Origin of the sequence: Streptomyces sp. NPDC090077 (assembly GCF_044747545.1) — a bacterium.
Classification (GTDB): Bacteria; Actinomycetota; Actinomycetes; order Streptomycetales; family Streptomycetaceae; genus Streptomyces.
Genome location: NZ_JBIVEG010000001.1, coordinates 55,662 through 113,332 on the forward strand (window position 1 = coordinate 55,662; position 57,671 = coordinate 113,332).

A 57,671-nucleotide genomic window follows, 5' to 3' on the forward strand; every position below is an offset into this window, starting at 1 on the left:
CGTCCCGGCCGGCACGGCGAGGAGTACCGCTTCTCCGTACGTGGATGCCTGCGCGGGCGTGCCGTGGCCGGCTGCGCCGATTTGGGCGGCGAGGGTCGCGGCTGCTGCCGTGTCCCGGCCGCCGATGAACACCTCGTGGCCGGCCCGCGCCCAGGCGCCACCCAGGGCCGCCGCCATCGCTCCCGTACCCATGACACCGATTCGCATGGTTCGCCTCTCTCCTTGTCGGGTGGGCCGACGGTACAAAGGCCGACGCATACCGTTCGGTGTGCGTCGGGGGGAGGAGGATGGGTGGATGGAGAAGCCGATCGGCCCTGTCGCGGGCCTGCCCGAGCTCGTGTACACGGCCGACTGCCGGGCGCGTGTCGCCTTCGAGGTGCTGGCCAATCGGTGGGACAGCGTGGTGGTGTTCACGCTCGGTGATACCGGGCCCATGCGGCCGCGTGCGTTGGTGGCGCGGATCGGGGGGATCAGTCCGAAGGTCCTCAACGAGGCGCTGCGGCGGCTGGAGCGCAACGGGCTCGTACAACGGCGGGTCTATGCCGAGGCCCCGCCGCGTGTGGACTATGCCCTGACCGAGGCCGGTACGGCGTTGTTGGTCCCGATGCAGGCGATGGGGGCCTGGGCCGCGCGGTATGCGGATGACGTTCTGGAGGCTCAGGAGCGCCATGGATCCCGGTGGGGGTAGGTTGGGGCGTGATCGACTTGGCCCCGCACCACGGTCGTGGGTCCGGGGCTGGACGAGGTCACGGCCGCCTTCGGGCTCGAGGAGTGGCCGGATCGGGCCGGGACGCTGGACCTGGGTGGGCGGGTCGTCGACCTGGTGCCCGGGCCCGGGCACCAGGAGGCGGCGCTGGTCTTCTACGACCGGCACACCGGGCTGCTGCTGACCGGCGACTCCCTCTACCCGGGGCGGCTGTACGTCGAGGACCGGGCGGCGTACTCGGCCACCGTCGACCGGCTGCTCGACTTCTGCGTCGGCCGGGAGGTGCGCCATGTCCTCGGCTGTCACATCGAGATGAACGGGGCGGGTGAGGAGTACCCCCGTGGCACGGTGTACCAGCCTGACGAGCCGCCGCTGCAACTCGGCGTGGAGCACCTGCGGATGCTGCGCAGGGCTCTTGACGAGACTGCGGGCGCGCAGGGGAGTCATGCGTATGGGGGGTTCGTTCTGGTGTACGGCGACTGACTGACCGCTACGAGGGCAGGTGCCAGCGGTAGGGGGCCGCAAGGGCCTCGATGCTGTCCGGGCCCCAGCTGCCGGGGGCGTACGGTTCGACCGGCGGGGGCGCGTCGAGCAGGGGGGCGGCGACCTCCCAGAGGCGTTCGACGCCGTCGGAGCGGGTGAAGAGGGCCTGGTTGCCCTTCATGGCCTCCAGGAGGAGGTGCTCGTAACCCTCCAGGAAGTTCTGTGCGGTGAACGAGGTGCGGTAGTTGAAGGCCAGGTCGGCGGGTGCGAGCCGCATCGACGGGCCGGGTTCCTTGACGAGGAAGCGGGCGGTGATGGAGCCGGGGTCGCCGAAGTCGATGACCAGCTCGTTGCTCCGGCCGGCGGCGGCTGCCCGGGCGTCCAGCGGGAACATCCGCAGGACCGGTTCGCGCAGGCCGAGCGTGACCACGTGCCGGCCCTCGGCGAGGGCCTTGCCCGTGCGGAGGTGGAAGGGCACCCCCGCCCAGCGCCAGTTGTCGATGCCGACGCGCAGCGCCGCGAAGGTCTCGGTGTCCGAGGCCGGGTCGACGCCCTGCTCCTCGCGGTAGCCGGTGTACTGGCCCCGGACGACGTGGGCGGGGTCCAGGGGGCGCATGCTGTGGAAGACCTTGGCCTGCTCGTCGCGCAGCGCGTCCCCCTCCAGGACGACGGGGGGTTCCATGGCGATGAACCCGAGCAGCTGGAAGAGGTGGGTGACGACCATGTCGCGGAAGGTTCCGGTGCCCTCGAAGAAGCGGGCGCGGCCCTGGATGTCGATGTGTTCGGGAACGTCGATCTGTACGTGGCTGATGTGCTCGCGGTTCCACAGCGGCTCGAAGAAGCCGTTGGCGAAGCGGAGCGCGAGGACGTTGTCGACGGCCTCCTTGCCCAGGAAGTGGTCGATCCGGAACACCCGTGACTCGTCGAAGACGGCGTGGATGGCGGCGTTGAGCGCGCGGGCGGAGGCGAGGTCGGTGCCGAAGGGCTTCTCGACGATGACCCGGCCTCCCTCGGCGAGCCCCGTGGCGCCCAGCAGGTCGATGACGGAGGTGAAGGCGGCGGGGGGCACGGCGAGGTGGAAGAGCCGGCGCGGCCGGCCCCCGAGGGCGGTCTCGGCCTGCCGCACCGCTGCCGTCAGGGGTTCCGCGGCTCCCGTGTCGGCCGCGCCGAAGGACAGGGCGGCTTCGAACGCGTCCCACTGCGGGCCCTCGGGCTGCGAGCGGCCGAATTCCGCGACGGCCTGCCGTGCGTGGTCGCGGAACCGCTCGTCGGTGAGGGCCTCGGCGGCCGGGGCGGTGCCGACGATCCGGTAGTTCCGGGGCATCAGGCCGGCGCGTGCCAGGTGGAACAGTCCGGGCAGCAGTTTGCGGCGTGCGAGGTCGCCGGTGGCGCCGAAGAGGACGATGACGTGGTCCGCGGGCAGGGGATCGACGGGCTGGACGGGCTGGGTCATGGGGGTCCTCACTCGTCCGTGCCGGCGCGGTTCCGGGCCGTTGCCGTCTGCGCCGCGTGGTGGCGGCCCTGTGTCCTCAGGGCCCACTGTGCGGACTTCCGGGCGATCCGGCATCCCGGGCCCGTCCGAACCGGTGGTGTCCCCGGTCAGGCCGGTACGACCTCGACGGGGAGTCCGGCCGCGCGTGCTGCGGCGACCGTGTCCGCGGTTCCGCCCGGGCGGCCCGGCAGGCCGTTCCACACCGCCACCAGGAGGTCGGCCCGGCCCAGGAGGACGCGGTTGGCGGCGCCGTAGGCCCGTGCGGAGGCCTGCCGGTACGGCAGGACGGTCACCGCGGCCGCGGCGGCGTGCAGGCGGTCGAAGTGTGCGGCGTAGTGCGGGGCGACCATCCTCGCGCGGTAGTCGTGCGACGGGAGGACGGCCTCCAGCCGGCCGCCGGCCTCCAGGACGAGGTCCGCGAACAGGGCGTCGGCGCCCTCCGCCAGGCAGGAGAGGCCGGTCAGCCCGCCGGCGGTCGAGCGTGCGAGGACGGTGCGCAGGTGGTCCGTGATGGCGGCCGATCTCGCCGGATCGATGCGCATGTGTCCGGTGACGGCAACCGTTGCCACACCCCACCCCCCGAGAACCCGTCTGGTTGTTGGTTCCGGCCGAACGATAGCCGGTCCGGGGGCTTGCGGCCCCTTCGGTGCCGGTCGGGTACAGTCCCCGTTCGATCTTGATCAACTCGGGGGACGGGGCGTTGCATGGCACGGCGGGACGGATACGGCGGGCCGGCGGACGGCCGGCCCACCGTGGAGCGGACGGTGGAGCGGGGGCGGACGCGGCGGCACGGGTGTGTGACGGTGCTGATGGCGCCCTTCGTCCTGGCCGCCCGGTTCCAGCGTCCGGGGCGGGAGGACCGGCTCGCTGACGCCGCGATGGCCCGGGCGCAGGTGGCCCGTACCTGCATCGGGCTGGGAGCCACGGCCTGGCTGTTCTTCGCGTACTCGCTGCGGCACGGAGCCAAGGACGTGGTCGACGACAAGATCATCGAGATGCTGCTCGCCGCCGTCGTGCTGATGGTCGTGGGGCCGTTGGTGGTCGGGGCCTTCGTGGCCGCGGCCCGGCCGCCGCTGCGCGGCCGGTACCGCCGGCGGCTGCCGGGCCCGTTGACGGCGTTCGGCGTGCTCTCGGGTGCGGCGGGCTTCCTGGCCTTCGCGTTCAGGCGGGACCTGCAGGACCGGGTGTTCGGGGGGATCGGGGACGCGGGTTTCGCCCTGACCCTGCCCATCGGGCTGGCCGGGCTGTTCCTGGTGCCGTTCGTGCTGGCGTCCTCGGTGCTGTGCGTCCACCACTCCTTCCGGACCGCCGACGTGCACGAGGTGCTGCCGCCCCTGCTGTCGCCGGTCGTGGTCGTGGCGATGTCGGTGCTCCAGGCCTTCGACGGGCCGCCGGTCAACGCCCCGCAGGCCGTGTGGTTCCTCTTCCTGGCGGGGGCGCCGCTGTCGGTGACCGCCCTGTCCGTCTGGGAGTTGCGCCGGCTGCGCACCCGGTACGGGATCACCCTGCGCGCTGCCCTGGGCCGGTAGGCGGCCGCACCGGAGCGGTAGGGGCGAAGTACGGTGTGCGCAGGCTTGTGCGGGCCGGAGACGGGGGTCACCACCATGACGGGCGGGGTTCGGGCGCAGCAGCGCGAGCAGACGCGGCAGGTGCTGCTGCTGGAGAGCCGGCGGCTCTTCTCCGACCTGGGGTACGCCTCCGTGGGGCTCGCGGAGATCGGACGGGCCGCCGGGGTCACCAAGGGGGCGCTCTACCACCACTTCGGCAGCAAGGCGGAGGTGTTCCGGGCGGTGCTGGAGCAGGTGCAGGGGGAGGTCGCCGTGCAGGTCGCGGCGGCGGCGGACGCCCGGGAGCACGCCTGGGACCAGCTCACCTCGGGGTGCCAGGCCTTCCTGACCGCCTCCACCGACCCCGCGCTCCAGCGCATCATGCTCGTCGACGGGCCGGCGGTGCTCGGCTGGCGGGAGTGGAGGGCGATGAACGAGGCCACCTCGGGCCGCCACCTGGCGGAGGCGCTCACCGTCCTCATAGCGGAGGGCAGCATTCCTGACCAGCCGGTGGCGCCGCTCACGCACCTGCTGTCGGGGGCGATGAACGAGGCGGCCCTGTGGCTGGCGGCGTCGGAGGACGCGGCCGATCTGGAGGACACCCGGCAGGCGCTGGCGCGGATGCTGGAGGCGTTGCGGGTGGGGTGAGGGCGCGTGAACGGGTCGGCGTCCGGCCGTTCGTGCGTCGGGCCGGGGCCTTCGCCGGTCAGGTCAGGTCGCCGCGACGATGTCGATCCGGACTCCGTTGGGGTCGGTGGCGACCAGGTGTTTGCGGCCCGGGTGTCCTACGGCGCCCAGGGCCGCGAGCCGCGCCCACTCCTGCGGGCGGTCCTCCACGGTGAGGGTGAGCCGTACGGCGCGCACCGGCCGGCGGAGGGCTTCGGGGAGGTCGGGGTGCGCGTGGTCGAGCAGGGTGAGCTCGTGGCGCGGGGACCCGGGGCGGCTCAGGCCGGCGTGCCAGGGGGTCACGTGGGTGGCGGTGAAACCGAACAGTCTGCTGTAGAAGCTGCGGGATTCCTCCGGCCGCGAGGTGCAGATCACCGGACAGAAGCTGCTCAGCATGGAACGCCATCTCCATTCGCGTACCAACAGTATGCGAACTGACGCTAGTGACATGCCGAGCAGCGTGTCAACACGGCCGCTGCGCAAGCCCGTCGGGCGTGACGCGCGGGCGGGCGGGTCGTTGGGACGGGATGACCGCATACCCGCCCCAGAACGGTGCCGCGATGACCTCCTCCGCCCTGACCGGCTTCTATCCCGTGCTCTGCACCGAGCGGCTCGGCGAGTCCGTGGCGTTCTACACCTCGCTGTTCGGGTTCGAGACGACGTACACCAGCGACTGGTACGTCAGCCTGCGGCGGCCCGAGCCGCCGCACTACGAGCTCGCCCTGGTCGCCGCGGGGCACGAGACCGTGCCGGAGGCCTTCCGCCGGCCGGTGCGGGGGCTGATCCTCAACTTCGAGGTGGCCGACGTGGACGCGGAGTACGCACGCCTCGTGCACGGGGCCGGGCTGCGTCCCGAACTCCCGCTGCGCAGCGAGGCGTTCGGTCAGCGGCACTTCATCGTGGCCTCCCCCGACGGCGTCCTGGTCGACGTCATCACGCCCATCGCCCCCACGGCCGCCCACGCCGCCGGCTACCAGGGCGGTGCCGGGGGCGGGGTCTGACGGCCCGCGGCCCGCGGCCCGCGTCGTGGGACGCGGGCCACGGGCCGCAGCGGGGTCGGTGGGGTGTGTCAGGCCTCCACGTTGACGGCGGGGACGGAGCCTTCGGCCGGAGCGTCGGGGGCCGCGGCGGGGTCCGCGCCCGAGCCGGTGGCCGGCAGCTTGATGACGACCGCCACCAGCACGGCGGAGGCGAGTGCCGTCGCCGCCCCGATGCCGCCGATGAGGTTCAGGCCGTCGGTGAAGGCTTCCTTTGCGGAGGCCAGCAGGGTGGTCGCCGCGTCCCCGGAAAGGCGCTGCGCCGCCTCGACCGCTCCGGTGAGCGTGTGCCCGGCGTCCTGCGGCGCGCCCGCGGGGACGTCCACGCCGCTGCGGAACACGGCGGTCCCGAGGCTGCCGAGCAGGGCCACGCCCAGCGCCATGCCGAGTTCGGTGCTCGTCTCGGAGAGGGCCGCGGCCGATCCGGCCTGCTCGGGCTGGGCCGATCCGACGACGATGTCCGTGCCCAGGGCGATCAGCGGACCGCCGCCGGCGTAGACGAGGGCGAAGCCGGTCACCACCTGGGCGATGCCCGAGGAGCTGTCGGCGGTGCTCAGCAGCAGGTGGCCGAGGGCCGACAGGACCAGACCGACGGCGACGACGTGCGCGGGGCGGAACCTGGCCGCGGCCATCGGGGACACCACCGCCGTCACGATCAGCGCGAAGGCCGCGGGCAGCAGGTACAGGCCCGCCTTCATCGGGGACAGGCCGCCGACGAGCTGGAGGAACTGCGTCACCGTCAGGTAGGTGCCGCCGGCCACGAGCATGCTGAGCAGCAGGGTCACCAGCGCGGTGCGGAACGTCCGGCTGCGGAAGAGGCCGAGGTCGAGCAGCGGGCTCTCCAGGGTGCGCTGCCGGCGGATGAACACCACGCCGAGGACCAGTCCGACGACGAGGGTCCCGAGCGGTACCGGGCCGACCCCGTCGTTGGCGATCTCCTTGAGGCCGTAGATGACCGGAAGGATCGCGGCGAGCGACAGCAGCACGCTGGGCAGGTCGAGCCGGCCGGCCTCCTCGTCGCGGTACTCGGGCAGCAGGACCGGGCCGGCCACCAGGAGCAGCGCCATGATGGGCACGCCGAGCAGGAAGACCGAACCCCACCAGAAGTACTCGAGCATGGCGCCGCCGACCACCGGGCCGAGGGCGATGCCGACCGAGAACATGGTGACCCAGACGGCGATGGCCACGCCGCGCTGCCGCGCGTCGGCGAACATGTTGATGATCAGGGCGAGGGTCGAGGGCATGAGCGTGGCACCGGCGATGCCCATCGCCGCCCGCGCCGCGATCAGCGTGGTCGGGTCGTCGGCGAAGACGGCGGCCAGGGAGGCGAGGCCGAACGCGGCCGCGCCGATGAGGAGCAGCTTGCGGCGGCCGATGCGGTCGCCGAGCGTCCCCATGGTCACCAGGAAGCCGGCGATCAGGAAGCCGTAGATGTCGATGATCCACAGCATCTGCGAGGCGGAGGGGTCCAGGCCCTGGCTGATGTGCGGCACGGCCAGGTGCAGGACGCTCACGTCGATGGACAGCAGCAGGGTGGGCAGGGCCAGTACGGCCAGGCCCAGCCACTCGCGGGGGCCTGCCAGTAAGGGCGTTTCGGCGTGGGTGCTCACGGTAGTTCCTTTCGGGGTGGTGCTCATCGGTGCCCGACACGGTCGTAGCGCGGGGGCGCGGGAGGGAGGGTCATCGGCCGGGGTTCGTCGGGAACGGGTACGAGGCGCGCGGCGACCGTCGCCGCGTTGGCGGGTGTGTAGAGGTAGAAGTGGCCGCCGGTGAAGGTCTGCCGGGCGAAGCCGCCCGAGGTCTCCAGCGACCACAGGTGCATCCGGTCGTCGATGACCACGGGGTCGTCGACCGCGCTGAGGGCCAGAACGGGGACTCCGGTGCCGGACAGGGGCCGCCGGTAGGTCTCCATCGCCTCCAGGTCGGCGCGGATCGCACGGAGCGACGGCTCCATCAGGTCGGCGCGGTCCATCAGGCCCGGGGACATCCCGCCGATGTCCGTCAGGTGCCCCATCAGCTCGGTGTCGTCGCGCAGGTGCGCGAACGGGGGCTCGCTGGGGAAGCACGGGGGCTGGCGGGCCGAGACGGCCAGCTGGGTGGGCGGCAGTCCCTTCTGCTCCATGGCGCGGGTGAGTTCGTATCCGAGCACGCTGCCGAAGCTGTGCCCGATGACGGCGTACGGCAGCGGCTCCAGTTCGGCGAGTTCCCGTGCGAGGGCCTCCACCAGCGGCTCGACGCGGGTCAGCGGCGGCTCGTTGATCCGGGCGCCCCGGCCGGGCAGCTGGGCGATCACGCACTCGACGTCCTCGGCCAGCACCTGCCACCAGGAGCGGAACGCGGAGGGCCATCCGCCGGCGTGCGGGAGCGCCACGATCCGGAACCGGGGGCGGGTCCGGGGGCCCGGTGCCGGGCCGGTACCGGCCACCCGGCGGGCACCGCTGCCCACCGTCATCCACCAGGCGCCCATCACGGACCCCCGTTCGAGGACGCGGCCGCAGGCACGGGGACGGCCCGGGGCGCGGCCCCGGAGGAGGCGCCCGCCAGCAGGGGGTGGTGTTCCTCCAGGTGGGTGATGACCCGTTCCTGGTGCTTCTGGAGGCGCTGGCCGGGGAGGTGCTCCAGGGAGTGCAGGAAGGGGTCCTGCGGGGCCGGCAGGCCGGCGATCGCCGCCGCCGTGCCCAGGACCAGCGTCGGCTGGTACCACGCCGAGTAGCCGCCTTCGTGGGCGAAGACGATCCTGCCCCCGGTGAGTTCGCCGGCCAGCCGGCACATCGCCGCGGTCATGCTGTGGAAGGTGCGGCTGGTGCACAGCATCCGGCCCATGGGGTCGTGGCCGCTCGCGTCGAGCCCCGCCGCCACCAGGATCAGGTCGGGGCGGAACGCGCGGGCGGCCGGCTCCACGATCCGGTCCATGACAGCGAGGTAGGCGCCCTCGCCCGAGCCGGCGGGCAGCGGCACGTTGAGCGTGCTGCCCGCTCCCCCGCCCGCGCCGGTCTCCAGGACGAGACCGGACGCGGCGGGGAACAGCCCCTCCTGGTGCACCGATACGTACAGCACGTCGGGGTCCTCGTAGAACGTCCGCTGGATGCCGTTCCCGTGGTGGACGTCCCAGTCCAGGATCATCACCCGGCGGGCCCCGCGGCGCTGCGCCGCGCGGGCGGCCACCGCCAGGTTGTTGTACAGGCACAGGGCCATGGCCCGGTCCGGCTCGGCGTGGTGGCCGGGCGGCCGCACGAGGCAGTACGCCCGGTCGAAGCGGCCCTCGACGACGCCCGTGGCGGCCTCCACGCAGGCCCCGACGGCGAGCCGTGCGGCCTGTGCGCTGTGGTAGTTGACGTACGCGTAGACGCCTGCGTCGCCCGTGCCGGCGGCGGAGGCCGCCTCGACCCGCTCGATGTGTTCGGGCACGTGCACGAGCAGCAGGTCCTCGTCGGTGGCCGGCTCCGGGGTGAGGCAGGTGAACCGGTCCATCACGCCCGACGCCTTCACCAGTCCTTCGGCGCGCCGGAGGTCGGGGTCGACCGCGAACTGGCGCAGCGGCTCGATGCCCGGTCCCACCGGCACGTACCCCGATCCGGGGCCGGGGTCGTGCCAGAAGCAGATCTCGTGGCTGTACCACGCGAGACGGGGGGCGCTCATCAGGCGGAGGCTCCCAGCGAGACCCGGCTGATCCCGGCGACCTTCTCGATGTACTGGAGGTAGTACTCGCGCTCCTCGTCGGCGGTGCGCTTGGTGCGCAGCGTGGTCTCCAGCAGGCCGAGCACCTCGCCGGCCTCGGTGGTGGTGAGCCGCCGGCCGCCGACCTCCTTCTCGAAGGTGCGTATCCGCGCGGTGGGCTCGACCACGCCGGACGTGAACTCGCCCTGGTCGGTGCCGTGGTTGCGGGTCGAGGCGATGGTCTTCAGAACCGCTCCGAAGAACGCCGTGGTGTCGATGTCGGTCATCTCGGTACCCCCTTCGTTGCCGTGCGCGCGGTCGGCGCACGGTGGTGTCCGTCCGGTCGGTGCTTCGGTGCTCGGTGCTCAGTGGATGAGGCCGCAGGCGCGGCCGGCCTTCTCCAGCGTCACGACGGCCGCGTCCAGATCGGCGTCCGAGTGGCTGAGGTTGACGATGGTCCGCAGCCGGGGCAGCGTGCGCGGTACGGCCGGGTAGACGATCGGCTGGACGAAGAGGCCGTCGAGCTGGCACAGCCGGGCCATCTCCCCCGCCTGGTCGGCGGAGGTGCAGATGATCGGCACCACCGGTGTCTCGCTGGCCATGGTGTCGAAGCCGAGGGCGCGCAGCTGCTCGCGGTAGCGGGTGGTCTTGGCGCGCAGTTCCCGGGGCAGGGACGGAGCGGCCGCCATGACCTCCACCGCGGCCTTCGCCGCCGCCACCTGGGCGGGGGTCGCCGCGGCGGAGAACATCCAGCCGCGGGCGTTGTTCTTGAGCGCGAAGACGAGGTCCCGGGACCCGGCGACGTAGCCGCCGGCGCTCGGCACCGTCTTGGAGAGGGTGCCCATCTTGACGTCGACCCGTGCCGGGTCGATGCCGAAGTGCTCGGTGATGCCGCGGCCGGTGTCGCCGAGGACGCCCAGGCTGTGCGCCTCGTCGACCATGAGCGGGGCGTCGTAGCGCTCGCAGAGTTCCACGATGCCGGGCAGGTCGGCCACGTCGCCGTCCATGCTGAACACGGCGTCGGTGACGACCAGGCGGCCGGCGTCGCCCGCCTTGCGCAGGGCGCGTTCGAGGTCGGCGAGGTCGTTGTGGGCGTAGGTGATGACCGTGGCGCCGGACAGCCGGTACCCGTCCAGGATGCTGGCGTGGTTGTAGACGTCGCCGATGACGAAGTCCCCGGGGCCGACGAGGGCGCCGACGGTCGCCACGTTCGCCATGTAGCCGCTGGAGAAGACGATGGCGTCCTCGGTGCCGAGGAAGCGGGCCAGGGCCAGTTCGAGCTCGCGGTGCAGGTGCAGGGTGCCCGCCAGCAGGCGTACGCCGTGCGCGCCGGTGCCGTGCCGCTCGACGGCGCGCAGGACCTGGTCGTCGATGTAGTCGTGGCCGATGAGGCCGAGGTAGCTGTAGGAGGCGAAGTTCAGGAACCATCTGCCGTCGAACTTGATCCGGGGGCCCGTCGCCTCCTCGATGACGGGCTCGTAGAAGTACTCGTCCTTGGCGACGATGAGGCGGTCCTCCGCCGACAGGGCGTCGATGCGGCGGTCGAGGAACCTGCCCTCGGGGGCGTCGACCAGCCGGCCGGGCAGGGTCCGCCGCGGGATCCGGTCCGCCGTCGGGGCGGGGGCGGGGGTCGGGGTCGGGGCCGGGGTGGGGGCCGGGGGCGCCGCCGGGGTGGGCGGGGTCTGCGGCGCGTCCCTGAAGCGGTCCCAGTCGGGGACGAAGGAGTCGGCGGGGACCCGGGCCGGGGCGGCGGCGGGCCGCGGCGACGGGGGCAAGGGGCGCGACGCGGCCGCCGGGGCGGGCGCGGGCGCGGGCACCTGACGGTCCGGTGCGGGGGCGGGGCGCGGCGCCGGAGCGGCGACCCGGGCAGGGGGCCCCGCCGGGGCGGGGGCGGCGGCCGGGGCGGGCCGGGACGTCGGGGCCGGGAGGCTGCGCGGGAGCGATTCCAGGTGGGTGAGCAGGCCGCCGACGTTGGTGTGCTCGAAGAACGCCATCGGGTCGATGTCGAGCCCGTCGGGGGTCAGTTCGGCGGCCAGCTCGACGGCCATCATCGAGTCCAGGCCGAGCTCCAGCAGATCGTCCTCGGCGGCCACGCCGTCGACGAGCAGTACCTTGGCGATCGCCCGGGTGAGCGAAGGCCACAGTCCGGTGTCGGACGTGGGAGCGGTCATGGGTACATCCCTCGCTTTCGCGGCGGCGGACAGAACGTAGTGGGCGGGCGGGCGGCCCAGGGTCGTACGGAGCAGGTCGATGCCGTCGTCCTCGGTGAGGGCGTGGATGCCGTGCGCGGCGGCCTTCGGGGCGATGGACTCGCCCATGCCGACGGTCCACAGGCCCCAGCCGAGGCTGTACCACGGCCGGCCCTCGGCGCGTTGGCGGGCGGCGTAGCCGTCCATGTAGGCGTTGGCCGCGGCGTAGGCGCTTTGGCCGAGGTTCGCCCGTACCGCGGCGACCGAGGAGAACAGGGCGACGAACGCGGGCTCGTCGTAGCCGGAGACCAGGTCGGCGAGCGCGTGCGTGCCGCCGATCTTGGGTCCGAGCACGGCGTCCAGCTGCTCCGGGGTGAGGCCGCGCGCCAGTCCGTCGCGCAGCACCCCGGCGCCGTGGAACACCCCGTCGTAGCGTGCGCCGGCGGGGAGTGCCTCGCGCAGGGTGCGGACGTCCGCCGCCACGACGGCCAGGTCGCAGCGTTCCGCGAGCCGGTCGAGGCGTTCGCGGGCGCTTCCCCGGTCCGGCACGGTCCGCCCGACCAGGGTCAGGTGGGCGCAGCCCTCGTCCGCGAGGAACTCGGCGACGCGCAGTCCGATGCCGCCCATGCCGCCGGTGACCAGGAAGCGGCCGTCCCGGTAGCGCCGCGTGCTGGTGCCGCCCGCGGGCCCCTGGGGCTGCAGGGAGGGCTCGTACCAGGTGTCGCCGCGCCGGGCGAGTTCCGGCCGGTCCCGGCCGAGCGCCGTCCACACGGCCGCGGCGTCCTCGCCCTCCGGGCCGGCCGGACCGCCGCTGCCGAGGTCGAGGAGGCGCACTCCGCTGCGGGGGTGCTCGACCCGCAGCGTGCGGCCGAGGCCCCACAGGGCGGTCATGTAGGGGTCGACGAGGTCCTGCGCCGCCACCTGGTGGGCGCCGGCGGTGACGATCAGCAGGGCGGGCATCGGCCTGCGGGCCGCGAGCCGGCGCACCAGAGCGAACACCTCCTGCAGGGCCCGTGTCACCTCGGCCCCGCCGGTGAGCCCGCGCGGTGCCACGTAGACCACGTCCCGGATGTCGGCGCCGGCCGGCAGGGCGTCCTCGCCGGCTGCCGAGAGCCGTGCCGGGGTCAGGTGCAGGAGGTCCCGGCCCTCCGGGCCCCGGAGGGCCTGTTCCGACACGACCAGCAGGGTTCCCTCGGCCGGGCGCGGGGGTGCGGTGGCCGGGTCGGTCTCCCGCCAGACGACGGTCTCGGTCGACGGACCCACGGACGGTTCCTCGGCCGGTGCCCGCGTCGGCTCCGCCGGGCTGGTCGCCCGTACCGCGGGGCGGGCGGCCTTGAGGGTGATGCGGTCCAGTTCCAGCAGCACCTCCCCCTGCTGGTTGCAGACCACGGCCCGTCCCCGTACGGCACCGCCCGGGCTCCCGGCGTCGGCCGGCGCTTCCCGCTCGACCAGGGCGATCACCGTGCCGGAGATGCGCCGGCGGGCCACCAGCCGGCCGATGTACCAGGGCAGGCACGCCCCGGCCGTCCCGTCGTCGAGCATGCCGAGTGCCTGGAAGACGCTGTCGAGCAACGGCGGCGGCACGAAAGGGGGCGCCGACGCCGGGTCCGGGTCGTCGACGGCCCGGAGCATCAGCACCATGCGGTCCGGGCCCCGGTGCGCCGACCGGATCACCCGGTAGGCCGGCCCGTACGCGATCCCGCTCGCCTCGCGCCACGCGGCCACGGCCGCCAGCGGCACCGGCTCGGTGCAGCCGTCCCGCAGCGCCGCCACGTCGACGTAGCGGGGCGGCCGGAGCGGGTCGGCGCTCACCCGGGCGGTGCTGTGCTCGACCGGCCCGCCGTCGGCCTCCGGGCGGACGGACCGGAGCGTGCACCGGCCCGCTTCGCCCGGGAGGACCTCGATCTCCGCACCGGCCCCGGCCACGAGCAGCGGCGCCCGGAAGGCGACCTGTGTCAGCGTCCACTGGCGGTCGGGGCGTCCGGCGTCACAGGCCGACAGGACGGCGTCGATCTGCGCGGCGGCGGGGACGACCGGGACACCGCCGATCCGGTGGTCGGAGACGAGCGGATCGGTGGCGCGCAGGTATGACCCGAGGCCGCTCATGTGCGGAGCCCGAATCGTTCGGTGGCCTGGACGAGGCCGTTCACCTGGATGTCGATGCTGTGCTCCCCCGGGTAGTAGCGGCGGGTCTGTACTTCCTTGATGGCGTGCGCCTTCTCCAGGGAGCGCTTCTCGCCGGCGCCGAGTTCGAACGTGGTGAGCTTGAAGACCTTCGGGATGGTGCGCCCGTTCTTGCGCACGTGGTGCACGACGTAGTCGACGGCGATGCTGTGCGGCCGGTCGTCGGTGTTCTCGATGTCGAAGCCGATGAGGAGGGTGTCGCCGATGGTCACGGACCCGGGGGTGATCCGCAGCCGGTCCACCCGGACGTGCTCGCCGCCCGTCGCGCCGAGGAGGGCCAGGGCCTGCTGGTCGCCCTTCTTCACGAGGGTGCGCAGACCGTGCTTGACGATCCACTGGGTCTCGGGGGTCGGGCTCTCCTCCAGCCAGCGCAGCGCGGTCGCGAGCGCGACGTCCGGGTGGTCCTTGGCGATGTCGTTGAGGTTGTTGGCGACGGACTTGCGCACGTACTCGGAGGAGTCGCTGCGCAGCGGTTCGAGGACCTCCAGTACCGGCAGCGGGTCCTTGACGAACACGGTCAGGGTCCGGGCCCAGGGCAGCCGGGGGCGGACGCCCTCGGTCGCCAGACGGCGCACGTTGTGGCTCGGGCTGAGGGCCCATCGGGCGACGCGTTCCATCGTCGGCGCGTAGTGCTGTTCGAGGTAGGGGCGGATGGCGTACTCGCCGGTGTGCCGCTTGGTGATCTCCTCGATGGCGTCGAGTGACGCCTCGGGGTGGTCCAGCCCGTACTGCTCGACGAATCGGGCGACCGGCATGAGGTACCAGCTGGCGTTGAACATGCCTTCGCCTTCGGCGAGTTCGTCGCCGAGGACGGACAGGAGGATCGGCAGGGCGTCGGGGTAGCCGGCGGGCAGCCGGGTGCGCAGCCCCTCGGCCAGGACGAGGACGCGGTCCTTCAGTTCCTTGCCGGGGATGCGTGCCTCGACCTCTGCCGCATATCCCTCCACGTCGAACCCGGGGTCGACGGCGCGGATCCTGTCGCCGATCAGGCGGGCCGCCTCGCCGTTGAAGTGTCGCTTCAGTCCGTATTCGCTAGACATGGTTGTGGTGCCTCTTCGTCTCGTTCTGGTTGTTCGTGGTGGTGCTCGTGGCGTGCGGGTCGGCGGATATCCAGAACCGCTGCCGGGTGAAGGGGTAGGTGGGGATGGTGATGGTGCGCTGTCCCCTGCCGGCGTGCAGTCCCGACCAGTCGAGGTCGGCCGGGGTCCCGTTCACGTAGGCGGCCACCGCCGCGTGCAGCTCGGCCTGGTCCGTCCGTTCGCGGCGCAGGGTGCTCAGCCACACCGGCTGGGATCCGGTCCAGGAGAGCTTGGCGAGTGCGGTGAGCTGCGGATGGGAGCCGATCTCCCACACCGCACCCGCGCCCAGCCCGCCGAGCGTCCCCACTGCCTCGCTGAAGCGCACCGGTTCCCGGATGGCCCGGCCCCAGTACGCGGGGTCCGTGGCCGATTCGGGCGTGTGCCAGGCGCCGGACACGGAGGAGGCGAAGGGCAGGGCGGGCGCCGACAGCGGGGTTGCCGCCACCGCCTGCGTGAACGGGGCCACCGCCCCGGCCATCAGCTCGGAGTGGAAGGCGTGGCTGACCACCAGGGGGGTGGTCCGCAGGCCCGATCCCTCTCGGAAGGCCGCCACCGCGGCCGCCGGACCCGAAATCGTCACCGCACGTGGGGAATTGTAGGCCGCGACCTCGACTCCCGGGTGGCCGGCCAGGGCCGCGACGACCGCTTCCGCGTCGGCGTGGACCACGGCCATGGCACCATGGCCCGGCTGCTCCTCCATCAGCCGCCCGCGCAAGGTGGTCAGCCGGAGGAGATCCTCCAGACCCAGTACCCCGGCGACCCAGGCGGCCGTCAGCTCGCCCAGGCTGTGACCGGCCACGGCGTCCGGACGGACGCCGACCGACTCCAGCCAGCGCACCAGGGCCACCTGCAGCGACACGATCCCGACCTGCGCGTAACGGGTCCGGTCCAGCGCGTCCACAGCGCTGCCGAACAGCAGTTCCGGCAGCGGGACGTCGAGGTGGGGCGCCAGCAGCGCCGCGCACTCGTCCAGGGCCGAACGGAACACCGGCTCCGAGGTGTAGAGGCCACGGCCCATGCCCGCGTACTGCGAACCCTGACCCGTGAACAGGAACACGTTCGGGGCGGTCACGCCCCCCGTGCGGGATGCGGGAACCCGGCCGTCCGCCACGCTCCTGAGGCCGGCGGCCAGTTCACCGGCGTCGGCGCCCCGAACTGCCGCGCGGAAGCGGTGTCCGGCCCGGCCGGTGTTCGCCGTGTGCGCGAAGTCCCCCAGCGTCTCCGCCGACGCGCCGAGCAGTTCGTCCGCGTAGGAACCGGCGAGGGTGCGCAGTGCCGTCTCGTCCGCCGCGGTCACCCGCACCACGTAGGAGTCCTGACCCGCGACCTCCCGCGGAGCCGCAGCGGGAGGCTCCTCGACGATGACGTGGGCGTTCACGCCGCCCATCCCGAAGGCACTCACCGCCGCACGACGCGGGCTCTCACCCCGCGGCCACTCCATCGCGCGATCGGCGAGGTAGAACGGCGACTCCTCGAAACGGATGTGGTCGTTCGGCCGCACCACGTGCAACGACGGCGGAACCACACCGTGCTCCATCGCCAGCAACACCTTCACCAGACCCGCCAGACCCGCAGCCGGCTCCAGATGGCCCACGTTGCTCTTCAGGGAGCTGAGCGCGCAGAACTGGGAACGATCCGTCAGACCGCGCCAGGCACGGGTCAGGCCCTCGACCTCGATCGGGTCGCCCAGACCGGTCCCGGTCCCGTGCGCCTCGACCAGGCCGATCGACTCCACCGGCACCGCCGCATCCCGCAACGCGGCGGAGATCACGTCGGCTTGTGCGCGCGGGCTGGGTGCGGAGTAGCGGCTGGTGCGGCCGCCGTGGTTGACGGCGGCGCCCTTGACCACGCCGCGGATCCGGTCGCCGTCGCGCACGGCGTCGTCGTACCGGCGCAGGACCACGGCCACGGCTCCTTCGCCCGGGACGAAGCCGTCGGCGGTGCTGTCGAAGGCGCGGCTGCGGTAGCGGGGCGAGAGGGCCATGAGGTCGCCCATGGAGTGGAAGTACTCCGGGCTGATGCCGGCGTGCACGGCTCCGATCACCGCGGTGTCGATGTCTCCGGTCCGCAGGTGCTGGAGTGCCGAGTGCAGGGCGACCAGTGAGGAGGAGCAGAGGGTGTTGACCAGTCCGCTCGGGCCGTGCCAGTCCATGAGGTAGGACAGCCTGTTGGCGATCATCGCCTCCAGGCCGAGGCCCCGGCCGTCGGGTACGCCGTGGCGGACCCGCTCCTCGTGGTAGTGGTCGTGGCTGTAGGCGATCCACAGACCGGTGCGGCCTTGGGCGCGGGTGCCGTTCCGGCCGCCGTCCTCCAGGGCCTCCCAGATCGTCTCGTAGACGATGCGCGCCTGCGGGTCGATGAGGGGGGCCTCACGGGCCGAGATCCGGAAGGGGGCCGGGTCGAACTCGTCCACGCGGTCCAGGAAGGAGGCGTACGGGACCGGTCCGTCTGCGTCCGGCCGGCGGCCTTCGGGCAGCGGCCGGACCGTGTCCCGGCCCTCCATGAGGAGTTCGGCGAAGGCGGTCAGGTCGCCCGCGGTGGGAAGCCGGACCGCGGCGCCCACGACGGCGACGTCGCGCGGCCGGGACTCCGGGGCGGCCGCGGGGGGCTCGGGCGTGCGGGCGGGCTCGGGCTCGCGGGGCGTGGCCGTGGCGGCCGCGCGTGCGGGCGGTACGGGCTCTGCGGGGGCGGGGGCCGTGGGCTCCGGGGCCGGTTCGGCGTGCGGAGCGGCCTCCTGGGCCGGGGCGGCCGGGGCGGCCAGCCCGTCGACGAGTCCCGGCTCCTCCTCCACGAGGAACTCGGCGAACTGGCGCGGGGTCGGGTACTCGAAGAAGACGGTCGGGTACAGGGACACCCCGTGTTCCTGGGAGATGCGCTCGCTCAGCCCGACCAGCCCGACCGAGTCGAAGCCGGCGGACAGGAACTCCTTGTCGGCGTCCTCCGCGGGGGTGTCCGTCAAGGACAGGAACCAGGCGAGTGCCCGCGCGGACCGTGAGGCGGGAGGGGCTGCGGGAGCCGCCGGGCGGGGCGGTGTGGGAACGGGCACGGGCGGCTGCGGGGTGGTCGGCCGCGCCTCGGATGCGGACGGCACGGCGGAGGGCGCGGCGGACGGCACGGCAGAGGGCGCGGAGGGCGCGGAGGGCGCCGTAGCCGTGGACGTCTCCCCCGCGGTGAACGCCAGGACGGGAACCCGCTTGGACGACATGTCCCCGAAGACCAGGAGGGGCGTGCCGGCCTCGTCGGTGACGGTCTGGGTGACCCGGCAGGCCTCGTCGTTCCAGAAGGCGATCTCCGTGCGTACGTAGGCGGCGGTGTCCAGCGGTCCGAGGACGTCCAGCCGGCCCGCCGAGAGCGGGATGAACGCGGAGGCGTCGGTCGCGCCGAACACGGGGTTCGCCGGGTCGATGGCCGCGACCGTCACGCTGTCCAGGAGGCCGGGGAACAGTTCCACGCCGGGCGGGTTCATCTCCCGCTGGCGGGCGCCCTCGATGCGGGCCAGGGTGCCGCCGTCGGGGAGGCTCGCCACCCAGGAGATGTTCCGGTAGTAGCGGCCGTGGTGGTAGCCGATCCGGCGCAGCCACCGGTAGAGGCCCGAGCCCGCGTGCAGGGTGGTGCGGGCGCAGTCGGCCAGCAGGGTGTGCACGGGGACGGGCGGCGGCGGAGCGGCGGGGGGTTCGGTGACGAGGCGGCCGGTGACGTACGGTTCGCCGCTCTCGCCGTCCTCGACCCTGAAGCCGCCGTCGCCGTGGACCCGGCAGACGACCCGGCGGGCCCCGGTGGCGATGAGTGGGCGGTGGAAGAGGATGTCGCGCGCCCCGTGGAAGGCGTCGCCCCGGAGCGCGGCGCCTTCGCGGAGGAAGTCGAACCACGCCACGCCCGGGAGCATGAGCGTGCGGTACACGGCGTGTTGGGCGATGGGGGCCTCGGCCGGGCCGAAGACCCGGGCGTAGGTGTACCCGGCCGCGCCTTCGTCGGACACGAGCTCCGCGGGCGACCCGGGTTCGGCCGAGCGCAGCGGTTCGGCGAGGTTCAGTGCCCGGCCGCGCTGCTGGGCGTGGGGCAGCAGGCGCTTGGTCCACGCCGCGCCGGTGGTCTGCTGGTACGCGGCCCAGTCGACGTCCCGGCCCTCGCGGAAGAGCCGGGCGGCGATGCCGGCGAGGACCTCGGCGACCTCGCGGCCGTCGCGGGCCCCGGCGAGGAGGGTGGCGGCGTCGATGCCGGCACGGCCCCCGGTGTCGGTGTCCCGTGTCGGGCGGGAGGGGTCCTGGGCGCCCCGCAGGACGTCGGCCAGGGCCCGCTCCAGGGGGACTCGGCCCCGTACGAAGTTCCCGACCGCCTCCCAGCCGGGGGGCAGGTCGACCGCGTCCTCGGACAGCCCCAGGTCGCGCAGGGCGATCGCGAGGGCGACGGCGGAGAGGATCCGCAGCAGTTCGCCGGAGAACGCGGCGAGGGGGGTGCCGGTGGCGGTTTCGAAGAGGCCGACGACTGCGTGGACGGCCGGGGAGGAGGCGTCGAGGGCGGTCAGCCAGGCGGGCGGGGCGGCGTCGGCTCCGGGGCGTACCGACACGGTGGTGCGGGGGGTGCCGTCGGTGCGGGGGTGCGGGGTGGCGGGGGCCAGGAGCCAGGCGCGGAGGGCGGCGGCGAGCCGGCCGGCGTCCGCGCCGACGACGGCGAGCCGCTCGGTGCGGTGCGGGCGGGCCAGGCGGGCGGTGGCGCACGCGTCGCCGAGTCCGCCGGGCCCGTCCGTGAGGGAGGGCAGGAACTCCAGCCACTGCGCGGCCAGTTCGCGCAGTGCGTACGGGCTGTCCGCGGACAGCGGCAGCAGGTGGACGGGCTCGGGCCGGGGCTGCCGGGGGTCGCCGTCCGCCGGGCCGGCGGGGGCCGCGGCCGGGGCTGCTTCGACGACCACGTGGGCGTTGGTGCCGCCGAAGCCGAATCCGCTCACGGCGGCCCGGCGTACGGGCGCTTCGGGCCAGGGCAGGCTCGTGCCGGGCAGGTGGAAGGGGCTGTCGGCGAGGTTGAGGCGCGGGTTGGGCGACGCCACCGCCACGGCCGGGACGGTGCCCTCGCGCAGCGCGACGATGATCTTCGCGAGTCCGGCCAGGCCCGATGCCGAGTGCAGGTGGCCGATGCGGCGCTTGACGGAGCCGAGCGCCACGGAGTTGCGGGGGACGCCGTGCCGGGTGAACACCTCGGTGAGCGCGCGGACTTCGATCGGGTCGCCGATCGCGGTGCCGGTGCCGTGTGCCTCCACGTACTGGACGGTCGCCGGGTCGATGGTGCGGTAGGCCTTGTCCAGCAGGTCGATCTGGGCTTCCAGGTTCGGTGTGGTGACGCCCATGGTGCGGCCGTCGTTGTTGACGGCGGTCCCGCTGATGGCTCCGAGGATGACGTCGCCGTCGGCCAGTGCCGCCGGCATCGGCTTCAGGACCAGGGCGGCGGCGCCCTCGCCGGGCACGTAGCCGTTGGCCCTGCCGTCGAAGGTGTGGCACAGCCCGTCCGGGGAGAGGGCCCCGGTGCGGGAGAGGAGGACGAAGGTCAGCGGGTCGATCAGCAGGTCCACCGCGCCGACCAGGGCGAGTTCGCAGGTCCCGGCCGCCAGGCTCTGGCAGGCCAGCCAGACCGCCGACAGGGAGGAGGAGCAGGCGGTGTCCACCACCAGGCTCGGGCCCGCCAGGTCGAAGCGGTCGGACAGCCAGGCCGCCGTGAAGTTCTGCGACCGTCCCCACAGTGCGGCGGGCCCGGCCTCGGCCGGGGAGCCCGCGGTGCCGGGCGGGACCTGTCCCCGGCCCCGGTCGAATCCGTAGCCGTTCATGCGGGCGCCGACGAACACGCCCGCGTCGAGCCTGCGGCGCACGCCGAGGTATCCGGCGTCCTCCAGGGCCCGGGCGCCGACCTCCAGCATCACCCGCTGCTGGGGGTCGAGGAACACGGCGTCCTCGGCGGTCATGCCGAACGCCTCGTGGTCGAAGGAGAACGGGTCCACCAGGAACGCGCCGCGGTGGTGCGTGCCCTGGTGGGGTCCTTCGCCCCGGTAGAGTTCGCGGGCCCACCGGCTCGGCGGGACCTCTCCGACCTCGACCCCGTCGCGGCCCAGGAAGTGCGTCAGGTCGACGGCGTCCTCGGCGCCCGGGAGCCGTACCGCGAGGCCGATGACGGCGATGCGGGTGTCGAGCTCGCTCACGGTTGTCCTTTCGTTCGGCTCTGCGGTCGTACGCGGCCCTGTTGTCCGCGGCCCGGTCATCGCTGCCCCTCCTGCTGGAGCAGGGGCCGCAGCAGGGCGCTCAGGGCGGAGGCGGTCGCGTCGTCGGGGGCGGGGGTGTGGTCGGGGGCGGGCGGTCCGTCGGCTGCCGGTGCCGCCTGGGCGGCGAGTCCGGCCGCGATGTCGTCGGCGGTGCGTGCCCGCATCAGCAGCGAGGGGTCGACGGGCAGGCCGCTGCGCTGTTCGAGCGCCGTGGTCAGTTCGGCGATCACCAGGGAGTCGAGTCCCAGTCCCAGTAGCGGGCGTTCGCCGGGGTCCTCCCCCAGTACGTGGACGAAGGCCTCCCTGACCCGGGCGCGCATGGCCCCGCCGTCGTGGGTTGCGCGGGCCGGTGCGGGGGCGGCGGGAGCCTCGGCCCGCGCCTCGGACCGTACCTCGGCCGCCGGCGCGGAGCTGACGGGTTCGGCGGGCCGGGCCGGGACGGCGGTGGCGGTTCCCGGGAAGATCACGGCGCCGCCCGACCGGAGGTGGCCGGCGAAGGCGTCCAGTGCGTCCGCGGCGTCGATCGAGTGGTCGGCGGAGAAGGACGCGTCCGCCTTCATGCCGATGCCCGTCCAGTTGGGCCACGCGTGCGCGGTGACCGTGGTGACCGGGCCGTTCTCCCGTTCGGCGAGCGCCAGTTGGTAGGCGTTGGCGAGGCTGTAGTCGACCAGCCCCCGGCCGGCCAGGGCCTGCGTGCCCGCGATCGAGGAGACGAGGACGGCGAAGTCGGCGCCCTGGTCCTTGGCCAGTCGTACGACGTTCAGCGAGCCGGGGACCTTGGGGGCGAGCACCTTCTCGGCGTCGCTCCACGGCCGGCGTTGCACGGCCCCGAACGGGTTGACCCCGCCGGAGGAGTGGACGACGCCGACCAGCCGGCCCCAGCGCCGCCCCAGTTGCCCGGCGACGGCGGCGAGCGCCGTCGGGTCGGACACGTCGCAGGAGACGTACGCGACCTCGGCCCGCGCCGCCAGTTCCCGCAGGGGGGCGGAGTGCTCGGGGTCGACGGCCGACCGGCCGACGATGCCGATGCGCCGGGCCCCCAGGTCGATCAGCCGCTCGGTCAGGCGCAGTCCGACGGCGCCCAGTCCGCCGGTGACCAGGCAGTACCCGTCGTGCGGCAGGGCGTACGGTGCGCCGGGCGCGGCGGGCACGGCGTGCGGCGTGTAGCGCAGGCCGTGCCGGTGGGCGACGGCGGCCGTCCCGCCGTCGGCGTGGGCTCCGGTGGCCGCACCGGCCGTCAGGGCGGCGTACTCGGCGGCGATGCGGCCGGCGAGGACCTCGACGGGTTCGGCCGGGTCCAGGTGGACGGTGAGGGTGGGCTTGCGGCCCTCGGCTCCGGCGGCCCGTACGGCCATGGCCGTGGCGGCCCGTTCGGGGCGCAGGCCGTCGAGGTCGGCGGGGTGCACGGCGGCGTCGTGGAATCCGGCGCGGAGCAGGGTGCCGTGCGCGGGCAGCGAGGCCACCAGTTCGCCCAGTTCGGCCCAGAAGCCGCTCAGGTCGAGGGGCCTCCCGTCCCGGGAGTCGACGACGATGGCCGCGTCCGCCGGCCGGCCGGGCTCGACGACGGTCGTGCCCCCGTCCCGGAGGGCCCTGGTCAGCGCGTACCCGATGTCCGGGTCGGCGGTGACCAGGCGGACCGTCGTCGCCCCGGTGGCGGGCAGCGGGGGCAGGTCGCGGACGCGCCACTGGACGCGGACCGCTTCGGCGGCGGGTGCTGCGGGGGCGGGTGCTGCGGGGGCGGGCTCGGTGGCCGCGTGCTCGGTGGTGTGCCAGTAGGACCCCTGCTCGAACGGGTAGGTGGGGAGGTCGGTGACGCGGGCGTCCGCGGCGGAGAGCGAGCGCCAGTCGATGTGCGCGTAGCCGACGCGGGCCAGTTCGGCGGCGCCTGCGGGCCGGTGCGGCGCCGGGGCCGACCCGGTGCGGGCCGCCGCGGCTTCGGCGGTCAGGTCGAGGTCGACGCGGGCGGATGCGACGGTGCCGGCGGCGACGGAGCGCAGGGCGGTGGCGAGTTCGGCGGCCGTGCGTCCGTGGACGGCGGTCTGGAACTCCAGCGGAGAGCGCCCGGTGTTGGCGGTGTGGCAGAGGTCGGCGGTCTCCCGGTCGTCACGTACCGCGTCGAACCGGTCGGCGTACGCACCGGCGAGGGTGCGCAGTGCCGTCTCGTCGGCCGCGGTCACCCGCACCACGTACGAGTCCTGCCCGGCAGCCTCGCGCGGAGCGGCAGTGGGAGGCTCCTCGACGATGACGTGGGCGTTGACGCCGCCCATCCCGAAGGCACTGACCGCCGCACGACGCGGACCACCCGTACGCGGCCATTCCATCGCGCGATCGGCGAGGTAGAACGGCGACTCCTCGAAACGGATGTGGTCGTTCGGCCGCACCACGTGCAACGACGGCGGAACCACACCGTGCTCCATCGCCAACAGCACCTTCACCAGACCCGCCAGACCCGCAGCCGGCTCCAGATGACCCACGTTCCCCTTCAACGAACCGATCGCACAGAACTGCGAACGGCCCGTCAGACCACGCCACGCACGCGTCAGACCCTCGACCTCGATCGGATCACCCAGACCGGTACCCGTACCGTGCGCCTCGACCAGACCGATCGACTCCACCGGCACCCCCGCATCCCGCAACGCAGCCGAGATGACCTCCTGCTGCGCCGCACTGCTCGGAACCGTCAGACCACTGGTCCGGCCACCGTGATTGACCGCACTGCCCCTGATCACACCCCGGATCCGGTCACCATCACGCAAGGCATCACGCAACGGCTTCACCACCACCGTCACCACACCCTCACCCGGCACGAAACCATCCGCCCCCGCATCGAACGGCCGGGCCGTACCCGACGGCGAGAGGGCACGCAGGTTGCGCATCGCGACGTAGTGCAGCGGGGACATGGCGACGCGGACTCCGGCGACGATGGCCTGTTCGCACTCGCCGTCGCGGATGCTGCGCACCGCCGTGTGCAGGGCCACCAGCGACGAGGAGCACAGGGTGTCGATCGTCATGCTCGGCCCGTGCAGGTCCAGGAACCAGCTCACCCGGTTGGCCAGGAAGGCGTTGTGGTTGCCCAGGCCGCTGGGCGCGTCGAGCTCGGGCTCGATGTTGAAGTCCTTGTAGTGCTGGTAGCTGGCGCCGACGAACACCCCTGTGGCGGGCGTCAGTTGCCGCGGAGGCAGGCCGGCCGACTCCAGGGCCTCCCAGGTCGTGCGGAGCAGCCAGCGGACCTGCGGGTCGAGGACCTCCGCCTGCTTGGGAAAGAAGTCGAAGAAGCGGGCGTCGAACTCCTCCACGTTGTCGAGGAATCCGCCCATGTCGGGTTCGGCTCCGTCGGCGTACCGGCCCCAGCGGTGCGGCGGCGCCGGGCGGATCTCCTCGCCCGAGCCGGCGAGGAGCGACCAGAACCCTTCCGGGTCCGGGGCGCCGGGCAGTGCCAGGGAGAGGCCGATGACCGCCATGTCCTCGGGGGACACGGTGTCGGCGTCCGCGGCGGGGGCCCCGGCGGTCGTGGGGGCCGCGACCGGTGCGGGCGCCTGGGCGGGTGCGGGGGTCGTGTCGCGGGCCGTGTCCGGGCCGAACGCCCCGTCGGGCGCGAGCCCGGCGACGTGTGCGGCGAGCGTCCGGCAGTCAGCGGCGTCCAGGACCTCCATCGGGCCGATCCGCACCCCGTACTTCTCCTCGACCTCGTCCGCGACGGCCGTCGCCAGCATGGAGTCGAGACCCACGGCGGAGAGTGAGGTGGTCGCGGTGACGCCCGGGTCGTGCAGGACGGTGCGCACCACCGCGAGGACGGCTGCCTCCGACGCCGCGGCGTGCGCAGTGCGGGTGGCGGGAGCGGGGGTGGCGGGGGTGGAAGGGGCGGAAGGGGTGTTCCGGGTCGCCGTCACCGTCCGGTACTCGATCTCGTCGAGCCGGACCAGGACCCGGCCGTCGGCGCCGAACAGGGTCGCGTCGCCGCGCCGGGTGCCGTCGGCTCCGGGCTCCGTGCCGTCGAGGAGGACGTACGCCGTGCGCGCCGGGTCGGCCCAGCGGGTCGCCCGCCCGATGGAGACGGGCAGGTACGTCCCCGACGGGGAGGCGGGATCGGCCAGGGTGAGGACGGCCATGGCCTGGAGGGCGGCGTCGATGGCGACTGCCTCCGCTTCCAGCGGGCCGTCGGCGGGGAGGGTGATCCGGGCGAGGACCCGGCCCGGCCCGTACCGGACGTCGGTGATGGACCGGAGCGGGGCGGCGAGCTCCATGCCCTTGGCTTCGAACCAGGCGTAGAGGCCGATCGGTTCCAGGGTGCGGCCGAGTCCGGCCCGTACGGCGTCCAGGTCCGCGGCGCCGGGCACGGGCCCGGTCGGGGTGCCGGCGGTGGTGAGCCGGGCGATGACCCGGCCGGCGTGCCGGAAGGCGGCCGGGCCGGTGCGGGCGGGGTCGCCCAGGTCGCTGGTGAGGGGATGGGTTCCGGTCCCCCGGCCGGCGAAGGCGATCCCGGTCAGGACGCCGCTCGACCGCAGGGCGAGGGCGAGGGGCAGCGCCCCCGGAACGGTGTCCTCGCCCAGCACCCGGTGGGCGGCCGTGAGCCGTCGCACGGCCGCGGCCACGTCCGGTGCGTCCGGCGCGTCCTGGTCGGTCACGGCCCGAGGGGTCGGCGCGGACGTCGCGGCGGGTCGGGCCCCGAAGGGGTAGGGCGGCAGGGTGTGGCGGCGTGCGGGCGGGCCCGGGTACACCGCGGTCCAGTCGACGGAGCCGCCGCGGACGTAGCGGAAGGCCGCGTCGGTGAGCCCCGTCGAGGCGCTGTCGAGGACGGTCCCTGCGCGGACGACGGTGCCGGGTGCCCGGTCCGCCAGTTCCCGTGCCCGTGCCAGTCCGGTGGCCAGTTCGTCGGCCGTGGCCCCCAGGACCGCGACGCGGTGCGCCCGGTGGTCCCGTCCGACGGCGCTGGAGCGGCACAGCCCGGCCAGGTCGTCCGCGGTGCCGCGGAGCAGCGGGCGGACGTCCTCGATGCGCCGGAGCAGTGCGTCCGGGGTGTGGCCGGACAGGACGAGGAGGTGTTCGTCCGGGCGGGCGGCGCTCGCGCGGGGGTCCTCTGCATCGGCCTCCCCGTACGGGGGCTCCCCGAGGTGCTCCTCCACGACGACGTGCGCGTTGGTGCCGCCCATGCCGAAGGAGCTGACGCCCGCCCGGCGCGGCCCCTTCGGGTTCCAGGGCCGGGGCGCTGCCGGGATCTCGAACGGCCCGGCGGACAGGTCCAGGTGGCTGCTGGGGTTCTCGAAGCCGGCGACGGGCGGGATCTCCCGGTGCCGCAGGCACAGCAGCACCTTCAGCAGTCCGGCGAGTCCGGCCGCGGGTTCCAGGTGTCCGATGTTGCCCTTGACCGTGCCGATGTGGCAGGGGCCGTCGCGGTCCGGGTCGCCGCCGAACACCTCGGTCAGCGCGGCGATCTCGATCGGATCGCCGAGCCGGGTCGCGGTGCCGTGGGTCTCGATCAGGGAGATGTCCGCCGGGGCCAGGCCGGCGTCGTCCAGGGCGGCGCGGACCACCGCGGCCTGGGCTTCGCTGCGGGGCACCGGCAGGGCGCTGCCCCGGCCGCCGTGGTTGACGGCGGTGCCGCGGACGACGCCCCAGATCCGGTCGCCGTCCCGCTCCGCGTCCGCCAGGGGCTTCAGCATCACGGCGAGGGCGCCCTCGCCGGGGAGGAATCCGTCCGCCCGCTCGTCGAAGGGCCGGGGCAGGCCTTCCGACAGTGCGCCGAGCTGGCTCAGGCTGCGGTAGTACCACGGGGTCAGTCCGACCTGGCAGGCCGCCACGATGGCGGCGCCGCAGTGGCCCGCACGGAGCGCGGCGACCGCCTGCTGGACGGCTACCAGGGAGGACGAGCAGAGGGTGTCGACGGTCTGCGAGGGACCGGTCAGGTCCAGTGCGTACGAGATCCGGTTGGCGAGCACCGCGTTCATGGAGCCGAGCGCGGTGTGCGGGCCGACGGTCTCCAGGCCCTGCGTGTCGCGGTGGTGGGTGTAGGTGGCGGCGACGAAGACGCCGATGTCGCGGCGGTCCGCGAGGCCGCTGTCGTCCCGGACCGTCCAGGCGTGTTCCAGCAGCAGCTTCTGCTGGACGTCCATGTCCTCGGCTTCGCGTACGGAGATGCCGAAGAAGGAGGGGTCGAAGCGGTCGATGCCGGCGACGAAGGCGCCGGACCGGCAGTAGGTGCCCGTCATCCTGGGGCCGCGCGGCTCGAAGTGGGCGTCGATGTCCCAGCGTTCGGCGGGGACCTCGGTGAACGCGTGCCCGCCGGAGCGGAGCAGCGGCCACAGGCCGGCCGCGCCGCCGGACGCGCCCGGCAGGTCGCCGGAGACGGCGACGATCGCGACGTCCGCGTCGCGGCCGGCGGACGCCGGCTGCCGCCGCGGTGCCGGACGCGGGTGGTCCGGGGCGGGGGCCGGGAGCGGCTCGGGCTCGACGACGGGGGCTGCGGCGGGGGTGGGCCCTTCGGGTTCCGGTGCCGCGAGCGCGACGGCCGCGCCGTAGCGGTCGGTCAGGGCGTGGACCAGTTCGGGGAACTCTCCGTACTCCAGGAAGAGGGTCGCGGGGAGCTGGATGCCCCACCGGTGCGACAGTTCCTCCGACAGCTCGACGCTCATGATCGAGCTCGCGCTCAGGCCGTAGTCCGACAGCGGGGCGTCGCGGTCGAAGGAGGCGAGGCCCAGCCGCTCGGCGAGGAAGACCTCCAGCGCGTCGGCGACGCGTTCCGCGGAGTCCGCGCCGGACGCCACGGCCCGCACGACCTCGACGGAGGGTTCCCGTACGGCGGCAGGCGCCGCGGGATCGTCACCGGGCTCCTCGGCCGCCTCTTCGTCGAGCGGAAGGATCACGTCGCCGGCGTCCGGGTGGGCGACGACCACCTGGCGGGGGTCCTCCGGCGATCGCAGTACCGCGATCAGGGCGTCGAGCCCCTCCTCGGTGCCGAGGGGCCGGACTCCGCGCCGACTCAGCTGCTCGGCCACGGCCGTGCCCATGCCGACCTCGCCCCACAGGCCCCAGTCGACGCTCAGCCACGGCGATCCGTACGCGTGGGCGAAGGCGTCGAGGTAGGCGTTGGCGGCGGCGTACCCGCCCTGGCCGAGGTTGCCGAACGTGCCGGAGACCGACGCGAACAGCACGGCGAAGTCCAGGTCCTGCCCGGCCACCGCGGCGGCCAGCTCGCGGACGCCGTCGGCCTTGGGCCGCATCACCGCGGCGATGTCCGCGGCGGTGGCGCTGCGGATGAGGCCGTCCTTGAGCGTGCCTGCGGCGTGGACCACGCCGTGGAGCTCGCCGAACTCCGTCCGCATCCGTTCCACCACGGCCGCCAGGGAGCCGGGGGTGGTGACGTCCGCCCGGTAGGAGACGACCTCGCATCCGTACGCGGCGAGGGCGGCGGTCGGGTCCTCGCCGGCGGGTGCCGCTCCGGAACGGCTGACCAGCGCGACGACACCGGCGCCTTCGCGTGCGAACCGGGCGGCGAGCTCCAGGCCCAGTCCCCCGTGCCCGCCGAGGACGAGGTAGCGGCCACCCGGCCTGATGGGCCCCGGCACGGTGCCGGGCCCGGCGTGTGCCGACCGGTCCCGGACGCGGACGGGTGTCTGGCGGACACCCTCCCGGTAGCCGGTCTCGGTCGGACCGGCGCCGTCGCCGAGTTCCGCCAGGAGGGCGGTGAGCCCGCCGTCGGCGGAGCGGTCGATGTCGACGAGGCGCGGGCGCAGGCCCGGGTACTCGACGGCGGCGGTGCGCAGGAACCCCCACAGGGCGGCACGGGCGGGGACCGGCCGGTCCCCGTCCGCGACGGCCTGTCCGTCCCGGGTCACCACGAGGAAGCGGGACTTGCGCTGCCGCTCGCCGAGGGTGCGCAGGGCGGCCAGGCATCCGTAGAGGCCGACGCGGAGCTCCGCGTCCTCGCTCCGGGCGCCGTCGGCCGCGTCGTCGGCGTTCCACAGGTGCACGACACCCGCGACCGGGTCCGCGACCTCCTCCCAGAGCTGCCGGAAGGCCTCTTCGTCCGGCTGCGCCAGGGTCAGGCGGTCACGGTCGTGCTGCTGCGGCGCGGAGGGACCGCTGCCGACCTCCACCACGCGGGCGCCCCCGGCCCGCAGCCGCTCGGCGGCGCGCGCGCCCAGGCCGTCGGTGCCGCCGTCGTGCAGCACCACCCAGGTGCCGGTCACCGGCTCGGGCCGGTGGGCGGCGTCGCCCGGTGCCGGGCGCCAGACGATACGGCTGATGGGCAGTGCCACAGACCGTGCCGGAGCCGGGGCCTGAGCCTGGACCGCGGCCGCGGCCGGCCGGCCGACGGTGGCGGTCCGCCGCATCCGGAGCCCTTCGAACTCCGCGGCGACCTCGTTCGAGGGGCCCAGGACGGTGGCGTCGGCGGTGGCGTACGCACCGTCGACGCCGGTGCGGCGCACGAGGACGGTCACCCCGGACGACAGTGCGGAGAGGTCGGTGAAGACCCGGAGGCGGGCGAGGCCGATCGGCAGCATGGGGTGGGGGCCGTCGGATCCCGCGAGGTCCTGGAGCGCGCAGCTGACGACCTGGAACACCCCGTCCACGAGGAGCGGGTGGGCGTACCAGGGCACGGGCTCCGCGTCGGAGCGCAGGGTGGCCCGGACGACGCCGCCGTTGCCGACGGTGAGCTCCCGGACGGTGCGGAAGTCGGGCCCGTACTGGAGGCCCCCGCGGTTCCAGCTGTCGTACAGCCGGGCCGGGCCGAGGACCAGCGAACCGTCCGGCTGCGGGTGCGGGCCGGCGGGCCGGGCCTGGACGTCGGCGGGGAGCAGCCGGCCGGTACCGGTGGACAGCGGCTTGCGCTCGCCGGCCACGACGGTGCTCAGCTCGAAGCGGGTCCGCGGCCCGAAGGTCACGTCGAGCCGGACGGGAGCCGCCGCGTCCTCGCTGATGGTGAGGGGCCGCAGGAAGGTCACGTCGGTGAGCTCCAGCGGTGCGAACGGAGCGCGCCGGGCGACCCCCAGCATGGCCATTTCCAGCTGCACGGCGGCGGGCAGGAGCCCGGTGCCCGCGGAGCGGTGCTGGGCGATGAAGGGCTCCTGGCCCGTGAACGTCTTCTCGTAGGTCTCGGCCGGGTACGTCACTGTCCCTCGCTCCGGTACTCGTAGTGACGGTCGAACAGCGGGTGGCTGACGGGGGCCGTCGCGGGGTCGGCAGGGCGGGCGGCGGGTGCCACCAGCTCCTGTCGGGTGAAGGGGTAGGTGGGGATGGTGATGGTGCGCTGTCCCCTGCCGGCGTGCAGTCCCGACCAGTCGAGGTCGGCCGGGGTCCCGTTCACGTAGGCGGCCACCGCCGCGTGCAGCTCGGCCTGGTCCGTGCGCTCGCGGCGCAGGGTGCTCAGCCACACCGGCTGCGGCTCAGGCCACGAAGCCCGTGCGAGCGGGGTCAGCTGGGGGTGGGAGCCGATCTCCCACACCACACCCGCACCGGCTCCGCTCAGTGCCGTGACCGCCTCGCTGAAGCGGACCGGCTGCCGGATGGCCCGGCCCCAGTACGCCGGGTCCGTGGCCGATTCGGGCGTGTGCCAGCCGCCGGACACGGAGGAGGCGAAGGGCAGGACGGGCGCCGACAGCGGGGTTGCCGCCACCGCCTGCGTGAACGGGGCCACCGCCCCCTCCATCAGTGCCGAGTGGAAGGCGTGGCTGACCACCAGGGGGGTGGTCCGCAGGCCCGATGCCTCACGGAACCTGGTGACCGCCTCGGCCGGACCGGAAACGGTCACCGAGCGCGGGGCGTTGAACGCCGCGACCTCGACTCCCGGGTGGCCGGCCAGGGCGTCCAGGACCGCTTCCGCGTCGGCGTGGACCACGGCCATGGCACCATGGCCCGGCTGCTCCTCCATCAGCCGCCCGCGCAGGGTGGTCAGCCGGAGGAGATCCTCCAGACCCAGTACCCCGGCCGCCCAGGCGGCGGTCAGCTCGCCCAGGCTGTGACCGGCCACGGCGTCCGGACGGACGCCGACCGACTCCAGCCAGCGCACCAGGGCCACCTGCAGCGACACGATCCCGACCTGCGCGTATCCCGTTCGGTTCAGCCTCTCGGCCTCGCTGCCGAACAGCAGCTCCGGCAGGGGGATGTCGAGGTGGGGCGCCAGCAGGGCCGCGCACTCGTCCAGGGCCGAACGGAACACCGGCTCCGAGGTGTACAGGCCACGGCCCATGCCCGCGTACTGCGAACCCTGACCCGTGAACAGGAACGCGTTCGGACCGGCTTTGCCTGCCTTGCGGGAGGCCGGGACCCGGCCGGCGGCGACCTCCTTCAGGGCGGCCGTCAGCGCGGTGGCTTCGGCGCCGTGGACCACCGCGCGGAAGCGGTGTCCCGCGCGGCCGGTGTTCGCGGTGTGCGCGAAGTCCCCCAGCGTCTCCGCCGACGCACCGAGGAGTTCGTCCGCGTAGGAGCCGGCGAGGGTGCGCAGCGCCGTCTCGTCCGCCGCGGTCACCCGCACCACGTAGGAGTCCTGCCCGGCGATCTCCCGCGGAGCCGCAGCGGGAGGCTCTTCCACGATGACGTGGGCGTTGACGCCGCCCATCCCGAAGGCACTGACCGCCGCACGACGCGGACCACCCGTACGCGGCCATTCCATCGCACGGTCCGCGAGGTAGAACGGCGACTCCTCGAAACGGATGTGGTCGTTCGGCCGCACCACGTGCAACGACGGCGGAACCACACCGTGCTCCATCGCCAACAGCACCTTCACCAGACCCGCCAGACCCGCAGCCGGCTCCAGATGACCCACGTTGCCCTTGAGCGAACCGATCGCACAGAACTGCGAACGGCCCGTCAGACCACGCCAGGCACGCGTCAGACCCTCGACCTCGATCGGATCACCCAGACCGGTCCCGGTCCCGTGCGCCTCGACCAGACCGATCGACTCCACCGGCACCCCCGCATCCCGCAACGCAGCCGAGATGACCTCCTGCTGCGCCGCACTGCTCGGAACCGTCAGACCACTGGTCCGGCCACCGTGATTGACCGCACTGCCCCTGATCACACCCCGGATCCGGTCACCATCACGCAAGGCATCACGCAACGGCTTCACCACCACCGTCACCACACCCTCACCCGGCACGAAACCATCCGCCCCCGCATCGAACGGCCGGAGCGCGTTGGACGGGGAGAACGAGCGCAGACGCGAGCCGAGTTGGAAGTACTGCGGGGACATGGCCAGGTGCACGCCGGCGACGATGGCCTGTTCGCAGTCGCCGTCGCGGATGCTGCGGACCGCCGTGTGCAGGGCCACCAGCGACGAGGAGCACAGGGTGTCGATCGTCATGCTCGGCCCGTGCAGGTCCAGGAAGTAGCTCACCCGGTTGGCCAGGATCGCGTTGTGGTTGCCCAGGCCGGCCGCCGTCTGGACGACGTCCCCGACGACCGTGTCGCGGTAGTGCTGGTAGCTGGCGCCCACGAACACCCCGGTGGAGCGCTGGGTCCGTCCGGCGAGGCCGGCGTCCTCCAGGGCCCGCCAGGCCGACTGGACGAGATGGCGCTGCTGGGGGTCGATCCACTCCGCCTCGGCGGGTGACAGCCGGAAGAATCCGGGGTCGAAGTCGGTCAGTCCCTCGACGAAGCCGGCGCGCCTGAGGTAGACGGTGCCGGGCGTGCCCTCGGTCCCGTAGTAGGAGTCGATGTCCCAGCGGGACGCGGGCACCTCGGTCAGGCAGTCCTCGCCGCCCACCAGGACCCGCCACAGCTCCTCGGGGCTCCCTGCATTCGGGAACACGCCGTCGAAGCCGATGACGGCGATGTCGTGGAGGTCCTCGTCGGCGGGGGCCGGGGCGGCGGTCCGCTCGGCCGCCGGTACCGGTACCGGGGCCGGGGCGGGAGCGGGGGCCGGGGCCGGGGCCGGGGCCGCGAGGGGCTCCGTGTGCGCTTCGGGGACGGCCGTCCCCGGGCCGTCGTCCGCGCCCGCTTCGGCAGGGGCCGCCAGCACCCCGTACTCGTCCCTCAGCTCGGCGGCCAGCCGGTCGACCGTGCCGACCTCCAGGACCAGGGTCACGGGGATGTCCACGTCCAGCCTGGCCCGGATGTCCTGGGCCAGCGAGACCGCGAGCATCGAGTCGAGGCCCTGTTCCTGCAGCGGGCGGTCGGTTTCCAGGGCGTCGACGTCCAGTTCCAGGGCGTCCGCCACCCAGCGGGCCAGCGCGGCGTCGAGACCGGCCGCGGGGCGGCCGGGGGCGGGCACGGGACGGTGGCCGTTGGCCGCCGGAGCCGGGATCCGGACCGGTACGGGTGCGGGTGCGGGTGCCGGCGTCGGACCGGGAAGGCGGCCGTCCCGTGCGTCGTCTCCCGCGCCTCCCGGCGACGGGGCCGGGGAGAGCCGCTTCCAGGTGATCCCGCGCGCCTCCAGGACGGGTGTGTCCCCGTCGAGGACCACCAGGCTCGCCGTCAGCAGACCGGCGTCCGGCCCGCCGTCCCGGTCGCGCCGGGCGTACACGCGGGCGGTGGCGGGCAGGCGGCTGAGGACGGTGAGCCGCTCGACGGTGAACGGTACGTACAGCCCCCGCGCACCGCACGCGGCGAGCGCGATCTGGAAGGCCCCGTCCAGGAGCCGGGCGTCCACGGCGCCGTCGGTGCCTGCGGTGCCGCGCAGCACACCGGTCGCCTGCCCGGGTGCCACGGAGAGCTCGGCCACAGTGCGGAAGCCGGTGCCGTAGGCGAGGCCGGCGCGCTCGAAGGCCTCGTACATCGCATCGAGCGCCACGGGGGCGAGACCGTCGACGACGGGCGGCACAGTGAGGGAGGGCTGCTCCGGCGCGGTCACCCGGGTGGTGACCACCAGGGCTCCGGAGCCGTCGCGGAAGGCGACCGCTTCCCCGTCGAGTTCGGCGGTGAGGGTCGTGGGGGCCTCGACGGCCGCCCGGAAGGTGAGGTCGCGCAGGCCCAGCCGGTCGCGGCCGAGGAGTTCGGCGACCTTGCCGGGGTAACCGGCTCCGGGCAGTGTCGGCTTGCCGAGGACCACGTGCTCGGCGGCCTCCGGGTGCTCCGTCCAGGTGTTCCCCGTACGGGCGGGCGCGGTCTCCCGTACGGCGGCTGCCGCCGGCTGCCCGGCCGGTTCGAGCCACAGGTACTTCTCGGCCTGGGGCCTGGTCGGGAAGCGCACGCCCGACCGGCGTCGCTCCCCGGCGGGCAGCTCGGCGCCGTCGGCGAACGCGCGGGCCGCCGCGTCGAGGGCCCGGCGGTCCGCTCCGCCGCCGTGGGGCCCTTCGTGGACGCGTGCCGCCCGGGCGGCCACCCCCAGGTGGAGGGAGCGGACGTCCCCGACCCCGGCGAGGAACAGCTGCAGCTTGTCCTCCAGCTGCTCCACGCTGTCCGCCACGCACGCCAGCCGGTGGGACTGGGCCGGACGCTGCCGGCTCGCGTCGCCCAGTGCCCGGAGGGACGGGCAGTACGCGGAGCGCAGCATCAGCACCGTCCGGTGGGCCAGGGTGCGCAGCGCCTCGTGCGACCCCGCGGACAGGACCAGCAGGTGGGGTCCGGGCTCGTCCGCGTCCGCCGCCGTGGCGGGGCCGGCCTCGACGACGGCGTGGGCGTTGGCCCCGCCGAAGCCGAAGCTGCTGATGCCGGCGACGCGCGGTCCGTCGCCCCACGGCTGGAGCCGGTCGGCGACGAACAGGGGCGAGGCGTCGAAGTCGAAGGAGGTGTTCGGGGTGTCGAAGTTCAACGACGGGGGGATGTGGCCGGCCTGGAGGGCCAGGACGGTCTTGATCAGTCCGGCGATGCCGGCGGCGGGCTCCAGGTGCCCGATGTTGGTCTTCACGGAGCCCACGGCCACCGGACGGCGGTCGGTGGAACCGCCCATGACCGCGTGCAGGGCTTCGAGTTCGATGAGGTCGCCGAGCTGGGTGCCGGTGCCGTGCGCCTCGACGTAGCCGATGTCGGCCGCGGTGCGCCCGGAGGCGGCCAGGGCCTTGCGCAGGACGGCTTCCTGGGCCGGGCGGCTGGGTGCCGTGAGGAAGCCGGCGCTGCCGCCGGTGTGGTTGACGGCGGTGCCGCGGATCACGGCGAGGACGGGGTCGCCGTCGCGTTCGGCGTCGGCGAGCCGTTTGAGGATGACGGCGCCGGCGCCTTCGCCGCGTACGTAGCCGTCGGCTCCGTCGTCGAAGGCGCGGCAGGTCCCCTGCGGGGACAGCATCCCGTTGCGGGCGAACGAGCGGGTCTTGGAGGGGGTGAGGACCAGGTTCACGGCCCCGACGACGGCGGCGTCCACCTCGCCGGCCCGCAGGTGCATGGCGGCCTGGTGCAGGGCGACGAGGGAGGACGAGCAGGCCGTGTCGACGGTGAAGCTCGGCCCCGACCAGTCGAAGACGTGGGAGAGCCGGTTGGCGACCATGGAGGGCGCCGTGCCCGTCGCCACGTGCGGGTCTCCGTGGCCGATGCTCTGCGCCACGATCTCGGGGAAGTCGCTCGCGATGGCTCCGACGAAGACGCCGGTGTCGGCTCCGAGGGAGGTGTGGTCGTGGCCGCAGCTCTCCAGGGCCTCCGCGGTCACGCTGAGCAGGATCCGCTGGAGGGGGTCCATGCGGCGGGCCTCGCGGTCGCTGATCCCGAAGCGGGCGGCGTCGAAGTGCTCGACGCCGTCGACCCAGCCCATGCGGACGTCGTCGGCGCCGGCCTCGGACCACAGGTGGGCCCAGCCGCGCTTGCCGTCCGGGGCGTTGCCGACGCTGGAGACCCCGTCGACGAGGTTCTGCCAGAACTCGTCGGGGGTGGCGGCGCCGGGGAAGCGGCACGCCATGCCGATCACGGCCAGGGCGCCGTCGTCGGCGAGCGGCCCGGCGGGCTGCGCGGGAGGGGATGCCGGCGGGGCCGGAGCGGGGGTGGGGGTGGTGGTCCGGGGCGTCGTCGTGGCGGGCGCGGTCGTCTGCGGCGCGGTCGTGGCCGGTTCGGGCGCGGCGGTTTCGGTGGTGGGGGCGGCGGCCTCGGCCTCCGGGGCGTCGACCAGCCGTACCACGCCCTCCGCGCCCAGCAGCCGGGCGAGCTTGACCGGGGTGCCGGAGGCGAAGAGCGACGGGGCGGTGATGTCGGCGCCCAGCTCGCGGCTGAGACGGACGGCGGCGGAGGTGACGTTGACCGAGTCGCCGCCCAGGTCGAAGAAGTTGCCGTTGGGGTCGAAGGAGTCGTGGTCCAGCGTGGCCGCGAACACGGCCGCGATGGACTGCGCGAGTTCCTCTTCCGTGACCCCGTCGACGGGCGGCTGCAGGGACTCCACGGCTTCCGGGGCGTCCGGGGCGTCCGGGGCCGTGTCGGCGGGCCCTTCGGCGGCCGCTTCGGAGGACGGGATGATCGTCTCGCGCGTCGGCGGCGGCAGCTTGGCGCGGGACACCTTGCCGTTGTCGGTCAGCGGCATGGCGTCGAGGCTGACGTAGGCGTCGGGCACCATGTAGCCGGGCAGGGAGCCCGCGACGAAGGCGTCGAGCCGGGACCGGGCCGGGACTCCGTCGCCCACCAGATAGGCGGTCAGCCTCGGTTCGCCGCGTCCCTCGAACCGCGCGGCGACGACCACGGCGGCGGTGATGCCCTCGAAGCTCTCCAGCACCCGCTCGATCTCGGCGGGCTCGATGCGGTTGCCGCGCACCTTCACCTGGGCGTCGGACCGGCCGAGCCACTCGATCGCGCCGTCCGCGTGGAGGCGTACCTCGTCACCGGTCCGGTAGAGGCGGTCGCCGGTCACGGGGTGGACGGTGAAGACGTCGTTGGTCAGGTCCGGCCGGCCGGTGTAGCCGCGGGCGAGTCCGGTGCCGGAGAGGTACAGCTCGCCGGTCGATCCGGCCCCGGCCGGCTCCAGCCCGGCGTCCAGGACGTGGAGCCGCATGTTCGGCAGGGGCTCGCCCAGCGGCAGGAAGGAGCCGACCGAGGTGACCTGGTGGCAGGAGGCCCAGATCGTCGCCTCGGTCGGACCGTACAGGTTCCACAGGGCGCGGGCCGGTGCGTGGAGCCGCTCGGCGGTGGCCGGTGGCAGCGCCTCGCCGCCGGAGAGGACGGTGAGGCCCTCGTGCGGGGTCCAGCCGGTGCCCAGCAGCAGGCGCCACAGGCTGGGAGTCGCCTGGGCGACCGTGACGTCGGCGGTGAGTTCGGCCAGCCGGTACGGGTCCGCCGCGGTCTCCCGCGAGGCCAGGACGACGGTGGCTCCGGTGGTGAGCGGGAGGAGGAGTTCCAGCAGGGAGATGTCGAAGGCGACCGTGGTGTGCGCGAGCACGCGGTCGTCGGGCAGGACTCCGAGGCGTGCGCCGATGCCGGTGAGGAAGTTGGCCAGCGCCCCGTGCTCGATCTCCACGCCCTTGGGCTTGCCGGTCGAGCCGCTGGTGAACAGGACGTAGGCCAGATCGGCGGCGGCGACCTGCGGCGGGACGGCCTGCGCCGCCCCGTCGGCGACCGGGACGCGCCGCGCGGGGCCCAGGGAGGCGCCCAGGGCGTGGGTGCGGTCGTCGGTGAGGATGAGGTCGCACTGCGAGACCTCGACGTACCGCTGGAGCCGCTCCAGGGGGTAGCCGGGGTCCAGCGGGAGGAACGCGGCGCCGGCGCGCAGGATTCCGAGCAGGGCCGGGAGCAGGGTGACGTCCCGCTCCATGAGGACGCCGACCACCGAGCCCGCTTCGACGCCCTCGTCGTGGAGGCGGGCGGCGACGGCGTCGGCCCAGGCGTCCAGGGCGGCGTAGGTGAGCGTACGGTCGCCGCTGCGGACGGCGGTGGCCCCGGGCCGGGCGGCTGCCGCGGCGGCGAACAGGTCCAGCACCGTTCCGGTCTCCGGCGCGGCAGTGACGGCGTCCGGACGTGCCGCGTCGCCGGGTTCGGGGCGGGTGCCGGTGCCGGGCTCCGTGTCGGACTCGGTGCCGGGCTCGGTGTCGGGGTCCTCGCCGTGCAGGAGGGACGTCAGGAGCAGGTCCTCGACGCGCAGGGTGAGGTCGAGCGCCTCCTCCTCGCCCATCGCGGTCTCCCGGACGAAGACGGTGGGCGGGCCGTCCTGCAGGCAGAGCAGGGCGACCTCGGTGTGCGGTTCGGCGGAGGCCTCCTCCCCCGCGGTGCGGTCCAGCACCATGACGCGGGTGAAGCTCGGCTCGTCGTCGCCGAGGGGCCGTCCGGCCAGGCCGAGGCGGAGTTCGAGGTCGCTGGCGTAGCCCTGGCGGGCCGCCGCCTCGTCGAACTTGTCCTGCAGGGAGCGGGTGGTGTCTCCGTCGAACCGCACGGGCAGGCGTGCGGCGGTGATGCCGTGGGTCCGGTCGGCGAGGACACGGGCGGCCGAGGGCGACCAAGCGAAGTCGAAGACCTGCTCGCCGGTGCGCTCGGCGATCACGGCGAGGAAGGCGCGGGCCACCGCGACGGACTGCTCCCGTGAGGCCGGCGTGAAGGCGAGTTCGTAGCGCCCGTAGTGGGCGCCGGCCGCGGAGAAGTCGTCGGCGGGCAGCGGGGCGGGACGCAGCTTCGCCAGTCGTGCGCGCCACCAGGGCTCGTGGGGCCGCAGCAGCTTCTGGGCCGCGGCGATGTCGGCCAGGCGCTCCGCCGAGGCGGCGGGCAGCGCGGCTCCGGGGGTGATGCCGAGGCGCTGGGCGGCTGCCCGGCCGCTCAGCGCGCTCCCGTCGACGGCGGTGCAGTCGCTCAGGACGAGGTCCGCGTCGGGGGCGGCCAGGGTGATGGCGGAGTTGCTCACCGCCAGCACGGTGGTCGCGGTACGGGTGTCGTCGCGCGGGACCAGCCTGACCTGCCGGGCGAACACCGCGCCCTGTTCGGTGACGAGGGTGGGTACGCCGAGCGGGTTGGGGAACGAGCCGTGGTCGAGGGCCTTGGAGATCCTGACGGCCTCGGCGGCGGACGTTCCGGCGTGGATGATGCCGCCGTCGGCCATGCGGTCGGACCTGCGGTAGAACCGTCGCTCGCGGTCGCTCGTGTCGATCGGTTCGGGCAGCGTGCGCGCCGCCACGTGCGGGACGAGGTCGGCGAAGAGGGCGATGCCCGCCTCGGCCGTCTCGTAGGTGAGGGACAGGGCGGTGGAGTGGTCGCGGACCGGGAACCAGCGCTCCAGCAGCACGCTGCCGGCGTCCACGGCCTCCGTCATCCGGTGCCAGGTGGCCGCGTGCCGGGACGCTCCTTCGTAGAGGGCCCAGGCCGGGACGTGGCTGCCGGAGTAGCGGGGCAGCGGTCCGTCGTGGAAGTTGATCGCGGCGATCTTCGGCAGGCCGAGGACCGGGGCGGTCAGGATGCGGAAGTTGACCATGCTGAAGAGGTAGTCGAACGGCTTGGCCGAGAGGGTCTCGGTCAGGTCGCCGCGCGGGTCGAGCAACGGGACCGCGTGCTCGGCGGCCCATGCCTCGACGGCGGGGTCCCTGCTGAGGATTCCCTCGATGCGCACTCCGGCGTCGAGGAGCTGTGCGGCGCACTGGGTGAGGACCCGGGTGCCGCCGATGAGGTAGCAGGTGGCTGTCGTGCTCACTCCGCGGCCTCCCCGGGTCCGGCGGTGTCCCCGCCGCGGGCGTCGGTGGCGTCGGTGTCCGGGGCGCCGGCGCACTCGCGGGCGACCCAGGAGTCGATCTGGGAGACGACCTCCTCGTCGAGCGAGAGCTGTCCGGGGGTCCACAGCGGGTTGGACAGGCCCCGGTGGGTCCGCTCGCACATCTCCCAGTCCTCGTAGTTCGCCTTGTCCCACAGCGCGAACACGGCCTCGTGGGAGAAGTCGCTCTTGGCTGTCTCGGAGGGGTGGAAGAGCCAGAAGTGCCGGACGAAGCAGGTGCCGGCGGTCTCGGGCCAGACCCACTGCATCATCACGTAGTCGGCCGTGAACCCGAAGAGGAGGTTCGGCAGGATGGTGATCCAGTTGATCCTGTTGCGGTCGTTCTCGGGGACCAGCTCCATGGGCGTCCGGTTGCTGAGGCCGGTCATGGAGACGGAGTTGTAGCCGCCGCGGAGCGACTGCCACGCGCCGACGATGTCGCCCTTGAGGTCGTAGGTGCCCGCGTCGTCGAAGTCGGTGATGCGGTGCAGGTCCTTGTGGGCGGTCGGGAAGTGCAGGCTCTCGTTCACGTTGTGCGCGACGAGCTTCCAGTTCGAGGCGACGGGGTAGTCCTTCGCCTCGACGCACTCCAGGTCGGCGAGCTCGTACACCTTCGCGAACTCGCCGAACTCGCCCAGCGATTCGTCGAGGTCGGGGGCGTCGTCCGAGAAGCTGATGAACACGACCCCGTAGCGGACCTCGGTGCGCACGGGCAGCAGGCCGTTCTTCTCCTTCTCGAAGAAGTGGTCCAGGTAGGTGCCGTTGAGGCTCTTGAGCTTGCCGTTCCGGTCGTAGACCCAGCAGTGGTAGAGGCAGACCAGGCTCTGCCGCTTGCCGGTGGCCTCCTCCACGAGCTTGTAGCCGCGGTGGCGGCAGTAGTTGTGGTAGGCCTGGATCCCGTCGTCGCCGTGGATGATGAGGACGGATCCGGTGCCGATGTTCAGGGTGCTGTAGGCGCCCTTCTCCTTGAGGCGGGAGACGTGGTCCACCGGGAGCCAGCGCCGGCCGTAGATGCGGGACATCTCCAAGCGGTGCTGCTCGTCGCCGGTGTAGAACTCGTGCGACCGGCCGATGCCGCCTGTCTCGAAGTAGGGCCTTTCCTCGTCCTGGTCACTGATGAGGTCGAACATGCTGGACGCACGCGTCATCTGCGGGGCTCCCTCGGAGGGTGAAGCGCATGGAAGGCGATGCCGGGGACGCCGGGGCCGGGGCCTGTGGGGAGGCCGCACCGGACCCCGCGCGACGCGGGACGGCAGGATGCCTGAGCGGTGATCGGGTGGCGTGGTGCCGGACGGCGGCCGGGCACGGTACGGAGGCGCGGCCGGCGGGCCGCTGGGGCGGCCGGGGTGGCCGCGGGGCACGGCGGAGGGCGGACCGGCGAACCGGGGGTCCGCCGGGAAGGGCGGGAGGGCGGAGGACCGGTGGGGTCCGGGGTCCGAGGTCCGGGGTCCGGGTCCATGGGGGCACGCACGGCTTCTGCCGGTGCCGGTGACGCGGGGAGGGGTGCCGGACGCCGGTGACGGCGTGGGCACCGGACGGCGCCCGGCCGTCGCTCCCCGGTCGGGGACCGCTGCTACGGAGCCGTCAGCCGGCCGGGTCGTAGATCCGCTCGTCCTGCGGCGTGCCGGCGGCGTCGTAGAGCGCCTCGAGCGCGTCCGGTGCGTAGACCTCGTAGTCGGGAACGATGCCGCCGATCAGGCCGAGCATCTTGTCGGTCCACTCCTGCGTCTTGCTCATGGCCTCCATCGTCGCCCGGAAGAACGGCGGGAGTTCGGTGAGTTCGCCGAGGGTCGTCGTGAAGTCGTAGACGCCGGCGCTCTCCTCGTCGCGCAGCTTGTTGTACTCGGCCAGTGCCTCGTCCATCGTCCGCTCGCCGGTCAGGCCCTGGTGGACGCGCTCGGCGAGGAGCTCGCCGTGCAGGAAGCCGTCGGTGATGCCCCATCCGGTGTAGGGGTCCTTGTGGTAGCCGGCGTCGCCGACGAGCGCCCAGCCCGGACCGTACGCGCGGCGGTAGTAGTTGTCCGGGTAGCGCATGGGCCTGAAGGCCTCCTCGCGCTTGCCCTGGTCGCGCAGCTGGACGCCCATCTCCGGGGAGACGTCGTCGAACACGCCCTGGAAGCCCGCCTCGACGTCCTGGCGGAACTCCTTGAGCTGGCGCCGCGTGAGGATGACGGCCAGCATGTTCAGGCCGTCGTTCGTGGGCCAGGTGCCGAACCACTTCTCGTTGAAGCCGGTCTTGTGGTGCAGACCCCAGTCCTCGAGCCCGCTGTAGTACGAGTAGTAGATGAAGCCCGACGCGGGCCGGACGTTGTACAGCTCGGCGCCGACCTTCTTGGCGACGGTGGAGTGGAAGCCGTCCGCACCGATGACCACGGTGGCGCGGAACTCGGTCTCCGGGCCGTCCCCTTCGCGGCCCTTGATGCCCGTCACGCGGCCGTCGGTGAAGACCAGGTCGGACACCGTGAAGTTCTCGATGACCTCGGCGCCGGCCCGGCGGGCGGCGTTCACGAGGATCTCGTCGAGGACGGTGCGGCGCGGGCAGTAGACGGCGTCGATGCCGTCCACCGGGTCGGCGAACCCGTTGAGCTCGATGCCCCGGTAGGAGTAGTTCATCGTGCGGAGCGCCGGGGTCTTGGCGGCGATGATCTCGTCGAGCAGGCCCCATTCCTGGAGCCGCAGGAGACCGGCCTGGTGGATGTAGTGGGTCGACACCGTGTCGCTGGGGAACGAAGCGCGGTCCACGACGAGGACGCGGTGCCCCTGTCGGGCCAGGTGCATCGCAACCGGTGATCCGGCACAACGGCCGCCCACCACAATGACGTCGTACATACGAGTCCCCCCTCGGATTGATTGAGGTAATGAAACACACCGGGAACGGCGGTGAAAGCGTGGCCGAAGGCTATGAACACCCGTTGACGCAGGTCAAGCGACGGCAATGGCGGGGTAATGACCGAATCTCAATTCCCTGTCAACTCGATGAACCGCCCGACTTAAGCGGTGGGCAGACTGTCCGACTCTGGACGATTTTTCCGGTTGACAATGTGATCTGCATCACAGGATGAGCCCTAACTGGAGGCAATGACTCCATAAAGGGACGGCCAATACGCAGAATTATGTTCTTGCCCATTGCACCGATTCACCGTGCGGTCGGCTGCCCATTTTTACACGACGTTTATCCGGTTCTTGATCGAATCGACGGGGGGTGCAGCTGACCTGGCGCGACGGGAACATTTCCCTCAGCCCTCCCGCCCGGAGGGGAGCGGTGCCCCGCTCACGCGAGCGCACCGGACCGCACCCGTGCACCCCGACGCCACGTGACGGACAGTCATCAGGGCCGCGCACCCAGGGCTCCGACGGGCTCCAGCGGTCCTGGAGCGGAAGGCTGGCGGTGGTGTCGGTGGCGGGTGGCTCCGCGCCTCGGCCCCGCACCCCGGGCGACCGGGGTGCGGGGGGACTCAGACGAGGTCCGTCAGGAGCTCCGCGAAGATCCGTGGCCGGCTGAAGTAGCCGACGTGGGAGGCTTCGAGGGTGTGCACGTCGAAGGGATGGTGCGGGGTCAGCTCGTCCGCCTTGCGGATCATGTGGTCCTGGACCGCCAGGGGAAGGCACCGGTCGGCGGAGAGCCGGACGTAGGTGTGCGGCACCCGCCCCCACGCGTCGGCCCGGACCAACGCACCCGGCTCCATCGCCGAGTAGGTCTCGTCCGGGTCCAGGGAGTCGAGCAGCAGCCGGAACTGGTGGTCGGTCGAGTCGGCCATGACGGCGGCCTTCAACGCGGCGTACACGTCCGGATCGGCGTGAGCGGCCCGCCAGTTCAGCCGGACCACGCCCGGATCGCGTACGCCCGGCACGGCGATCCGGGCCACCGCGGCGTCCAGCAGGTTGTCGTCGGCCACGTCCCACGCCCCGGTGAGCATGGCCGGATCGCTGAGGCAGAGCGCGGAGAGGTAGACCACCCGGTCGAGCAGCTCCGGTGCGGCGTTGGCGACGGCGCTGATCGTGAGACCGCCGAGGCTGTTGCCGACCAGGACGACCGGCCCCGACGCCGTGAGCCGCCGGAGGGTGTCCACCACGTGGCGCACGTTGTCCTGCAACGTGACACCGCGCACGGCGGAGGGCGCGGCGGCGAGTGCCGCGGCGTCCTGGGGCTGACGGTAGTAGGCGGCGGGGGTATGGGCGAGATCGCCGTGACCGGGCAGGTCGACGGCGTGCGAACGGTGGCCGAGCAGGGCCAGCTCGTTCTGCAGCGGGCCCCAGGCCCGGGCGTTGCTGGACCCGCCGTGAACCAGTACGAAGGTGGGGCGCGAGTCTGCGCGCATGGTGAAGATCCTCGTCATCCTGAGGTGAACGGTGGACGGTGGACCCCTGGTGTCGGCGAGGGCCGACACCGGCGGTCAGCGCGTCGACCGGGTGCGCAGGGCCGACCAGTTGTGGATGACGGAAGACATGCGGACGACCGTAGCAACCGCCTGTGCACCGCGCAGGCGGTTTACGTCCCGTCTGCCGCACCCGGGATCGGGCCGACGGAGACCGCGGGACCGGCGACGACCGTAATTCGGTTGACCCGGCTGCCGGGCGGCGTTGCACTGGCGCGGGGCACCGCGAGCGGTGGTGTCGGTATCAGGGGAAGGCCGCAGCGCACATGGAGATCCGTCCTACGACCGACGAGGACCTCGACGTCTTCGTCGGCACGATGCTCGCCGCGTTCGGGTTCCACCCGGAACCGCAGGTCGACGGCGGCGGCCAGTGGTGGTCGGCGCTCGAAATGGACCGGTGCCTGTTCGCCGTGACGGCGGAGGGGAAGCCCGTCGGCACCGCCGGCGCGCACTCGTTCGAGCTCACCCTGCCCGGTGGGTCCCTCGCCCCCGTCTCCGGAGTGACCGCCGTCGGCGTCCTGCCCTCCCACCGGCGCCGGGGCGCCCTCGGTGCGCTGATGCGGCACCAGCTCGCCGAGCTGCGCGCCCGCGGGGAGTTCCTCTCCGTGCTGCTGGCCTCCGAGGCCGTGATCTACCGCAGGTTCGGCTACGGACCGGCGACGTACACGGCAGGGCTGACGGTGCCGCGCCACCGGGCGGCCCTCGCCGTCCCGCGGGCGCGCGGGGGTGACGGCGCACCGGGCACGGGCACGGCGAGCGGTTCGACCGAGGTGCTGCGGAGCGGCGACTGCCGGGAGGTCCTGGAGGAGGTCTACGACCGGTACCGCCGCTCACAGCCCGGCGCGCTGTCCCGCCCCCACCGCTGGTGGTCCCTGCGCGCCGGACAGCCCCCGATCGCTCCCGCACCGCGGTACGTCGCCGTCCACCGGGACGCCGACGGCGTCGCGGACGGGTACGCGAGCTACACGATCGAGCCCGGAGCCCCGAGGACGATGAAGGTCGACGAGATCATCACCGCCGACGACGCCGTCCACACGGCCCTGGCCCGGTTCCTGCTCGAACACGACCTCGTCGACCGGGTCTCGTTCAAGCACGTCCCGGTCGACCACCCGCTGCGCTGGCAGTTCGAGGACTTCCGGGCCGGTGAGGTGACGGGGGCCGGCGACTGGCTCTGGGTGCGGCTGCTGGACGTCCCGGGGGCGCTGACCGCGCGCGGCTGGTGCGCGGACGGCGAGATCGTCCTCGACGTCGAGGACCCGTTCCTCGGCGAGCGCTCCCGCCACCTGCTGACCGTCCGGGACGGCAAGGCCGACTGCGCCCCGACGGACCGGGAGCCCGACCTGTCCCTCGACGTGAGCGACCTGGCCTCGGTCTACCTCGGCGGCACCGCCCCGAGCACCCTCGTCCGCGCCGGGCACATCAGGGCCCACCACCCGGGCGCGGCCGCCCTCGCCGACGCCCTGTTCCGGACCGAGCGCTCCCCGCACTGCCTGCACTGGTTCTGACGGGTCGGGGGCGGTGGGCGGCGGCTGCGGTTCCGGCCGGTCAGATCTGGCCGGGGTCCAGGTGTCCCTGCGGAGCGAAGTGCCCGGACCGGCCGTCGACCGCGGCGCCGTACTGCTGCTGCGGATCGAGGTGCTCGACATTGCCGTCCGAGGCGGTGTCCGATACCTCGCCCACGTAGTTGGCGTAGGGGGTCGGGCCCGCGATGGCGATGGTGGTGGCCGCGGCCTGCCCCGGCAGGGCGAGCGCCGCCAGGGCCGTGACGGCAAGGGCGGCTCTGATGCTGGTGTCCATGATGTTCCCCCGGTCCGGTCCGGCCCCGCGCGGGGCCCGCATCGGGCCAGGCTGCCAGCACGTGCCCGGCCGGGCAAGGGATCAACGGATCCCGGTCACCGGCTCGAACTGCGCCGGGGCCGTGGCCGGGATATCAAGGAGGGTGAAGGCGAGCGTGAGAGCCGACGGTCGCCCCGCCCCTGAGGAGTGCACCCTGTGGAGTTCGAGGTCAATGGTGCCCGGCGGGTGGTGGACGTGGAGGACGACCCGGCCGCCGTGGACGTGGTGCGCGACCGGCTCGGGATGACCGGCACCAAGCTGGTGTGCGGGGGCGGGGTGTGCGGGGCGTGCACGATCCAGGTCGACGGTGAGCCCCGGGTGTCCTGCGTGACGCCCGCGGTCCTGCTGGCCGGGCGGCGGGTGACCACGGTGGAGGGCCTGGCGGGTCACCCGGTGGCCCGTGCCTTCGCCGCCGGGGACGCCCTCCAGTGCGGCTACTGCACTCCGGGGTTCGTGGTCGAGGCGGCGGCGTTCTTCGAACGGTGGCGGGCCGCGCACGGCCGCGTGCGCCCGGAGCGGGAGCGGATCGCCGAGGCGCTGGCGGGGCACCTGTGCCGGTGCGGCGCGTACGAGGCCGTCGTCGGCGCGGTGGCCGCGGCCTGCGCGGGCGACTACGACACGGCGCCGGCCGCGGGGCAGGAGCCCGCCGTACCGCGCGTCGAGGCCCCGGCGAAGGTCGACGGTTCGGCCCGCTACACCACGGACCAGCGCCCCGAGGGACTGCTGCACGGGATGATCATCCGGTCCCCCCACGCGCACGCGCACGTACGCGCCCTGGAGGCCGGGGACGTGCCGGTGGTCCCGCTGCTGCCCCCCGACGGCATCGTCCGCTACGTCGGCCAGCCGGTGGCCGCGGTCGCGGGGCCGGACCGGGCCGGCGCACGGGCGGCCGCCGCTCGCGTGCGGGTGGACTACGAGGTGCTGCCCGCGGCCCTGGACGCCGGGCGGGCCCGGACGGGCGAGGGGCCGCTCGTCTACGCGGACAAGGCGGCGCGCGGACGGGCGCCGGGATCGGGTGAGAGCCCCCAGCTGGTGCCCGCCCGCTGGCGCGGCAACCTGCGGGGGCCGTCGGCGATGAGCAGGCGTCCCGCGACCGCGGTGCGCCGCATCCTGGAGGCCCGTACCCAGAGCCCCGAGCGGCTGGTGGAGGGCGTGTTCACGACCGCCGCACAGACGCACACCCCGCTGGAACCCCACGCCTGCCTGGCCCGTTGGGAGGAGGGAACCCTCCATCTGGAGGTGTCCACGCAGTCGGTGAAGCGGGTGGCGGAGCTCGCCGCCGAGCGGTTCGGCGTGCCCCCCGACCGGGTGGTGGCGAAGTCCGTCCACGTGGGCGGCGGTTTCGGCTGCAAAATGGGCCTGACCTCAGACGTCGTCGCCGCCGTCGAGCTGGCCCGGCTGCACGGCGCACCCGTACGGGTGGTGCTGGACCGGGACGAGGAGCTGGTCGACGGTGGCTACCGGCCCGGCACCCGGATCCGGCTGGCGATGGCCGCGGACGCCGGCGGCGGGCTGGGCGCGCTGGCCATGGACGTCGACACGGACGGCGGAATCGCGGTCGGCGGGACCGTCGCCGCCCTGGCCCGGTTCGTGTACGGCAAGGCCCCGCGCCGGCTGCGTGACTTCGACGCGGTGACCCACCGGCCGCCGGGGGCTCCGTTCCGCGGTCCGGGCGGGCCCACGATGTGCTGGGCCCTGGAGCAGGCGGTGGACGAGATGGCCCACCGGCTCGGCGAGGACCCGATCGCCCTGCGGCGCCGCTGGGACGGCAACTCCAAGCGGCACGCCCTGTACGACTGGGCCGCCGCCCTGCCCGTCTGGTCGCCGGGGCCGCGCGGCGGCACCGGGCGGTTCCGCCGGGGCGTCGGCGTCGCGGCGGCCAACTGGCTCTACTTCCTCGACCCCGTCACCGAGGTCGAACTCACCGTCGAGGACGGGGTCGTCGTCGCCCGCTGCGCGGTGCAGGACATGGGCACGGGATCGCGGACCGTGCTGCACCGGGCCGTCGCCCAGGGCCTCGGCGTCGCGGAGTCCCGGGTGCGCGCGGAGGTCGGCGACAGCACCGCCGTCCACGGCCCGACCTCCGGCGGCAGCCGTACGACGCCCTCCCTGGTGCCGGCCGCCGAGGACGCCGCCCGGCGGCTGCGCGGGGCGCTCGGCGGTGGTGACGTCACCGCCCGCCTGGACGCGGCGCACGGCCTGCGGGTGACGGGCCGCCGCCCCCGCGACCGGCGGGGCTTCGTGACCCCCTTCGGCCTCACCCTGGGCGGCGTGGCAATCGGGCGCGGCTTCACCGGATCGGTGCAGGTCGCCGAGGTCGAGGTGGACACCCGCCTCGGCCGGATCCGTCCGCTGCGGGTGTGGAGCGGCATCGCCGCGGGCCGCATCCACGAGGAGCGGCTGGCCCGCAGCCAGTGCGAGGGCGCCGTGGTGCAGGGCATCGGCTACGCCCTCTACGAGGAACGGCGCACCGACCCGGTCACCGGCCGGGTGCTGACGGAGAACCTGGAGGACTACCGCATCCCCGGCATCGGCGACACCCCCGAGATCACCGTCCACTTCCATCAGGAGGGCTTCGGCCACGTGCCCGGCGGCGGTGTCGGCCTCGGTGAGATCGCGACGCTGCCGACGGCGGCGTGCCTGGCCAACGCGGTCCACGACGCGACCGGCCGCCGCCCGTACGACATGCCCATCCGGCCCGACCGGATCCTGGAAAGACCGGCCTCATGAGCGACGAGTCCGCCCTGGCCGGCCTGTCGGCCGCCGTCCTGGCCCGCGGCGGGGAGCTGCGGGCCGGCGGGACCGACACCACCGCCCGGCAGCGCACCGGCATCTCCCCCGGACCGTTCACCGACCTCGCGGGTGCCGGGGAGCTGCACGGCATCACGCCGCTGCCCGGGGGCGGGCTGCGGATCGGCGCGCTGACCACCCTCGCCGCGCTGGCCGCCGACCCGCGCGTACGCGAAGGCTGGCCCGCGCTGGCGCCGGCGGCCGGGACCGCGGCCACCCCGCAGATCCGCGCCGCCGGGACCCTGGGCGGCAACCTCCTCCAACGCAACCGCTGCTGGTACTACCGCAATCCGCACGTCGGCTGCTTCCAGAAGGGCGGGACCTCGTGCCCGGCGCTCGGGGGCGACCACCATTTCGGGGTGGTGTGCGGTGACGGCCCGTGCGTCGCCCCGCACCCGTCGACCCTGGCGGTGGCCCTGCTCGCCCACGACGCCGAGGTCGAGGTCCACGGCGGGTCCCCGCGCGACGTGGCCGCGCTGTACGGGGACGGCGACCGGCTCTTCCGCAGCGATCACCTGCTCGGCCCGGGGCAGATCCTCACCGCGGTGCGCCTGCCCGCCCCGTGGCCCGCTGAGCGCGCCGGCTACCACCGGACCATCAGCCGGGCCCACGCCGAGTGGCCGCTGGTGGAGGTGTCGGTACGGCTGCTGCTCGACGGCACCACCGTCGCGCGCGCCGCCGTCGCGGCGGGCGGGGTGGCGCGCGTACCGCTGCGGCTGCCGGAGGTGGAGGCCTCCCTGACCGGCCGGGACGCCCGCCCCGAGGTCCTGGCGGAGGCTGCCGCGACGGTCCTCGCCCGGTGCCGGCCCCTGCCGCAGACCGGCTACAAGAGGACGCTGTTCCGGGACACGGTCCTGGAGGCCCTGGAACGGGCCGCCGCCGTGCCCGCGGGGGCGGCGGCGGGCGCGGACTGACCGCGGGGCGGGGCGTGGGTCCCCGTCAGTCCTGCGCGTACGTCTCCGTCAGTTCGGCCCCGATCCGGGCCAGCCACTGCCGTACCTCCGGCGGTTCCAGCACCTCGACCCGCGCGCCCAGCCCGGCGAGGTGTCCCGCCAGGGCCTTCGCGGCCGGGCCGTCGACCCACACCTCGTTCCAGCCGTCGGGCAGTGTCCCCCCGACGCGGACGCGGCCGGCGAGGAAACGTTGCAGCAGGGGCAGCGCGTCGGGGCGGACGCGGGCGCGGGCGGTCACCGCGTGCATGCCGTCCTGGAAGGCCCCGGACAGCTCCCGCCACGCCGCGGCGAGGTCGAAGTCGGGCGGCCGCGCCGCCGGTTCGCCGGTCGGCTCGACCGAGGTGACCCGGCTGAGCCGGAAGGTGCGCAGGCCCTTGTCGGTACCGGCGACGAGGTAGTCCACCCCCGCCTTGGCCACGAGGCCGAGGGGGTCGACGGTGCGTTCGCCGGCCGGTTTGCCGGCGCCCGCATACCCGAGGCGGACCCGGATCCCGTCCACGACGGCGTCCTGGAGGGCGGTGCGGTGGGCGGCGTCGGCGGAGACGGCGTTGCGGGACCAGTCCGTGGCGTCGACGACCCCGGCAAGGGTCGCCGCCCGGGCCTGCGCCCGCAGGGGCGGGGGCAGGGCCCGGACCAGCTTGCGGAGGGTGGTGCGCAGCTCGGGGGTGGCCGACAGGGGGCCGGTGACGAGGAACAGGGCCCGGATCTCGTCGGCGGTGAGCCCGGTGAGGTTCGTACGGGCCCCGCCGACGAGGGACCAGCCGCCGCCCCGGCCGCGCTGGGAGTAGACGGGGATGCCGGCCGCGGCCAGGGCCTCCAGGTCCCGGCGTGCGGTGCGCTCGGACACCTCCAGTTCGGCGGCCACTTCGGGGACGGTGACGCGGCCGCGCTCCTGGAGGAAGAGCAGGGTCGCCACCAGCCGGTCGGCTCTCACGTGTCTCGTTCCTCCTGCGGGGGCGTCCTCGTCTTCGCCTTTCATTCTCTTCCGGAAACCGGTCAGAGGATGGCCACTTTGGCTTCCAGGATGAGTGCATGAACACGAACGAGAACGAGCAGCTCGCCCAGGCCCCGTCCGACTCCGCCGGGACCATCACCTTGACCTCCTCCTTCGATCCGCGGGACGACCTCGCCGCCGCCGTCGTGCTGGCGGGCCGTACGCTGGCCGCCGTCCGGCCCGACCAGTACGACGCCCCGACCCCGTGCGAGGAGTTCGACGTGCGCCGGCTGTCGAGCCACCTCGTCGCCGTCGTCCGCCGGATCTCGGTGATCGGACGCGGTGAGGACCCGTTCAGCGTCCCGTCCTTCGCCGACGAGGTCGCCGACGGCGGCTGGGCGGCGGCCTGGGAGCCGGGTGCCCGCGAGGTGGCGCGGGTGTGGGCGGATCCGGGTGTTCTCGGCCGGCAGCTGCGCCTGCCGATGGGCGTCCTGCCGGGAGCGGCGGCCGCGGCCGTGTACACCCACGAACTCACGGTGCACACCTGGGACCTGGCGCAGGCGACCGGCCAGGATCCGGAGTGGGACCCGGCCCTCATCGAGCGGGTGATCGGGGTCGTCCGGCGCGCGCTGCCGGCCGAGGCCCGCGGCGGGCGGATCCCGTTCGGCGAGGTGGTGGCCGTGGAGCCGGGAGCCCGGGCCATCGACCGTCTGGTGGCCTGGGCCGGCCGCCGGCCCTGAGCCGGCGGGCCGGTCCCCGCAGCCGGGCTTCCTCGCACAACGGCAGGACCGGGGGCACGTGGCGGAATACCGCGCATGCGCCGGGTGGTGTCTTGACGCCGTGGGGCCCCTGGGGTTGCATGCACGGCGCTCGCTCGGCCAGTCGAACTCCGGAGAAGAGGCCGTCGTGTTACCTGGGGGGAAGATGAGGGGATTCAGGCACCGCAGCACCGCCGGACGGGTGGGGGCCGCCCTGAGCGCCACGGTCATGGTCTGCGCCACCGCGGCCGCGGTGGCGCAGACGGCCACCGCGGGCGGTGCCGGGGGGAGCGTCGAGAGGATCAGCGTCGCGACCGACGAGGGCTACGGTGCCGCCTCGATCACCCCGGACGGCCGCAGCATCGTCTTCAAGTCGCTGAAGAACGGCCCGTCGCAGGGCGGCAACGCGGTGTACGTCCACGACCGGCAGACGGGGCAGACCCGGACGCCCCCCGTGGTCGAGGGCTGGACCCCGGCCATCAGCGGCGACGGGAAGCAGGTCGCAGCCAACGCTCCGGCGCAGGGGATGAGCTCCGAGCGGATCCAACAGCACTCGCCGGACCTGGGTCTGCTCCCCGTCAGCTGCAGCCGGTGCAACCAGCCGTCGCTGAGCGCGGACGGCCGCTACCTCGCCTACGGGGTCCTGCGCTACCCGCAGCTGGCCCGGAGCGTCGTGGTCGCGGACCGCAACGGCGGCTCCGAAACCGTCGCGGTCCTGGGCAGCGGGGCCCCGGCCCGGCCCTCCATCAGCGGGGACGGCCGCTACGTCGCCTACCAGGACCTCGCGTACCAGACGGAGGGCGTCTACCTCCGGGACCGGACGACCGCCACCACGTCGGGCCCGCTCGAAGGCCCCTCCAAGAGCGCGTCCCTCGTCCAGCTCAGCGACGACGGCCGCAAGGTCGTCTACCTCTCGGGCTCCGACACCTACGTCCACGACGTCGGCTCGGGTACCGCCCAGCTGGTGCCGGACGTGAAGGGCGTGGCCATCGACCCCACCGGCCGCTACCTGCTGTACGCCCCGAACGGCACGGGCGGACCGTCGCTCGTGCTGCGCGACCTTCAGACGGGCGCCGACGAGACGGTGACGGACCAGCCCGCCACGGCCGAGGTCGACTCGGTCAGTGCGGGCGGGCGCGACGTGGTCTTCCAGTCCGCGGCCGACGGCATCGTCCCCGGCGACGCCAACGGCAAGCCGGACGTGTTCGTCCACCGCTTCTTCTGACCCCGTGGTGGGGGGCGGGCGCCGACGGGGACGTCGGCGCCCGTTCCGGTCAGCCGAAGTGGGCGGTGACGCGCTGGAGCGGTACGAACTTGAAGTTCTGGTTGCCGCTGCTGCCCGGGGTGCCGTTGGAACCGTCCTGGCAGACGAACACGCCCTGCGGGAAGGCCGGGCCGAGGTTGGCGGCGGTGGCGTCGATGCCGTCGGTGTCCTCGCAGTCGTCGGCGGCGCTGCCGCCCGCGACGGAGAAGCGGCCGAGGTAGGCGCGGGTGGTGCGGTCGTAGACGGTGAAGTCGTTGCTGCCCTGGGAGGACACGTAGATCCGGTTGCCGGCTGCGGTGATGCCCTCGGTGTCGGCGGTGATGTGGCCGCCCGAACCGGTGGAGTCGAGCCGGGTGCGGCCGGTGCCGGCGGTGGGCTCCGCGCCGTACACCCATACGCCGACGTCCTCCTCGCCGAGGTAGAGCTTGCCGGTGGTGTCGTCGGCGTAGCAGCCCTCGACGGCGGAGCCCGCGTCCCACAGGCGGACCGAGGTCGCCGTCACCGCGTTCCCGCTGACGCCCAGCTCCCACTGCTCGACGCGGCCGGAGGTGGAGTTGGGGAAGGCGTACAGCTTGCCCGAGGACGGCGAGGTGTAGAGGCATATGCCGTGTGCGGTGACCTCGGTGGGCACGTCCTTCAGCCACGTGAGCTGTCGGGTGGCCGGGTCGATCCGGTACACGTGCATGGCCCCGTCGCCGCCGGCGGCCTCGTCGTCCGCCGAGACGACGATGTTCCCGCGCAGGTCGACGTTGTTGCCGTAGTCGCCGGTGATCCGCTGGATCCGGGCTCCCGTCATGTCGTAGACCTCCAGCGCCCCCTTCTTGTCCGTGCCGATGACCACGGACTTGGCCGGATCGGTGGGGTGGACCCAGATCGCGGGGTCGTCGGCGGCGTCGCCGCTGTGCGAGACCGGGGTGGTCTCCACGGTGGCGGTGACGGAGACGGCGGCCGCGTACGCCGGAGAGGCGGGCAGGGCCAGGGCCGCCAGGACGGCGGCGGGCAGGGCGATGGCGCGGACTGTGGCGGTGGTGGAGGACACCGGATTCCCCTCGGTCGGGTGGTGGACAGGGGGAGGTTAGGGAGGCCCGGCGAGCGGCGCGTTAACGGCAGTTGAACCCGTTGGACCACTCCGGACCGGACCGGCACCCGGATCCGGCCGGCGGCGTACGCGGGGCGGCGGGCGGCGGCTCAGGAGCCGTGCGCCCGCGCGGGACCGTCGTCGTCCAGCCCGGGGTTCAGGCCCGTGCAGCCCAGGGTGTTGCCGGCGGACGTGGGTTCGGGGGAATACTCCTTCTCCACGGTCTCCCCGGGCCGCACCGTCACGGACTCCTGACCGCCCAGGCTGCCGTCGGCGTTGACCTCCCTGAGGTGGGGCCGGTAGGCCCGGACCGAGCTGATGTGGACCCGCACGGTGCGGGGCTCCTCGCGGGCATTGGTGATCTTCACGGTGACCTTGGGGGCCGAGGCGAAGATGCCGCCGCCCTCGGAACACGCGGTGACGATGACCTCCTTCCGCTCCCCGACCTCCCAGCCCCCGGCACACCCGGTCACCAGAACGGAGCCGATGCCCCCGGCCGCCACTGCCTTGCCCATGCGCCGCACGTCTCTCCCCCTTGTTCGTCACCACGCGCCCGCCGAAGCGTAGACCTCGCGGAGCCGTGGTCGGGGGCTGGGGTCGACGCCGGTGCTCCCCCGGGTGGCGGCTGCCGCACGGGCCGTGTCCGCGAGGCGGGTGGCCGTCCTGTCGGCGGGGCGGACGAGGCGGGTGTACGCCGTCCACCTCGCCCCCGGACTCCCGCCCGGAGGCGACCAGTTCCCCGACGGTCTCCCGCAGGTCCACGCGTTCCTCCTCCGCCACCCGTGCGCCCCCTCAGTACCCGGCGGGGTCGAGGACGAGGTCGGCGCGGTGACGGGTCCGGGCGACGAGGCGGGCGTTGGGCTGGTCCGAGCGGTCCACCCAGGCGCGGGCGTGCGCCGGGTCCTTGCCGTGGCGGACGTGACGGGCGATCAGCCGGTCCAGGCGCAGGGGTTCGGCCGGGTCGAGGTACCAGGCCTCGTCCAGGAGCGGCCGTACCTCGGCCCACTCCCCCGCGTCGTGCAGCAGGTAGTTGCCCTCGGTGATGACCAGCGGTACGTCCGGGGCGACGGGGATGCTGCCCGCGATCGGCTCCTCCAGGGAGCGGTCGAAGGCGGGTGCGTACACGGTGGAGCCCCGGGGTGCGCGCAGCCGCCGCAGCAGGGCCACGTAGCCGGCGGCGTCGAAGGTGTCCGGGGCGCCCTTGCGGTCGGCACGGCCCGTGCGGTCCAGGACGGCCTGTGCGAGGTGGAAGCCGTCCATCGGGACCACGACGGCCCGCCCGGGACCGAGCGCGTCGGCGATCCGGGCGGCCAGGGTCGACTTTCCGGCGCCCGGGGGTCCGGCGATGCCGAGGACGCGCCGCTCGCCGGTGGCGGCCAGGGCCTCCGCCCTCGACACCGGATCCGGACCCGGTTCCTTCGTACGCATGCGTCCATGATGCCGCTCCCGACGGGCGGGGGCGGGTTGGTCCGTACGGGCGGTTCGGGGGCCGGGGGCGGGGAGGGATCCGGCGGGGCGGGGGCGGGGGCTGTGAGGCTGGCGCGGATCGTGCCCCTCTGCCGGGAGGAAGAAGCATGCGGATGCGTGCGCACCGTGGACATCACCGGGCGGCCCTGCTCGCCGCCCTGCTCTCGGTCGCCGTCGCGGCCGGGACCTGGCAGGCCTCGGGCGATCCCGGGCCGGGCGGGGGCGCTCCGGTGCGGCGTGACGGGGTGGTGCGCGGCGGGAGCGGGCCGGTGCCGGGCGCGGAGGTCACCGTGTACGCGGCGGGGACCCGGTTCGGCGACGCGCCCCGTCGGCTGGGCGGGGCGGTCACGGACGGCCGGGGCCGGTTCCGGGTGGCGTACGCGGAGCCCCGGGAGCCGGGGGCCGTGGTGTACCTGACGGCCGACGCCCCTCCCGCGGACGGGACCCGCGCCGCTGCCGGCGGGGAGCGCTCCGGGCTTCCCGTGCGGTTCGCGGCGGTGCTGACGGGTGCGCCGGGCGGGCCCGGAGGGCCGTTGGCCGTCACCGAGCGGACCACGGTGGCCGCCGGCTTCGCCCTGGCCCAGTTCACGCGGGACAGCGGTTTCGCGGGCCCCTGGCCGGGACCGCGCAACGCCGCCTCGGTGGCGCACAACCTGGCGGACGTGGCGACCGGCGGTGTCTCCCCGTTCCTGGCGGCACCGCCGAACGGCGGGCAGACGTCGGCCCTGCGCACCTTCAACTCCCTGGCCGACGCGGTCGCCGCGTGCACGGCGTCGGCCCGGGGCTGTGCGGAGCTGTTCTCGGCGGCGCAGCCGCCCGGCGGCGGGCGGCCCCGCGACACGCTGCAGGCGGTGGCGGACATCGCCCGTGCGCCGGGCACGCACCCCGGCCGGGTGTTCGCGCTGGCCCGCAGCCGCCCGGTGTACCGGCCGGCGCTGGACGCGGCGCCCGCGGCCTGGACGCTGGCGCTGCGCTACGAGGGCAACGGCCACGAGGTGGACGGGCCGGGGAACATCGCGTTCGACCGGGGCGGCGACGCCTGGATCGTCAACAACTACGTGTACGGCGCGGACCCGCGCGACCCGGTCTGCGGGGGACACGAACTGCTGCGCCTGCGCCCCGACGGCCGTGACGCGCCGGGCGCCCCCTACCGGGGCGGCGGCCTGTACGGGGCCGGGTACGGGGTGGCCATCGGCGGCGACGGCAACGTGTGGGCGGCGAACTTCGGCTTCCAGGGGCAGGACTGCGCCCTGGACCCGGACCCGCTGTTCCGCAGCGTCTCGCAGTTCGACCCGCGCGGCCGGGCCCTGTCCCCGCCGCAGGGCTGGCGCCAGGGGGACTACGTACAGCCGCAGGGCGCCCTCACCGGACGCGACGGCACCCTGTGGGTGGCGAACTGCGGCAGCCGGAGCGTCACCCGCGTCCCCGGCGGGCGGCCCGGGCGGGCCCGGAACGTCCCGGTCGGCGGCGCGCTGGTCAAGCCGTTCGGGGTGTCGCTGGACGGCCGGGGGCGGGCCTGGGTGACGGGCAACGGCAGTGACAGCGTGGCCGTGTTCGGCCCGGACGGGAGCCTGGAGCGCACGGTGACCGGCGGCGGTCTGCGGCGGCCGCTGGGCATCGCCTCCGACAGCCTGGGCAACCAGTGGGTGTCGAACAGCGGCCGCGTACCGGTGCCGTGCGAGGACGGCACCGCCCAGCAGATGGCGGACGCCGTGGGTCCGGCGGGCGGGCCGCCCGCGGACGGCGCCTCGGTGACCCTGGTGCGGCCGGACGGGTCGACGCCCGCGCAGCCGTTCACCGCCGGGAGCCTGATGCTGCCCTGGGGGATCGCCGTCGACGGCTCGGACACGGTGTGGGTGGCCGACTTCTCCGGGCAGCGGGTGACCCGGCTGTGCGGGGTGCGCACCCGGGCCTGCCCTCCGGGGCACCGTACGGGTCAGCCCATCTCGCCCGCTTCGGCCGGGTACGGCTTCGACGGGCTGGTCCGCAACACGGCCGTGCAGATCGACCCCGCGGGGAACGTGTGGCTGGCCAACAACTGGGACCTGGTTCCGGTCCAGACCAACCCGGGCGGCCACCAGCTGGTGCTCTTCGTCGGGCTGGCGACTCCGGTGCGCACCCCGCTGATCGGGCCGCCCCGGCCCCTGTGACGGCCGGCCGGGGCGGGTAGGGAAGGGCGGTGGGCGCACCCGGGCCGGCGCGCGTGCGGGCCGGCCCGGGTGCACCGGAGGGCCCGGCCGGCCCCGTCACCGGACGGGTCGTGCCGGAACGGGCCGCACGCACAGACCGGAGGAGTCCGCATGGCCGAGGCAGACGTCGACGTGGAGGTGCTGATCGTCGGGGGCGGGCCGGTCGGGCTCACCGCACGGGCGCTGCTGGAGCGGTGGGGGGTGCGGACGCTGCTCGTCGAGAAGCACCGCGAG

The 57,671-nt window shown here is 74.2% G+C and carries 33 protein-coding genes (2 of these 33 cut by a window edge); 12 read left to right on the forward strand and 21 right to left on the reverse strand.

The genetic code is table 11. The features are described from left to right. Nucleotides 1-207, reverse strand: partial view of an NADPH-dependent F420 reductase gene (locus ACIPW5_RS00280; protein WP_401238159.1) — the start only. 435 nt of this gene lie to the left of the window's left edge; only the first 207 of its 642 coding nucleotides appear in the window; the start codon lies at nucleotides 205-207; its stop codon lies beyond the left edge, outside the window. An 88-nt stretch (nucleotides 208-295) separates the two neighbouring features. Between ACIPW5_RS00280 and ACIPW5_RS00285 the strand changes: the two genes are divergently transcribed. Together ACIPW5_RS00285 and ACIPW5_RS00290 are read left to right on the forward strand one after the other, a co-directional pair. Then, entirely contained in the window at nucleotides 296-688 is a 393-nt protein-coding gene (locus ACIPW5_RS00285; protein WP_401238162.1) for a winged helix-turn-helix transcriptional regulator, read from the forward strand. Between the two features lie 36 nt (nucleotides 689-724). Beyond that, on the forward strand, nucleotides 725-1,189 hold the full coding sequence (locus tag ACIPW5_RS00290) for an MBL fold metallo-hydrolase (protein WP_401238165.1): 465 nt from the start codon (nucleotides 725-727) through the stop codon (nucleotides 1,187-1,189). Between the two features lie 7 nt (nucleotides 1,190-1,196). Here the strand turns inward: ACIPW5_RS00290 and zwf are convergent, their stop codons facing one another. Beyond that, the gene (zwf, locus tag ACIPW5_RS00295) at nucleotides 1,197-2,642 is read right to left on the reverse strand and encodes a glucose-6-phosphate dehydrogenase (RefSeq protein ID WP_401238168.1); all 1,446 of its coding nucleotides are present in this window, start codon (nucleotides 2,640-2,642) and stop codon (nucleotides 1,197-1,199) included. 146 nt (nucleotides 2,643-2,788) lie between these two features. Beyond that, nucleotides 2,789-3,250, reverse strand: coding sequence for a hypothetical protein (locus tag ACIPW5_RS00300; RefSeq protein WP_401238170.1), 462 nt, complete (start codon nucleotides 3,248-3,250; stop codon nucleotides 2,789-2,791). A 135-nt stretch (nucleotides 3,251-3,385) separates the two neighbouring features. Here ACIPW5_RS00300 and ACIPW5_RS00305 point away from each other — a divergent pair, with 135 nt between their 5' ends. Together ACIPW5_RS00305 and ACIPW5_RS00310 are read left to right on the forward strand one after the other, a co-directional pair. Continuing rightward, nucleotides 3,386-4,210, forward strand: a complete 825-nt coding sequence (locus tag ACIPW5_RS00305; RefSeq protein ID WP_401238173.1) for a hypothetical protein — start codon at nucleotides 3,386-3,388, stop codon at nucleotides 4,208-4,210. A gap of 75 nt (nucleotides 4,211-4,285) precedes the next feature. Beyond that, nucleotides 4,286-4,876 carry a TetR/AcrR family transcriptional regulator gene (locus tag ACIPW5_RS00310; RefSeq protein ID WP_401238176.1) on the forward strand — a complete coding sequence of 197 codons (591 nt, stop codon included), beginning with the start codon at nucleotides 4,286-4,288 and terminating at the stop codon, nucleotides 4,874-4,876. 63 nt (nucleotides 4,877-4,939) lie between these two features. Here the strand turns inward: ACIPW5_RS00310 and ACIPW5_RS00315 are convergent, their stop codons facing one another. Further along, nucleotides 4,940-5,290 carry a VOC family protein gene (locus ACIPW5_RS00315; protein ID WP_401238179.1) on the reverse strand — a complete coding sequence of 117 codons (351 nt, stop codon included), beginning with the start codon at nucleotides 5,288-5,290 and terminating at the stop codon, nucleotides 4,940-4,942. A 164-nt stretch (nucleotides 5,291-5,454) separates the two neighbouring features. On the opposite strand from ACIPW5_RS00315, the gene ACIPW5_RS00320 reads away from it, so the two are divergent. Further along, nucleotides 5,455-5,895: a VOC family protein gene (locus ACIPW5_RS00320; RefSeq protein WP_401238181.1), complete on the forward strand. Its 441-nt coding sequence runs from the start codon at nucleotides 5,455-5,457 to the stop codon at nucleotides 5,893-5,895. Nucleotides 5,896-5,963: 68 nt separating this feature from the next. Here ACIPW5_RS00320 and ACIPW5_RS00325 read toward each other — a convergent pair whose 3' ends face one another. The 12 genes from ACIPW5_RS00325 to ACIPW5_RS00380 all read right to left on the reverse strand — a co-directional run bounded on the left by ACIPW5_RS00325 (nucleotide 5,964) and on the right by ACIPW5_RS00380 (nucleotide 44,111). After that, nucleotides 5,964-7,541 (reverse strand): MFS transporter, encoded by a 1,578-nt coding sequence (locus ACIPW5_RS00325; protein WP_401238184.1) that lies wholly within the window; start codon nucleotides 7,539-7,541, stop codon nucleotides 5,964-5,966. Nucleotides 7,542-7,564: 23 nt separating this feature from the next. Continuing rightward, nucleotides 7,565-8,398 (reverse strand): thioesterase II family protein, encoded by an 834-nt coding sequence (locus tag ACIPW5_RS00330; RefSeq protein WP_401238187.1) that lies wholly within the window; start codon nucleotides 8,396-8,398, stop codon nucleotides 7,565-7,567. Beyond that, complete coding sequence (locus ACIPW5_RS00335) at nucleotides 8,398-9,570, reverse strand: class II histone deacetylase (protein ID WP_401238190.1); 1,173 nt, start codon at nucleotides 9,568-9,570, stop codon at nucleotides 8,398-8,400. The genes ACIPW5_RS00330 and ACIPW5_RS00335 overlap by 1 nt, the downstream gene beginning before the upstream one ends. Next, complete coding sequence (locus tag ACIPW5_RS00340) at nucleotides 9,570-9,875, reverse strand: hypothetical protein (protein WP_401238193.1); 306 nt, start codon at nucleotides 9,873-9,875, stop codon at nucleotides 9,570-9,572. The genes ACIPW5_RS00335 and ACIPW5_RS00340 overlap by 1 nt, the downstream gene beginning before the upstream one ends. Nucleotides 9,876-9,953: 78 nt before the next feature. Continuing rightward, nucleotides 9,954-13,883 (reverse strand): bifunctional SDR family oxidoreductase/pyridoxal phosphate-dependent aminotransferase family protein, encoded by a 3,930-nt coding sequence (locus ACIPW5_RS00345; RefSeq protein WP_401238195.1) that lies wholly within the window; start codon nucleotides 13,881-13,883, stop codon nucleotides 9,954-9,956. Next, the gene (locus tag ACIPW5_RS00350) at nucleotides 13,880-15,001 is read right to left on the reverse strand and encodes a DNA alkylation repair protein (protein ID WP_401238197.1); all 1,122 of its coding nucleotides are present in this window, start codon (nucleotides 14,999-15,001) and stop codon (nucleotides 13,880-13,882) included. Before ACIPW5_RS00350 ends, ACIPW5_RS00345 begins: the two co-directional genes overlap by 4 nt. After that, on the reverse strand, nucleotides 14,994-21,224 hold the full coding sequence (locus ACIPW5_RS00355) for a beta-ketoacyl synthase N-terminal-like domain-containing protein (RefSeq protein WP_401238200.1): 6,231 nt from the start codon (nucleotides 21,222-21,224) through the stop codon (nucleotides 14,994-14,996). The genes ACIPW5_RS00350 and ACIPW5_RS00355 overlap by 8 nt, the downstream gene beginning before the upstream one ends. Before the next feature lie 56 nt (nucleotides 21,225-21,280). Further along, nucleotides 21,281-30,394, reverse strand: coding sequence for an SDR family NAD(P)-dependent oxidoreductase (locus tag ACIPW5_RS00360; RefSeq protein WP_401238202.1), 9,114 nt, complete (start codon nucleotides 30,392-30,394; stop codon nucleotides 21,281-21,283). Further along, nucleotides 30,391-39,735 (reverse strand): amino acid adenylation domain-containing protein, encoded by a 9,345-nt coding sequence (locus ACIPW5_RS00365; protein ID WP_401238205.1) that lies wholly within the window; start codon nucleotides 39,733-39,735, stop codon nucleotides 30,391-30,393. Before ACIPW5_RS00365 ends, ACIPW5_RS00360 begins: the two co-directional genes overlap by 4 nt. Further along, the gene (locus ACIPW5_RS00370) at nucleotides 39,732-40,940 is read right to left on the reverse strand and encodes an SRPBCC family protein (RefSeq protein WP_401238208.1); all 1,209 of its coding nucleotides are present in this window, start codon (nucleotides 40,938-40,940) and stop codon (nucleotides 39,732-39,734) included. The genes ACIPW5_RS00365 and ACIPW5_RS00370 overlap by 4 nt, the downstream gene beginning before the upstream one ends. A gap of 436 nt (nucleotides 40,941-41,376) precedes the next feature. Next, nucleotides 41,377-42,621 carry an NAD(P)/FAD-dependent oxidoreductase gene (locus ACIPW5_RS00375; RefSeq protein WP_401238210.1) on the reverse strand — a complete coding sequence of 415 codons (1,245 nt, stop codon included), beginning with the start codon at nucleotides 42,619-42,621 and terminating at the stop codon, nucleotides 41,377-41,379. 626 nt (nucleotides 42,622-43,247) lie between these two features. Further along, a complete protein-coding gene (locus ACIPW5_RS00380) occupies nucleotides 43,248-44,111 on the reverse strand; it encodes an alpha/beta fold hydrolase (RefSeq protein WP_401238212.1) in 864 nt (287 codons plus the stop codon). 323 nt (nucleotides 44,112-44,434) lie between these two features. On the opposite strand from ACIPW5_RS00380, the gene ACIPW5_RS00385 reads away from it, so the two are divergent. Beyond that, nucleotides 44,435-45,673, forward strand: a complete 1,239-nt coding sequence (locus ACIPW5_RS00385) for a GNAT family N-acetyltransferase (RefSeq protein WP_401238215.1) — start codon at nucleotides 44,435-44,437, stop codon at nucleotides 45,671-45,673. Between the two features lie 40 nt (nucleotides 45,674-45,713). Here the strand turns inward: ACIPW5_RS00385 and ACIPW5_RS00390 are convergent, their stop codons facing one another. After that, a complete protein-coding gene (locus ACIPW5_RS00390; protein ID WP_401238217.1) occupies nucleotides 45,714-45,965 on the reverse strand; it encodes a hypothetical protein in 252 nt (83 codons plus the stop codon). A gap of 195 nt (nucleotides 45,966-46,160) precedes the next feature. On the opposite strand from ACIPW5_RS00390, the gene ACIPW5_RS00395 reads away from it, so the two are divergent. Both ACIPW5_RS00395 and ACIPW5_RS00400 read left to right on the forward strand, forming a co-directional pair. Beyond that, nucleotides 46,161-48,734: a molybdopterin-dependent oxidoreductase gene (locus tag ACIPW5_RS00395; RefSeq protein ID WP_401238220.1), complete on the forward strand. Its 2,574-nt coding sequence runs from the start codon at nucleotides 46,161-46,163 to the stop codon at nucleotides 48,732-48,734. Next, nucleotides 48,731-49,708 carry an FAD binding domain-containing protein gene (locus ACIPW5_RS00400; RefSeq protein ID WP_401238222.1) on the forward strand — a complete coding sequence of 326 codons (978 nt, stop codon included), beginning with the start codon at nucleotides 48,731-48,733 and terminating at the stop codon, nucleotides 49,706-49,708. Before ACIPW5_RS00395 ends, ACIPW5_RS00400 begins: the two co-directional genes overlap by 4 nt. A 25-nt stretch (nucleotides 49,709-49,733) precedes the next feature. On the opposite strand, the gene ACIPW5_RS00405 is transcribed toward ACIPW5_RS00400, so the two are convergent. Beyond that, complete coding sequence (locus ACIPW5_RS00405; protein WP_401238224.1) at nucleotides 49,734-50,681, reverse strand: helix-turn-helix transcriptional regulator; 948 nt, start codon at nucleotides 50,679-50,681, stop codon at nucleotides 49,734-49,736. A gap of 98 nt (nucleotides 50,682-50,779) precedes the next feature. On the opposite strand from ACIPW5_RS00405, the gene ACIPW5_RS00410 reads away from it, so the two are divergent. Further along, entirely contained in the window at nucleotides 50,780-51,421 is a 642-nt protein-coding gene (locus ACIPW5_RS00410; protein WP_401238227.1) for a TIGR03086 family metal-binding protein, read from the forward strand. A 184-nt stretch (nucleotides 51,422-51,605) separates the two neighbouring features. Further along, the gene (locus tag ACIPW5_RS00415) at nucleotides 51,606-52,664 is read left to right on the forward strand and encodes a TolB family protein (protein ID WP_401238230.1); all 1,059 of its coding nucleotides are present in this window, start codon (nucleotides 51,606-51,608) and stop codon (nucleotides 52,662-52,664) included. A 49-nt stretch (nucleotides 52,665-52,713) separates the two neighbouring features. On the opposite strand, the gene ACIPW5_RS00420 is transcribed toward ACIPW5_RS00415, so the two are convergent. The 3 genes from ACIPW5_RS00420 to ACIPW5_RS00430 form a co-directional block, all read right to left on the reverse strand. Beyond that, nucleotides 52,714-53,742, reverse strand: coding sequence for a phytase (locus ACIPW5_RS00420; protein ID WP_401238233.1), 1,029 nt, complete (start codon nucleotides 53,740-53,742; stop codon nucleotides 52,714-52,716). 149 nt (nucleotides 53,743-53,891) lie between these two features. After that, nucleotides 53,892-54,296 (reverse strand): hypothetical protein, encoded by a 405-nt coding sequence (locus ACIPW5_RS00425; protein ID WP_401238236.1) that lies wholly within the window; start codon nucleotides 54,294-54,296, stop codon nucleotides 53,892-53,894. 277 nt (nucleotides 54,297-54,573) lie between these two features. Continuing rightward, nucleotides 54,574-55,209 (reverse strand): nucleoside/nucleotide kinase family protein, encoded by a 636-nt coding sequence (locus ACIPW5_RS00430; protein WP_401238238.1) that lies wholly within the window; start codon nucleotides 55,207-55,209, stop codon nucleotides 54,574-54,576. A gap of 152 nt (nucleotides 55,210-55,361) precedes the next feature. Between ACIPW5_RS00430 and ACIPW5_RS00435 the strand changes: the two genes are divergently transcribed. Then, the gene (locus ACIPW5_RS00435) at nucleotides 55,362-57,398 is read left to right on the forward strand and encodes a hypothetical protein (protein ID WP_401238241.1); all 2,037 of its coding nucleotides are present in this window, start codon (nucleotides 55,362-55,364) and stop codon (nucleotides 57,396-57,398) included. A 150-nt stretch (nucleotides 57,399-57,548) separates the two neighbouring features. Beyond that, nucleotides 57,549-57,671, forward strand: the 5' portion of a protein-coding gene (locus ACIPW5_RS00440) for an FAD-dependent monooxygenase (RefSeq protein WP_401238243.1). It continues 1,482 nt past the right edge of the window; the window shows 123 of its 1,605 coding nt (coding positions 1-123); it begins with the start codon at nucleotides 57,549-57,551; the stop codon falls past the right edge of the window.

What these genes read in the sequence shown, in the direction of transcription:
- ACIPW5_RS00435 (WP_401238241.1), top strand. Translation starts at nt 55,362, where the DNA reads ATGCGTGCGCACCGTGGACATCACCGGGCGGCCCTGCTCGCCGCCCTG.
- ACIPW5_RS00375 (WP_401238210.1), bottom strand. Translation starts at nt 42,621, where the DNA reads ATGTACGACGTCATTGTGGTGGGCGGCCGTTGTGCCGGATCACCGGTT.
- ACIPW5_RS00285 (WP_401238162.1), top strand. Translation starts at nt 296, where the DNA reads ATGGAGAAGCCGATCGGCCCTGTCGCGGGCCTGCCCGAGCTCGTGTAC.
- ACIPW5_RS00305 (WP_401238173.1), top strand. Translation starts at nt 3,386, where the DNA reads ATGGCACGGCGGGACGGATACGGCGGGCCGGCGGACGGCCGGCCCACC.
- ACIPW5_RS00335 (WP_401238190.1), bottom strand. Translation starts at nt 9,570, where the DNA reads ATGAGCGCCCCCCGTCTCGCGTGGTACAGCCACGAGATCTGCTTCTGG.
- ACIPW5_RS00430 (WP_401238238.1), bottom strand. Translation starts at nt 55,209, where the DNA reads ATGCGTACGAAGGAACCGGGTCCGGATCCGGTGTCGAGGGCGGAGGCC.
- ACIPW5_RS00410 (WP_401238227.1), top strand. Translation starts at nt 50,780, where the DNA reads ATGAACACGAACGAGAACGAGCAGCTCGCCCAGGCCCCGTCCGACTCC.
- zwf (WP_401238168.1), bottom strand. Translation starts at nt 2,642, where the DNA reads ATGACCCAGCCCGTCCAGCCCGTCGATCCCCTGCCCGCGGACCACGTC.
- ACIPW5_RS00400 (WP_401238222.1), top strand. Translation starts at nt 48,731, where the DNA reads ATGAGCGACGAGTCCGCCCTGGCCGGCCTGTCGGCCGCCGTCCTGGCC.
- ACIPW5_RS00340 (WP_401238193.1), bottom strand. Translation starts at nt 9,875, where the DNA reads ATGACCGACATCGACACCACGGCGTTCTTCGGAGCGGTTCTGAAGACC.
- ACIPW5_RS00330 (WP_401238187.1), bottom strand. Translation starts at nt 8,398, where the DNA reads ATGGGCGCCTGGTGGATGACGGTGGGCAGCGGTGCCCGCCGGGTGGCC.
- ACIPW5_RS00320 (WP_401238181.1), top strand. Translation starts at nt 5,455, where the DNA reads ATGACCTCCTCCGCCCTGACCGGCTTCTATCCCGTGCTCTGCACCGAG.
- ACIPW5_RS00370 (WP_401238208.1), bottom strand. Translation starts at nt 40,940, where the DNA reads ATGACGCGTGCGTCCAGCATGTTCGACCTCATCAGTGACCAGGACGAG.
- ACIPW5_RS00345 (WP_401238195.1), bottom strand. Translation starts at nt 13,883, where the DNA reads ATGAGCGGCCTCGGGTCATACCTGCGCGCCACCGATCCGCTCGTCTCC.
- ACIPW5_RS00315 (WP_401238179.1), bottom strand. Translation starts at nt 5,290, where the DNA reads ATGCTGAGCAGCTTCTGTCCGGTGATCTGCACCTCGCGGCCGGAGGAA.
- ACIPW5_RS00390 (WP_401238217.1), bottom strand. Translation starts at nt 45,965, where the DNA reads ATGGACACCAGCATCAGAGCCGCCCTTGCCGTCACGGCCCTGGCGGCG.
- ACIPW5_RS00425 (WP_401238236.1), bottom strand. Translation starts at nt 54,296, where the DNA reads ATGGGCAAGGCAGTGGCGGCCGGGGGCATCGGCTCCGTTCTGGTGACC.
- ACIPW5_RS00415 (WP_401238230.1), top strand. Translation starts at nt 51,606, where the DNA reads ATGAGGGGATTCAGGCACCGCAGCACCGCCGGACGGGTGGGGGCCGCC.
- ACIPW5_RS00380 (WP_401238212.1), bottom strand. Translation starts at nt 44,111, where the DNA reads ATGCGCGCAGACTCGCGCCCCACCTTCGTACTGGTTCACGGCGGGTCC.
- ACIPW5_RS00385 (WP_401238215.1), top strand. Translation starts at nt 44,435, where the DNA reads ATGGAGATCCGTCCTACGACCGACGAGGACCTCGACGTCTTCGTCGGC.
- ACIPW5_RS00350 (WP_401238197.1), bottom strand. Translation starts at nt 15,001, where the DNA reads ATGTCTAGCGAATACGGACTGAAGCGACACTTCAACGGCGAGGCGGCC.
- ACIPW5_RS00310 (WP_401238176.1), top strand. Translation starts at nt 4,286, where the DNA reads ATGACGGGCGGGGTTCGGGCGCAGCAGCGCGAGCAGACGCGGCAGGTG.